Source organism: Tistrella bauzanensis (genome assembly GCF_014636235.1).
In the GTDB taxonomy this organism is placed as follows: Bacteria; Pseudomonadota; Alphaproteobacteria; order Tistrellales; family Tistrellaceae; genus Tistrella; species Tistrella bauzanensis.
On the sequence record NZ_BMDZ01000004.1, the window covers coordinates 1 to 57,671 of the forward strand.

Consider the following 57,671-nt stretch of genomic DNA (forward strand, 5'->3'; position numbering starts at 1 on the left):
CTCACCCGAGGGAATCAGCCCCGCAGCGCGGGGGCAAGCGGACATCGACAGGGTTGGAGCCCATTCTGCAACAGGCTCCTATCCTGACATATTTTCTCTTCCAGGAACGCCGCGCGGGCGATCAGGCATCTCCCATCGCGCGCAAGGCCATGGTGCCGAAAGATGGGGCAGCACTGCCGTCACCATGGCGCAACTCCACCTTTGCCGGGGCATCCTCGCCCGGCAGTCGCGGAAAGTCGCGGCGGCTCAACCGGCCCGCCGGCGGGTGCACGGTCGGGTTGGCGGCATCGGCCAGGGCGCGCACGAAGCTGCGCCACCAGCGCCCGACATCATTGGTGCTGATCACCGCCATCATCGCCTGCCAGCGTTCACGCCGTTCGCTCAGGCTCATGGTCAGGCCCTGATGCAGCTTGTCGGCGGTCTGGGCGTGGTCCAGCGGGTTCACGATCAGGGCCGTTTCCAGCTCCTGGGCGGCGCCGGCGAAGCGCGACAGCATCAACACGCCGGGATCTTCCGGATCCTGCGCCGCGACATATTCCTTGGCGACCAGATTCATCCCGTCATGCAACGGCGTCACCAGCGCCATCCGCGCCATGCGCAGCACGCCGGCCAGGGTCTCACGCGGAATACCGCGATTGATATAGCGCAGCGGCAGCCAGTCGGGTTCCGAGAAGCGGCCGTTGATCCGCCCGCTCACCTCTTCCAACTCGCGCCGGATCGCCACATATTCCGGCAGCTTGCTGCGCGATTGCGAGGCGATCTGCAGGAACGACATCGTGCGGTGCAGCTCCGGGTGGCGCTCCAGCAGGCATTCATAGGCCAGCATCCGATGCGGCAGCCCCTTGGTATAATCCAGCCGGTCCACCCCCAGCACCAGCGACCGTCCGGCCAGCCCGTTCTGCAACTGCCGGCAGTAATCCGACCCGGCATGCGCCTCGGCGGCCTTGGCAAAGGCCATGGGGTCGATCGAGATCGGAAAGACCGAGGCCCGGCACTGGCGCCCGAAGGCGTCCACCCGGCCATCCATCGATACGGTGCCCTGCGCCTCATAGCGGATATAATCGTGGAAGGCGCGCAGATCCGTCCCGGTCTGAAAGCCGATCAGATCGGCATGGCACAGCCCTTCGATCAACCGGCGGTGTTCGGGCAGGGCGGCGAAGGTCTCGGCGGCCGGAAACGGCGTGTGGAGGAAGAAGCCGATCGGGTTGCGCAGGCCGCGCCGGCGCAGTTCCTGAGCCGCGGGCATCAGGTGATAGTCATGGATCCAGATCATGTCGTCGGGATGCAGGAACGGCATCAGCCGCTCCACGAACTGGATGTTCACCGACTGATAGGTGGAAAACCGCTGCGCCGAGTGATGCATCAGATGCGGCGCGCTGTGCAGCACCGGCCACAGCGCCTCATTGGCATAGCCGTTGTAATAGCCGCGATGATCGGCCGGGGTCAGGTCCATGGTCGCGACCCGATAGCCGCCCGGCTGGGGCTCGGGCGGCTGCACGGCGGGGGTTTCGCTTAACGCCCCGCTCCATCCGAACCACAGGCCGGCGGTTTCCGACAGGGCCTCGCGCACCGCCACCGCCAGCCCGCCGGTGGCGCCGGCATCGTCACGCGACTGCGGTTCCGCCCGTGCCACGCGGTTGGAGATCACGACAATACGTTTCAAGATCCGTCCTCCAAGCTCACGGCTGCATCTCCGGTCCCGGCCAACGCCGATGCCATGTGCCAAGCCCTGTGGGTGCCTTCTGACCTGAATTTTCACTCTTGGATCCACAACGCGGAACCGACCCGAAAGTTCCACTTCGGGCCGGTTCCGGGTGCCGGTGCCGGTGCCGGGCGGCCAGATCGCCAACCCGGCTTTCATCCCGCTGTCTCAAAGGCTCGCGGTCAGAGGGCCAGCCCGTGCAGCCAGTCGCGGAACAGCCCGGCATCGGGGACCATCCAGCGGGCCGCCGTGGCGGGCGCCCCCGGGGTTGCCGGTGGTGGTGGTGGCCCGACGCGGATGGAGTGGCCGCCGAAGGCATTGACCATCGCGAAGCCGTCCTCATCGGTGACGTCATCGCCGATGAACACCGGAATCCGGCCGCGAAACGGCGCATCCTGCATGAAGCCGCGGATCGCGGTGCCCTTGTCGGCGCCGGGCATCCGCACCTCCACCACCATCTTGCCGGGCACCACCGTCAGCGGCGGATCGGTGACGGTCGCCAGCGCCCGCGCCACCCGGTCCACCGCCGGCCCGGCCGACGGCCGGGCGCGGTAATGCACGGCATAGCCACAGGACTTCCGTTCGATCAAGGTGCCGGGCGTATCGGCCACGAACCGCTCCAGCACCTGACCCACCTCGATGAATCCGCGGGCCAGCGACACCGGCGGGTGGTCGCGCCGCTCCAGCCCGTGCTGGCCTGCCGCCGGCAGCACGGCCGGATGGAACAGCCGGTCCAGTTCGCCCAGTGTCCGGCCGCTGACCAGGGCCACCGCGCCATCGAAGCGGCCATGCAGCCGCTGAAGCAGCTCGGGCAGGCCCGGTGTCACCACAACCGCATCGGGGGTGGGTGCGATGTCGATCAGGCAGCCGTCGACATCCAGAAACAATGCCCAGTCCGGCATCGGCTCGGGCAGCAGCCCGGCCGGACCGGTGCCGGCATCGGTGCCACTGCCAGCCCCGGCGGCCGGCTGTTCCCCGCCGCTCATATCCTCAAGCTCCCGCCGGCTTGCTGCCCGTGCCGGACTGCCGACCGGGCGTGAACGGCGCCGAGGCCGGCGCGCTGCCGCTGCCGGTCGTGCCGGGCGCGCCAGTGGAGGTCGTGCCGGGCGCGCCGGTGGGGGATGTGCCGGGCGCGGTGCTTCCGGCCGTCCTGCCGGCCGTGCCGGCGCCCGCCTCTGCCCCGGCGCCCTCCTCCTCCATCCGGCGGCGGAAGCGGCGCAGATCGTCGACCAGCTGGCGCTTGGGATGGCGCGGCAGCAGCCACTGGCCCAGCCGCCCCAGCAGGCCGGCCGGCACCTCATAGCGCAGCGTCACCACCATTTCGGTGCGCGGTCCACCATCGCCATCGGCGCTATCGTCGGGCAGGAACTCGACCATGCCGCTGTTCTGAACCTCGGCATCCTCGGTGGTTTCCCACGCGATCCGCCGGTTGGGGATGTCCTGGGTGATCTCGGACACGAAGGACAGGCTGTCGCTGGTGGGGCTGTCGATCACCCAGCGCGAGCGGCGGTCGTCGATCGCCTGCACGCTGTGCACATGCGACAGGATGCGCGGCAGGTTCTCGACATCCCGCCAGCGGGCATACAGTTCCGATGCCGGGCGGTCTATGGTGACCGAGGCGTGGACCTCCGACGTGCTGTGGCCGTTGATCTCGCTGGTGTCGCGGGTGTCGATGCCCAGCTTTTCATACAGCGCGCAATGGCCCTGCAGGCCGCGCGCGATCAGCATGCCGCCGGTCGCCACCGAGGCGATGCCGCCCAGCGCGCCCAACCGATCCGAGCGCAGGCCGTGGCGGACAAGCCAGACGCCCGCCGCCAGGGACGCCACCTGTTCAAGCGTGTGGATATTCGCCTGGTTGCCGCTGTCGGCGCTCTGGTCTCTGGACTTGGCCATGATCAGGTTCCTTGTCATCGGGCAGGGTATCGGACACTGGCGGCTATCCGGCGGGCCCATGTGCGGGCGACCGGTCTGCCGCCCCGGACCAGCACAACCCGTCGCGGTGCGAAGGGTTCCAGAGCCGGCGGCAGGGGATCGCTCACGGAACCATTCGCGCCGCCGACGGGTTGATGGTCCGAGATCAAGCGGCCCCGCCAGCCGCCCCCGCCCGACGACGAGGATCAGCCGGCATGCAGGATCAGAAGCGCCCCACCTCAACGCAACCGACCCCGATGCATCCGGGCACAGGCCATGAACATGAAGACGACGACGCCCGTCACCGGCGCCTGCGCGAGATCGCCCACCGGATCTGGGAGGCGGATGGCCGCCCGGAGGGCCGCGCCGAGGCCCACTGGCTGGCGGCCGAGGCCGAACTTGCCGCCGAAGAGGCAGCCCGCGACAGCATTCCGCCCACAGGTGACGGCTGCGGCCCGGAAGAGGGTGGCCCCGCCCCGGGCATCCGCGCCCGTCGCGCGCTCGCCAAGGTCAATGAGAGCATGGGGAAGGCCGGGCCGGAAAAGACCGTGGCAAGGAGGAAGCCGGCCAGGACCAGGCCCGCATCCGGAGCGGAGGCCCCCGGCACCGCCGACACGCCCGTCCGCGCCCCCACGCCCGCCCGCACCTCACGCGGCCGCATCCGCCGCCCGTCGGAGGACGCATGACCCCGCAGACCCAGACGACCAGCCCGCTGCCCGCGAGGGCGGACGGGCGCTGGCGGCCGCGCATCTGCCTGCTGCCGGCCGCGACCGCGCTGGACCCGCAGGCCCTGACCGCCGCCGCCGCCCATGGCCGCGATCTTGGCTTCAGCCATCTGCTGCTGGCAGGGCCGCTGGTCGAAGCGCGTGTGGCACCATCGGTCGCGATTGCGGCCGAGCACGGCCTGGGCCTGCTGGTCGACCTCGACCCCCTCGACGACCTTGCCGTCGACCCTGCCGATCCGAGATGGCTGAGCCGCCGCCAGGGCGATGCGCGGGCACCCCTCTCCGACCATGATGCCCGCCGGCGGGTCGACCGCATGGCCGGGCAACTCGCCGGTCTGGCCGCCGCCGGCATCGCCGGTGTGCGCTGCATGGCGCCCGCAGCCCTTGACGGCGCGGACTGGCGACGGGTGATCGATCGGGGCAGGCAGGCGCGGGGCGATCTGCGCGCCATCGTCTGGACCCATGGCGTCGCCGCCCATGTGGTCGCGGGGCTGGAGGATTGCGGCTTCGACGCCGCGGTCGCCTCGGATGCCTGGTGGAATCTGGCCGATGACTGGCTGTATCAGGAGATCGCCCGGCTGTCGCGGATCGGCAGCGTGCTCGCCTGCCCGGAGGTGCCGTTCGGGCCGCGTCTGGGCGAAACCGCCGGCAGTGCGGCCGCCGCCGGGATCGCCGCCACCCGCGCGTTGCGGCTGGCGCCCTGGCTGTTCGACGGGCTGATCCTGCAAACCGGTTTCGCCTGGGGCGACCCCGATCCGCTGCGCCCCGACGCCATACCCCGCCCCCGCCCGCAGCACCCGGCCTTCGATCTGGCCGCCGCCGTGCGGGTGGCGAATGCCGGTTTCGATCGCCATCCTGTCGACGCAGCGGCCGCTGAAGCCGCGCCCCAGGCGCCCGGGCGGCCGCTTCAGGTGCTGACCGGCGATGGCGGCGGCCTCACCGCCTTGCTGATCGACGGCGACCCCGCCCGGCTGCTGCTGATCAACCGATACACCCATAGACCTCTGACGATCGACCCCCATGCCCTGCTGGCACGGCAGGACCGGGTGCAGGTGCTGGAAGGGTTGACCCCCGGTCAGCCGCTGACCCTGGCGCCGGGCGGCGTTCAGGCGCTGGCCGCCACGCCGTCGATGCCGGTGCGCGGCCGCGACCCCGGCACACCGGCCAGGGCCGCCGCCGCCCCGCGCATCGCCATCGAGGGCGTGTCACCATTGATCGATGGCGGCCGCTATCCGGTGCGCCGCCGACTGGGCGACAGCCTGACGGTGGAGGCCGACATCTTCGCCGATGGCCATGACGTGCTGAAGGCGGTGCTGCGCTGGCGCCCCGACGAGGAGATGACCGGCGACGACATGGTGTGGCAGGAGGCCCCGATGGCACCGGTGATCAACGATCGCTGGCGTGGCCGGATGCCGCTGAACCGGTTGGGACGGGTGCGGTTCGAGATCATGGCCTGGCGCGACGCCTGGGGATCGTACCGCGCCGATCTGGCCAAGAAACAGGCGGCGGGCGCCGTCCGCGCGGTGGATGTCGATGACGGGCTGGCGCTGTTGAAGGCCCATGACATCAACGACATCGCGCTTCAGGTGGAAACCGCCGCCGATCAGGCGACGCAGGTCGCCCGCATGCTCGATCAGGAAACCCGCGATGCCATGGCGCTGGTCGATCCGCGCCCCTTCGCCAGTGCCACCCCCACCGATTATCCGGTCGAGGTCGAACGCCGACGCGCCGGCTATTCGGCGTGGTACGAGCTGTTCCCCCGATCGGAAACCGACAGCCCCGACCGGCATGGCCGGTTCCCCGACGTCATCAGGCGCCTGCCCGATATCCGGGCCATGGGCTTCGACGTGCTGTACATGCCGCCGATCCATCCGATCGGGCGCACCAACCGCAAGGGCCGCAACAACAGCCTGACCGCCGGTCCCGACGATCCGGGAAGCCCCTATGCCATCGGCTCGAACGAGGGTGGCCACGACGCCATCCATCCCGAGCTTGGCACGCTGGAGGATTTTCGCGCGCTGGTGCGGGCCGCCGCCGCGCTGGACATGGAGGTGGCGCTGGATTTCGCCATTCAGTGCTCGCCCGATCACCCCTGGCTGCGCGCGCATCCCGACTGGTTCGCCTGGCGGTCCGACGGCTCGATGCGCTATGCCGAGAACCCGCCCAAGCGCTATGAGGACATCGTCAATGTCGACTTCTATGCCGACGGCGCGGTGCCCGATCTGTGGCAGGCGCTGCGCGACGTCGTGGCCTTCTGGGTGGGCGAGGGCGTGCGGCTGTTCCGGGTCGACAACCCGCACACCAAGCCCTTCCCGTTCTGGGAATGGCTGATCGCCGACATCAAGCGCGACCACCCCGACACCGTGTTCCTGGCCGAAGCCTTCACCCGGCCCAAGGTGATGTACCGGCTGGCGAAGATCGGCTTCGCGCAGTCTTATACATACTTCACCTGGCGCCACACCAAGTCTGAACTCACCGACTATTTCACCGAACTCAGCACGCCGCCGGTGGTGGATGTCTTCGGGCCGCATGTCTTCGTCAACACGCCCGACATCAACCCCACCTTCCTGCAAACGGCCGGCCGCGCCGGCTTTCTGCAACGCGCCTGCCTTGCCAGCATGCTGTCGGGTTTGTGGGGCATGTATAACGGCTTCGAGCTGTGCGAGGGCGCGGCCCTGCCCGGGCGCGAGGAATATCTCGACAGCGAGAAATACGAGATCAAGCCGCGCGACTGGAACCGGCCCGGCAATATCCGCGCCGAAATCGCGATGCTGAACCGTATCCGCGACCAGAACCCTGCCCTTCAGGACAATCGCGGACTGGTCTTCCACAGCATTCATCACGACCAGATGCTGTTGTTCAGCAAATCGACGGCACTGGGCGACAACGTGGTGCTGGTGGCGGTGAACCTGGATCCGCACAACGCCCATGATGCCGCCATGGATCTGCCCTTCGACCTGTGGGGGCTGGAACCCGATGCCGTGCTGCCGGCCGAGGATCTGGTCACCGGCAACCGTTTCACCTGGGCGGGCCGCCAGCATCATCTGCGGCTCGATCCTGCCTGGCTTCCCTTCGCGATCTGGCGGGTGCGCCCGCCACAGAAAGGCTGAACCGCATGTCGCCTGCCACGCCGAAGACCTCGTCCCCGCGCGGGCACCGGTCGCGCGGTCCCTTCCGGGCGACCGATGCCCGCGCGGCCGCTGCCCATCCGGCCGACCCGCTCTGGTACAAGGACGCGGTCATCTATCAGTTGCACGTGAAGTCGTTCTTCGATGGCAACAATGATGGTATCGGCGACTTCGCCGGCCTGATCAGCCGGCTCGACTACATCGCCGATCTGGGCGTCGATACCATCTGGCTGCTGCCGTTCTATCCCTCGCCCCTGCGCGATGACGGCTATGACATCGCCGATTATCGCAACGTCAATCCCGACTACGGCACCCTCGCCGAGTTCCGCCGTTTCGTGACCGAGGCCCATGCCCGCGGCATGCGGATCATCACCGAGCTGGTGATCAACCACACCTCCGACACCCATCCCTGGTTCCAGCGCGCCCGCAAGGCGAAGCCGGGATCGGCGCATCGAAATTTCTATGTCTGGTCCGATGACGACCGCAAATTTCCCGAAACCCGGATCATCTTTCTCGACACCGAGAAATCGAACTGGACCTGGGATGCCGAGGCCGGGGCCTATTACTGGCACCGGTTCTATTCACACCAGCCCGATCTGAATTTCGACAACCCGCGCGTGCTCGACGCGGTGCAGAGCGTGATGCGCTTCTGGCTGGATATGGGCGTCGACGGCCTCCGGCTCGACGCCGTGCCGTATCTGATCGAGCGCGAGGGCACCAGCAACGAGAACCTGCCCGAGACCCACGCGGTTCTGAAGAAGATCCGCGCCCATCTGGATGAGCATTACAGCGACCGCATGCTGCTGGCCGAGGCCAATCAATGGCCGGAAGACACCCAGGAATATTTCGGCGCCGGCGACGAATGCCACATGGCGTTTCATTTCCCGCTGATGCCGCGCATGTATATGAGCATCGCCCAGGAAGACCGCTTCCCGATCACCGACATCATGCGCCAGACGCCGGAGATTCCGGATGGCTGCCAATGGGCGATCTTCCTGCGCAATCACGACGAACTGACGCTGGAGATGGTGACCGAGACCGAGCGCACCTTCCTGTGGGAAACCTATGCCTCCGACCGTCGCGCCCGGATCAATCTGGGCATCCGCCGCAGGCTGGCGCCGCTGCTGGAACGCGACCGCCGGCGCATCGAGCTGATGCACAGCCTGTTGCTGACCATGCCCGGCACCCCGGTGCTGTATTATGGCGACGAGATCGGCATGGGCGACAATGTCCATCTGGGCGACCGCGATGGCGTGCGCACGCCGATGCAGTGGTCGCCCGACCGCAATGGCGGGTTCTCGCGCGCCGACCCGGAACAGTTGATCCTGCCGCCGATCATCGGCCCGCTTTACGGCCATGCCGCGGTCAATGTGGAAACCCAGCTCCGCGACAGCCATTCGCTGCTGCACTGGACCCGGCGCATGCTTCAGGTGCGCCGCCGCTTCCGGGCCTTCGGTCGCGGCCGGCTGGATTTCCTCTATCCCGGCAATCGTCGGGTTCTGGCCTATCTGCGCGGCGATGACGACGCCACCATCCTGTGCGTCGCCAATCTGTCGCGGACCGCCCAGGCGGTGGAGCTGGATCTGTCGCGCTATCAGCACCACGTGCCGGTGGAACTGGTCGGGGGCGCCACCTTCCCGCCGATCGGCCAGTTACCCTACCTCCTGACCTTGCCACCATATGGCTTTTACAGCTTTGAGTTGCAGCCCGAGGCGGATGCCCCGGCCTGGCACCAGCCGGCCCCCGATCCGCTGCCCGATTACCAGACCTTCGTGTTGCGCCGTGGTCTGGCGCAGTTGATCGACGATCCGCATCGCCAGCGTCTGACCCATGACGTGCTGCCGGAATGGCTGGCGAAGCGGCGCTGGTTCGCGGGCGGCGACGGCATCGCCGCCGATGCCGTCAGCCTGGGGTTCGTGGAACCGCTGCCCGGCAGTGACGGCGCTATCCTGATCGCCGGGGTCGATGTCCGCCACGGTGATGGCGGCCAGGACCGGCACATCCTGCCGCTGGGCATCCTGTGGGATGCCGATCGCGCCGACGCATCGTCGACCGCGGTGCGGCTGGCCCTGGCGCGGGTGCGCCAGACCGCCCGCGTCGGGCTGCTCACCGACGGCTTCGCGCTGGAAAGCTTCGCCCGCGCGGTCATTGCCGGCATTGCCGCCGGCAGCGGGGCGGATGCCGGCGGGGCCGCCGGTGGGACCGCTGGCGTGCCGGGCCTCAGGGCCGTGGCCGGTTCCGACGAGGCGCGGCAGGTCGCCGCATCGATCGCGCCCGATGCGCCGGTGCGCTGGCTTGGCACCGAACAGACCAACAGTTCGCTGATCATCGGCGAGACCGCCATGATCAAGCTGATCCGCCGTTTCGCCCCCGGCATCAATCCGGAAGCCGAAATGGCCCGCCATCTCACCGCCGCCGGCTATGCCGGCGTCGCCGACTTCCTGGGCGAGCTGGTCTGGCAGGGCGGTCAGGACGGCGATGGTGGCAGCGATCACGGCGGCACCGTCGCCGTGGTGCAGCGCTTCATCCGCAATCAGGGTGATGGCTGGGGCTGGATCACCGACCAGCTTGCCCGGGCGCTGGATGCCCTGCACACCAGCGATCACGACCGGCTGGAGGATGTCGTCTCGGGCATCCGCGATCTGGCCGCCACCATCGGCCGGCGGCTGCGCGATCTGCATGACGTGCTGGCGCGGCCATCCGACGACCCCGATTTCGCGCCCGAAACCGCCGATCCCGCCACCGCCGATGCCTGGATGGCACGGATGGCCGACGGGCTGGATGCGGCCTTCGCGATCATCGCCCGTCAGGAGGCGGGCGAGGGCTGGGTCGCCGCCGACGATGCCGCCGCCGCGCGCCTGGTGCTCGACCGCCGCGACCGGCTGACCGCGCGGATGGCCGAACTGGCCCGCCAGGGCGCAGGCAGCACCCTGACCCGCATCCATGGCGATTTCCATCTGGGTCAGCTTCTGGTCGCGATGGGCGATGTGGTGCTGATCGATTTCGAAGGTGAGCCCAGCCGGGCGCTGGCCTTGCGCCGGGCCAAGGACAGCCCGTGGCGCGACGTCGCCGGGCTGTTGCGCTCGCTCGACTATGTCACCGCGATGCCGTTGAAGGATACAGGCGCCGGCATCGGCAGCGGCGTCGAGCCGGGCGATGCCACGCTGTGGCTGACCCGTCTGCACCACGATGCCGCGGCCGCCTTCCTCGCCGCCTATCTGGGTTGTGAGGGCGATCCCGCCGCCCCTGACATGCCGCCGCTGCTCGACCTGTTCCTGCTCGAAAAGGCCGCCTATGAGGTGGCCTATGAAGCGGACCACCGGCCGCACTGGCTGCCTCTGCCGGTCCATGGTCTGGCCCGCATCACCAAGCGCCTTTGCCCGGAGAGCGATGATGTCGCACGCCCCGACTGATCCCCATGCCCATAGTGCTGCGGCGCATGGCAGCGCGGGAGCCGACCTCAGGGCCACCGACCTTGGGGTCGCCAACTTCGACGGCGGGCGCCGCCCGCCCGTCGACCAAGGCGCCCTGGATGCGCTGGCCGAGGCCCGCCACGGCGACCCCTTCGCCGTGCTGGGGCCACGAACCGATCCCGATGGCGGCATGCGCATCGTCACCATTCAGCCCGACGCGCTGTCGGTGAGGGTGATCGCCACCGATGACGGCCACGAACTGGGCCGGCTCGACCGATTGCACGCCGCTGGCATCTTCGGCGGCACGGTGCCACGGATGGTCGACGACGGCGGTTATCGCCTGCGCCTGACCACGGCCGGGGGCACGTTTGACGTCGACGACCCCTATCGTTTCGGTGCGCTGCTGGGCGATCTGGACCTGCATCTGATCCATGAGGGCCGGCATCTCGATCTGGCCCAGGTGTTGGGCGCCCATGTCACCGAGATCGACGGTGTCGACGGCGCCCGCTTCGCGGTCTGGGCGCCAAATGCCCGCCGGGTGTCGGTGATCGGCGATTTCAACGGCTGGGATGGCCGGCGCCTGGCGATGCGGCTGCGCCATGCGGCGGGCGTGTGGGAACTGTTCGTGCCCGGCGTCACCGCCGGCCGGCTGTACAAATACGAAATCCTCGACGCCAACGGCCAGATCCAGTTGAAGGCCGACCCGATCGCCCAGGCGACCGAAATGCCGCCGGGCACCGCCTCGGTCGTGCCCGATCCCACGCCCTTCACCTGGACCGATGACGGCTGGATGGCGCGCCGCGCCGAGGCCCAGGCGCCGACCGCGCCGATCTCGGTCTATGAACTTCATGCCGCATCCTGGTATCGCGCCGGGGATGGCAGCCATCCCGACTGGGACGGGCTCGCCGACCGGCTGATCCCCTATCTCTCGACGCTCGGCTTCACCCATGTCGAGCTGCTGCCGGTGATGGAGCATCCCTTCGGCGGATCATGGGGTTATCAGCCGCTGGGGCTGTTCGCGCCCACGGCCCGCTTCGGCCGGCCGCGCGGTTTCGCGCGCTTCGTCGACCGCTGCCATGGCGCCGGTATCGGCGTGATCCTCGACTGGGTGCCGGCGCATTTCCCGTCGGACCCCCATGGTCTGGCCCGGTTCGACGGCACGGCGCTCTATGAACATGCCGATGAACGCGAGGGCCGCCACCGCGACTGGAACACGCTGATCTATAATGTCGGCCGGCGCGAGGTCTCGGGCTTCCTGATCGCCTCGGCGCTCTACTGGCTGGAGCGCTATCACATCGATGGCATCCGGGTCGATGCCGTGGCCTCGATGCTCTATCGCGATTACAGCCGCAATGCCGGCGAATGGGTGCCCAACATCCATGGCGGGCGCGAGAATCTGGAAGCGGTCGCCTTTCTGCGCCAGATGAACCAGGCCATCAGCGCGCGCGTGCCCGGCGCCATCACGATCGCCGAGGAAAGCACCGCCTGGCCGGGTGTCACCGCGCCGCTGGGCGAGGATCCGGACGGCACCAGTCTGGGCTTCAGCTATAAATGGAATATGGGCTGGATGCACGACAGTCTGGAGTATATGGCGCAGGATCCCATCCATCGCCGCTTCCATCATGGCTCGCTCACCTTCAGCCTGGTCTATGCCTGGTCGGAACGCTATGTCCTGCCGCTGTCGCATGACGAGGTCGTGCATGGCAAGGGCTCGCTCTATGGCCGGATGCCCGGCGACGACTGGCAGAAGCGCGCCAATCTCCGGGCCTATTTCGCCTTCATGTGGACCCATCCGGGCCGCAAGCTGATCTTCGCCGGCGGCGAACTCGGCAACCCGCGCGAATGGAACCACGACGCCTCGACGCCCTGGGATCTGCTCGACAATCCCGGCCATCGCGGCATTCAGAAGCTGGTCGCCGATCTCAACCGGCTCTACACGCGGGAGCCGGCCCTGCACCGCGCCGACGACCAGCCGTCGAGCTTCCTGTGGCTGGTCGGCGACGACGCCGCCAACAGCGTCATCGCCTATATCCGCCGCACCGGTGAAGACGACCCGGAGCCCGACATCCTGGTGGTCGCCAACCTCACCCCGGTGCCGCGGTATGATTACCGCATCGGCGTGCCAACAGCCGGCCTGTGGCACGAGATCCTGAACACCGATGCCACCGATTATGGCGGCAGCGGCATGGGCAATGGCGGGCAGGTGATGGCGCTGGAGGAACCGTCCCATGGCCGGCCGGCCTCGCTGTCGCTGACCCTGCCACCGCTCGCGACCCTGCTGCTCCGCCATGGTCCCGGCATCGGTCGCGGCCCCCTTCCCAGTCATACCGACGACAGCCCTGTCCAGGAAAGGTGACGCCTCATGCCGGCACCAGCCGATCGCCTGCTCCCCGGACGTCCCTGGCCGCTTGGTGCCACATGGGACGGGCTGGGGGTGAATTTCGCCGTGTTCTCAGGCAATGCCAGCCGGATCGACCTGTGCCTGTTCGATGCGCAGGGCCGCCGGCAGCTTGCCTGCCTGACCCTGCCCGAATGCACCGACGAGGTCTGGCACGGCTATCTGCCCGATGCCGGGGAAGGCATCGTCTATGGCTATCGCGCCCACGGACCCTATGAGCCCGAGCGCGGCCACCGCTTCAATCCCAACAAGCTTCTGCTCGACCCCTATGCCCGCCAGATCCGGGGCCGGCTGCGCTGGTCCGATCATCTGTTCGGCTATAATCTGCGCTCGCCGCGCCGCGATCTGTCGTTCGACCGTCGCGACAGCGCCCCGGCGATGCCGAAATCGGTGGTCACCGTCGATACCTTCGACTGGGGCGACGACCGGCCGCCGCAGGTGCCGTGGCGCGACACGGTGATCTATGAAGCGCATCTGCGCGGCATCAGCATGCTGCGCGACGATCTGCGCGCCCATGAGCGCGGCAGCTTCGCGACCCTCGCCGACCGCCGCTTCATCGATCATCTTCAGGGGTTGGGGGTCACGGCCGTGGAATTGCTGCCGGTGCATGCCTTCGTGCATGACCGCCGGCTTCAGGACATGGGCCTGAGGAATTATTGGGGCTATAACAGCATCGGCTTCTTCGCGCCGGACCCGGCCTATCTTGCCAGTGACACGCTGAACGAGATGCGGGTGGCGATCCGCAAGCTGCATGCCGCCGGCATCGAGGTGATCCTCGACGTGGTCTACAACCACACCGCCGAGGGCAGCGAGCTCGGCCCCACACTCAGCTTCCGCGGGCTCGACAACGCCAGCTATTACCGGCTGGTGCCGGGGGCGGAACGGCACTGCATCAACGATACCGGCTGTGGCAACACGCTCAACCTGCCGCATCCCCGCGTGTTGCAGATGGTGATGGATTCGCTGCGCCACTGGGTGACGCATTATCATATCGACGGCTTCCGCTTCGATCTGGGCGTCACGCTGGGCCGGGAAGGCACCGGCTTCGACCCCGGTTCGGGCTTTTTCGATGCGATCATTCAGGATCCGGTGCTGTCGCGGGTGAAGCTGATTTCCGAGCCCTGGGACACCGGCCCCGGCGGCTATCAGCTCGGCAACCACCCGCCGCCCTTCGCCGAATGGAACGATCGCTATCGCGACAGCCTGCGCCGCTACTGGCGCGGCGACCCGGGGCAGATCAGCGCCCTTGCCGGCGGGCTTGCGGGGTCGAGCGATGTTTTCGACCATCGCCATCGCCTGCCGTCCGCCTCGATCAATTTCGTCACCGCCCATGACGGCTTCACGCTGCGCGATCTGGTCTCGTATGCCGAAAAGCACAACGAGGCCAATGGCGAGGGCAACAATGACGGCCATGGCGAGAACATCTCGGCCAATTGGGGCGTCGAGGGGCCGACCGACGACCCGGTGATCGAAGATACCCGCGCCCGGCTGCAACGGGCGATGCTGGCGACGCTGCTGGTCTCGCAAGGCACGCCGATGCTGCTGGGCGGCGACGAACTCGGCCGCAGCCAGCAGGGCAACAACAACGCCTATTGCCAGGACAACGAGATATCCTGGATCGACTGGACCCGGCTCGACACGCCGGCCGGCGCCTCGCTCGCCCGCTTCACCGCCCGGATGGTGGCCATCCGCCGGCGGTTCGCGGTGCTGCGCAGCCGGCGGTTTCTGCATGGCGCCGAACACTACGCCTATGGCCTGTCCGATATCGCCTGGTTCGGCACCGATGGCCAGCCGGCGACGGATGACGCCTGGAACGATCCTGAGACCCGCGCCGTGGCACTCAGCCGCGTCGGCGCGTCGGATGTCGACCCGGACCGGCTGGATGTGGTGCTGCTGCTGTTGAATGCCGGCGCCGACGATGCCGTGTTCACCCTGCCTTATGCCGGTCTGGGCGATCACGGGCTGCATTGGCGGCGGCTGGCCGACAGCGCCGATGCGGCGCTGGAGGAAACCCATGTCACCGGCGGTCCGATGACGGTGGCCGCGCGCAGCCTGCGCCTGCTGGCGGCCGATCTGCCGCGTGATCCGCCGCCCGAATGGCGCTTCGGCCACCCGCTGCCGGCCGGGGCCGAACTGCTCGCCGCCGACCGCACACGATTCCGGCTATGGGCGCCCGATGCCGGCGCGGTCTCGCTTCTGCTCGATGGCCGCGCGCCGCAGCCGATGCAGCCGGCGGGTGACGGCTGGTTCGAGCTGACCGCCGATTGCGGTGCCGGCAGCCGCTATCACTATGGCATCGGCGATGCCGGCCACGGCGATCAGGTGCTGGCGGTGCCCGACCCGCTGTCGCGTTTCCAGCCCGACGACATCCACGGGCCGTCCGAGGTCATCGACCCGCGCGCCTTCGCCTGGCGTCATGGCGACTGGCAGGGCCGCCCCTGGCACGAGGTGGTGCTGCTGGAGGTTCATGTCGGGTTGTGGGGCGGTTTCGCCGGCGTCACCCAGCGGCTGCGCGAGGTGGCGGCGATGGGTTTCACCGCCATCGAACTGATGCCGGTGAACGATTTCCCCGGCAGCCGCAACTGGGGCTATGACGGCGTGCTGCCCTATGCGCCTGACAGCGCCTATGGCCGGCCCGAAGCGCTGAAGACCCTGATCGACACCGCGCACGGCCTGGGGCTGATGGTGTTCCTGGACGTGGTCTACAACCATTTCGGCCCGGACGGAAACTATCTCGGCGCCTATGCCGCGGGCTTCTTCCGCGACGACATCGACACCCCCTGGGGCCAGGCGATCGATTTCCGCAGGCCAGAGGTGCGGCAATATTTCACGCAGAACGCCCTGTACTGGCTGATGGAATACCGCGTCGACGGCCTGCGGCTCGACGCCGTCCACGCGATCAGCGAGGCCGATTGGCTGGACGAGGCCGCGCAGATCGTCCGCCGCGCGGTCGAGCCCGGCCGTCATGTCCATCTGGTGCTGGAGCATGACGAGAACGTCGCCGCCCATCTGGGCGAGGGCCGCTATGACGCGCAGTGGAACGACGACGCCCATCACGTGCTGCATGTGCTGCTGACCGGCGAGACCGACGGCTATTACGCCGATTACGCCCATGATCCGGCCGGGAAGCTGGCGCGCGCGCTGGCCGAGGGCTTCGTCTATCAGGGCCACCCGTCATCCTATCGCGACGGCACGCCGCGCGGTCAGCCCAGCGGCCATCTGCCGCCCACGGCCTTCGTCAATTTCATCCAGAACCACGACCAGATCGGCAACCGCGCCTTCGGCGACCGGATGACCACGCTGGCCGATCCGGACGCCCTGGCGGCGGCGATCGCCCTGCTGCTGCTGTCGCCACCGATCCCGCTGATGTTCATGGGCGAGGATTGGGGCAGCACCCGGCCCTTCCTGTATTTCACCGACCACAACGACGAGCTGGCGCCGCTGGTGCGCGACGGGCGGCGGCGCGAATTCGCCCGGTTCAGCCGCTTCGCCGACGACCACAGCCGCGCCCGCATTCCCGACCCCAACGCGCCGCTGACCTTCGAGACCTCACGCGTCGAGCCCGACGATGCCGATGACGGCGCGGCCCGGGCACGCCGCGCGCTGGTCGCCGGCCTGCTGGCGCTGCGGGCGCGCGAGATCATGCCGCGCCTGCCTGGCGCCGCCTCGATCGGTGCCGGTGCGATCGGCCCGGCGGCGGTGCGCGCCCGCTGGCGGCTGGGCGACGGCCAGATCCTGACCGTGCTGTGCAATCTGGGCACCGAGCCGGTCGCCCTTCAGGACCGTCCCGATGGCCGCTGGCTCTATGTCGTGCCCGGCGCGATCGACGCGCTGGAGGCGGGCGAACTGCGCCCCCGCACCACCGCCGTCATCCTGTCGGACCCCACCCCGTCAGATCCGGAGGGCGCCGCCGATGAAGGATCGTGACACAGCACTTGCAGCCCTTGCCACTGCCGCCGGCATCGCCACCGCCTGGGAGGATGCCGCCGGCCAGCCACATGAGGTATCGCCCGACACGCTGCGCGCGCTGCTGGCGGTGCTGGACCTGCCCGCCGGCTCCGTGGCCCAGATCCGCGAAAGCCACGACCGCCTCGCCCGCGAAGACCGCCTCGCCCGCGAACCGGGGGCGCCGTCACAGGTGCCACCACTGGCCCCGCCGGTGCCCGATCGCTGTTTCAGCCTCGCCGACGCCACCGGCGACAGCAACCCCAGGCACAGCGACCCCAGGCTCTGGGGCATCGCCGCGCAGCTCTACAGTCTCAGGCGCCATGACGGCGCCGGAGACGGGGCGGGACATGGCGATCTGGGCTGCGGCGACACAACGGCGCTGGCCAGCCTGGCCCGCGCCGCCGCCGCCCAGGGTGCCGCCTGTATCGGCGTCAGCCCGGTGCACGCGCTGTTCGATGCCGACCCGTTGAGCTACAGCCCCTATTCGCCGTCGAGCCGGCTGTTCCTGAACACCATGATCATCGATGCTGACGCCATCGCCGGCGCGGACGAAACCGCCCGCAGCCTCGACCGGCTGGGCCTTGGAGCCAAGGCACGGCGCGTGGCGGCGGAACCGCTGATCGACTGGCCGGCGGTGGCACGTGTCAAGCAGGCGGTGATGCACGATCTGCTGGCCCGCCATGGCGCGCGGATCGAAGCCGACCCCGATTATCGTGGCTTCGCGGCCGCCGGCGGTGACGCCCTGGCCGACCATGCCCGGTTCGAGGCGATCGACGCCCATATGCGTGCCACCCATGGCGCCGACGGCACCGGCACCGACGGCCATCCCCCCCATGGCTGGCGCGGCTGGCCCGAAGCGTTTCGCGATCCGCGCTCGCCGGCCGTGGCGGCCTTCGCCCGCGACCATCAGGACGCCGTGGCGCGGGCGCTGATGCTGCAATGGCAGGCGAGCCGGGGCCTGAGTGCCGCCCATCAGGCGGCGCGCGATGCCGGCATGCCGGTGGGGCTGATCGCCGATCTGGCGATCGGGGTCGATGGCAGCGGCGCCCAGGCGTGGAGTCATCAGGACCAGATGCTGATCGGCGCCACCATCGGCGCGCCGCCCGATCTGTTCAACCCGCTGGGCCAGAACTGGGGGCTTGCCGCCTTTTCACCCCGCGCGCTCGCCGCCAGCGGTCATGCCGCCTATATCCAGATGCTGCGCGCCGCCCTGCGCCATGCCGGCGGCATCCGCATCGATCATATTCTGGGGCTGATGCGGCTATGGCTGATCCCCGAGGGTGCGGCACCCGCCGAGGGCGCCTATCTGCGCTATCCCTTGCAGGATCTGCTGCACGCGACGGTGCTGGAATCGCGCCGGCACCACGCGGTGGTGATCGGCGAGGATCTGGGCACCGTGCCGGCGGGCTTCCGCGACATGCTTGGCGCCCATGGCATTCTGGGCACCCGGGTGCTGTGGTTCGAACGCGACGCCGGCGATAATTTCCTGCCGCCCGATCGCTGGGAACGGTCGGTGGTCGCCACCGCCACCACCCATGACCTGCCGACCACCGCCGGCTGGTGGGCCGGCGCCGATATCGACTGGCGCGAGCGTCTGGGCCTGTTCGGCCCGGGTGAGACCTCGGAAAGCCTGCGCGAACTGCGCGCGCTGGACCGGAGCCGGCTGTGGTCGGCGCTGGACGCCGCCGGCAGTGTCGATGGCATCGAGCCCGCGCCACATGCCTCCGCAGATCCAGTAATTGACGGAACACTCAACTTCTTGGGGCAGACCCCGACGCCGCTGGTGCTGGCGCCGCTGGAAGATCTGGCCGGCCTGGGCGATCAGCCCAACCTGCCCGGCACCATCGCCGAGCATCCCAACTGGCGCCGACGGATGCCCGCCCCGGTGCCCGATCTGCTTGAAACTCCGGCCGCGCGCCGGCGGCTGTCGAGGCTCGGTTCTGGCCGTCGTCATAAAGGTGACCCGTCATGATCCATCCCCGCGCCACCATGCGCCTGCAATTCCACAGCGGCTTCACCTTCGACGACGCGATCGCGACCCTCGACTATATGGCCCGGCTGGGTATCAGCCATGTCTATGCCTCGCCCATCCTGACCGCGCGGCGCGGGTCCACCCACGGCTATGACGTGGTCGACCCCACCCGGGTCAGCGACGCGCTCGGCGGCCGCGACGGCCTGGAACGGCTGGTCGCGGCGCTGCGCCGCCACGATATGGGGCTGATCGTCGACATCGTGCCCAACCACATGGCGGTGGGGCCTGAAAACCCATGGTGGCTGGACGTGCTGGAGAAAGGCGAGGCCAGTCCACATGCCCGGGTGTTCGATATCGACTGGCGGTCGCCCGATCCGCGCCTAAAGGGCAAGGTCCACGCCCCCTTCCTTGGCAGCGATTACGACACGGCGCTGGCCAATGGCGACATCCGGCTGGATTACGACCGCGACGCCGGCCGGTTCTTCATCGATGTTCACGGCAACCGCTTTCCCGTCCGGGCCGAGGATCACGACCTGCTGATCGGCGCCGACCGCCATGGCGCCGCCACCGAAGACACCATCGCCACCGTGCTGGCCGATTTCCGCGAGCCCGAAAGCGGCCCGCGCGCCCTGCACCGCCTGCTCGACCGCCAGCATTACCGGCTGGCCTGGTGGCGCACGGCGGCCGATGAGGTCAACTGGCGGCGGTTCTTCGATATCGGCGAACTGGCGGCGGTGCGCGTCGAGGATCCGGCGGTGTTCGAGGCCACCCACGCCACGATCTTCGACCTGTATGCCGCCGGCCTGATCGACGGCCTGCGCATCGACCATATCGACGGACTGGCCGATCCCGGCGCCTATTGCCGGATATTGCGGGCACGGCTGGACCATCTGCACGGCAAGCGGCCGGAAACGGGGCGGTCCCAAGCGGCGCGGCCCCAGGCGCCACTGATCCTGGTCGAGAAGATCCTGGCCGCCGGCGAGCGGCTGCCCGAAGACTGGCCGGTCGACGGCACCACCGGCTATGATTTCATGAACGACGTGTCGTGCCTGCTGCATGACCCGTCGGGCCGCGGGCCGTTGCGGCGCCTGTGGCAGGAGGTCACGGCTGCCCCCGGTGACCTTTCGAGCCCTGGCGATCCGGCTGCCGAACTGGTTCTGGCCCGCCGGCAGGTGCTGACCACCGCCTTCGACAGCGACCTTGAGCGCTGCGTGCGCACCTTCGCCGATCTGGCGCAGAGCCGCCGGCGCGACCGCGACATCACCCGCGCCGGCATCCGCCGGGTGCTGATCGAGGTGCTGGCACAGTTCCCGGTCTATCGGATCTATGATGACGGCCAGGGCCACAGCGCCGCTTGCGACGCCACCATCGCCTTCGCGGTCGATCAGGCACGCCCCCAAGTCGCTGCGGGCGACCGGCTGACGCTGGAGCGGCTGGCCGACTGGCTGCATGGCGGCAGGGCGCTGGAGCAGGGCGGGATCGATGCGGCGTCCGAGGCCGGCCAGGGCACGGCGCCCTCCGCCGCCGATCTGCGCCGGATCGCCTTGATCCGGTTCCAGCAGTTGACCGCGCCACTGGCCGCGAAAGCCGTGGAAGACACCCTGTTCTATCGCGTGGCGCCGCTGCTGTCGTGCAACGAGGTCGGCGCCGACCCCGATGCGCCGACCCTGGCGCCCGAGGATTTCCACGCCGTCTGCCTGGAACGGCAGGCCCGCCACCCGCGCGGGCTTCTGGCCACCGCCACCCACGATCACAAACGCGGCGCCGATGCCCGGATGCGCATCGCCGTGCTCAGCCAGATGACCGACGAATGGGCGCAGACCCTGCGCGCCTGGCGGCGGATGAACGCGCCATTGCGGCACGGACATGAGGTCGATGGCCAGGGCGATCCCGGCGACGCCGCACGCACGGCCCCCCATCCGGCCGATGAGGTGATGCTGTATCAGACCCTGATCGGCGTCTGGCCCGCGGGCACCGACAGCACCGCCGACAGTCTGGCCGCGGTGGCGGCCGACATCCTGCCCAGAGTGGAGGGCTGGCTGGTCAAGGCGCTGCGCGAAGGCAAGCGCCGGTCGAACTGGGTGGTGCCGGACACCGCCTATGAAGCCGCCTGTACCGCGTTCCTGCGCGCCATTCTGGGGCCGGAGGCGCAGTTTCCGGCCGCACTGGACCGGTTCGTGCGCCGGCTTGCCCCCGCCGCCCTGATCAACAGCCTGACCCAGAGCGTGCTGCACACCACCAGCCCCGGCATCCCCGACATCTATCAGGGCACCGAGGTGATGGATCTGTCGCTGGTCGACCCCGACAATCGCCGGCCGGTCGATCACGAGGCGCTGGCCGGTTTGCTGAACCAGCAAATCCCGCCCGATCAACTGATCGAGATGCCGCGCGATCATGGCGCCGCCAAACAGGCGGTGTTGGCGGCCGTCCTGGCTTTGCGGACGCGCGACCCGCTGCTGTTCACCGAAGGCGCCTATCGGCCATTGACGGTCACCGGTCCCGCCGCCGCCCATGTCCTGGCCTTCGCCCGCCAGCACGATCCCGACGGCGCGGACGATGAGGCGGGGCCGGGTCAGGCGGGACCGCTTGGCCATGTCATCGTGCTGGTCTCGCGCCTCGCCGACCGTCTGCTGCCCGAAGGCGGCCTGCCGCTGGTCCCGCGTGAAGGCTGGGCCGACACGCTGATCGAGATCCCCGACGATCTGGCCGGCCACCACCACGACGCGCTGACCGGCGAAAGTATCGGGCTTACCGCCGGCGGTGTCGCGGTCGCGGGGCTGCTCGCCCGGCTGCCGGTGGCGGTTCTGGTCAGCGGCTGACCGCCGCCTCATGCCCGCGTCATGCATGAGCCGGCATTTTCCGCGGCCGGTTGTGGAACCTGCGCGTGGCCAACCCGGTTGACCGGACAGACGCGCCCCCACCCCGACGCGGAGACAGCCCATGCCCGAGATCCCCACCCACCGGCGATCGACCCTGCTGGTCCTGACCGCGCTGGTGTTTCTGATCATCGGTCTGGGTCTGGTCGCGGCCGGCGGCTGGCTGGCGGCACATGGTGGCTCCTGGTACTACGTCGCCGCAGGTCTGGGCTTCCTGATCATCGCATGGCTGCTGTTCCGCGGCCACGCCGCCGCGCTCTGGGCCTATGCCCTGCTCACCCTGGCCTCGCTGGTCTGGGCGGTCGGGGAAGCGGGGCTCGACTGGTGGCAACTGGCGCCGCGCGGCGACGTCATCGTGGTGCTGGGGCTGTGGCTGGCCATGCCGTGGATGACCCGGCGGCTGGGTGTGCGGGCGCTGGCGCCACGGGCCCTGCCGCTGCCGCTGGCGCTGGCGGCCACCATCGTCGTGGCGGCGATCGCCATGGCCGTGCCATCCCATGGCATCGATGGCCGCCTGCCCATGCAGGCCGTGGCCGATCTGCCCCCCGATAGCGGCGGCGTGCCGGCCGGAGACTGGCACGCCTATGGCCGCACGCAAGGCGGCCAGCGTTACAGCCCGCTCGACCAGTTCACGCCGCAGACCATCGACCGGCTGGATGTCGCCTGGACCTATCACACCGGCGATGTCCGCAAGCCCACCGACCCCGACGAGACCACTTATCAGGTCACGCCGCTGAAAGTGGGCGATACGCTCTATCTATGCACGCCCCATAACCATGTGATCGCGCTGGATGCCGAGACCGGCCGCGAGCGCTGGCGCTATGACCCAGAGGTGCCCGACAGCGCCAACCGCCAGCACCTCACCTGCCGGGGCGTGTCATACCATCTGGGCGAGGCCGCCGACCCCGCCACGCCCCCCGACCGGCAGGCCCCCTGTGTGGCCCGGATCTTCATGCCCACCGCCGATGCCCGGCTGATCGCGCTGGATGCCCGGACCGGCGATGTCTGCCGCGATTTCGGTGAGGACGGCGCGATACAATTGTGGCGCGGCATGCCGAACCTGAAGGAAGGCTTCTATTATTCCACCTCGCCGCCGGTGGTGACGCGAGAGCTGATCGTCATCGGCGGCGCGGTCAACGACAATGTCTCGACCAGCGACCCCTCGGGCGTGATCCGCGCCTATGACATCGACAATGGCGCGCTGGTGTGGAACTTCGACACCGGCAATCCCGATGCCACCCAGCCGATCGAGGACGGCCAGAGCTATACCGAAAACTCGCCCAATAGCTGGTCGATCGGCAGCGTCGACGAAGATCTGGGGCTGGTCTATCTGCCGATCGGCAACCAGCCGCCCGACCAGTGGGGCGGCCGCCGATCCGACAGCGTCGAGCGGTTTTCCTCCTCGGTCACCGCGCTCGATCTGGCCACCGGTCAGGTGCGCTGGGTGTTCCAGGCCGTGCATCACGATCTGTGGGACCGCGACGTGCCGGCCCAGCCGACCCTGGTCGATCTGGCGATGCCGGACAGCCCGCGCGCCCGGCCCGACGGCACGGTGCCGGCGCTGGTTCAGCCCACCAAACAGGGCGACATCTTCGTGCTCGACCGCCGCACCGGCGATCCGCTGCTGCCGGTGACCGAAGAGCCGGCCCCGCAGGGCGCGGCCGAGGGCGACCATACCGCCCCCACCCAGCCGGCATCGGCGCTGTCGTTCCGCCCGCCGCCGCTTCGGGAACGCGACATGTGGGGCGCCACCATGTTTGATCAGCTCGCCTGCCGCATCCGCTATCGCAGCCTGGATTACGACGGCGCCTATACCCCGCCCTCGGTGCGCGGCACCCTGGTCTATCCGGGCAATTTCGGGGTGTTCAACTGGGGCGGCGTCGCGGTCGACCCGGAACGGCAGGTGCTGTTCGCGACACCGGCCTATCTCGCCTTCGTCATCCGGCTGATCCCGCGTGACAACGACACCGACACCTATGTCTCCGATGGCCCGCCCGGCCTGAACGAGAATTTCGGCGCGCCCTTCGCGGTCGATATCGGCCCGATGCTGTCGCCGCTGGGCCTGCCCTGTCAGGCGCCGCCCTGGGGCTATGTCGCCGGCGCCGATCTGCGCACCGGCGAGATCGCCTGGATGCGCCGGAACGGCACGGTCCGCGACCGCGCGCCGGTGCCGCTGCCCTTCGAGATGGGCGTGCCCGATCTGGGCGGGCCGCTGATCACCGCCGGCGGCACCGCCTTCATCAGCGGCACGATCGACAATGACGTCCGCGGCTATGACCTGGAAACCGGTCGCCGGCTGTGGGAAGACCGCCTGCCCGCCGGCGGCCAGGCAACGCCGATGAGCTATCTGGGCCGCGATGGCCGGCAATATCTGCTGGTGGTGGCCGGCGGCCATGGCTCGCTCGGCACCGATGCCGGCGATGCGGTCATCGCCTATACGCTGCCGAAAAACCAGGCGCTGCCGGACAACCAGGCGTCGCCGAATGGCTGACCGCCCGGATCGCAGGCGACGCCTGATCGCCATTGGTGTCTCAGCCCCCATATTGCTGACTGGCGCCATATTACTGACTGGCGGTTGCACCGGCATTCAGTCGACGCTGGATCCGGCCGGCATCGGCGCCGAACGGGTGGCGTCGCTGTTCTGGGTGATGCTGACCGGTGCCGGCATCATCTGGGTGATGGTGATGGCGATCGCCATCCATGCCGCCCGCCGCAGGCGCCCGATCAGCCTGTTCAAGGCCAAGCGGTTCATCATCGCCATGGGCGCCATCTTCCCGACCGTGGTGCTGACCGCGCTGCTGGTCCACGGGCTGCGGCTGATGCCCGAACTGCGCACGGGCGGCGGCGATCTGACGATCGAGGTGGTGGGCGAGCAGTTCTGGTGGCGGGTGGTCTATCACCCGCCCGCCGGCCACCCGGCCGCCGGCACGCCGGTGGTGTCGGCCAATGAAATCCGCCTGCCGGCCGGTGCCGAGGTCGATCTGGTGCTGAACAGCCCCGACGTGATCCATTCGTTCTGGATCCCGGCCATTGCCGGCAAGATCGACATGATCCCCGGCCGTACCACCCGGCTGACGCTGAAGCCGACCAGACCGGGCGTCTATCGCGGCGCCTGCGCCGAATTCTGCGGCACCGCCCATGCCCTGATGGCGTTGACGGCCGAGGTGATGCCGCAGGCCGATTTCGACCGCTGGCTGGCCGATCAGGCCGGCCCCGCGCGGAGCCCGGCCCCCGGCACGCCGGCCGCGCGCGGGGCCAGGATTTTTGCCGATCAGGGTTGCGGCGCCTGCCACAGCGTGCGCGGCACCGACGCGCGGGGCACCATCGGCCCCGATCTCACCCGGATCGGCGGGCGCCACAGCATCGGCGCCGGCATCCTGCCCAACACCCCCGCGCGTCTGGCCGATTTCATCAGCGCCACCACCACGGTCAAGCCGGGGGTGCTGATGCCACCCTATGGCATGCTGGCGCCGCAGGCCCTGGCCGACCTCTCAGCCTATCTGGAGAGCCTGGAATGACCGCCCACGACCAGCAGCAGCGCCAGGAGGACGAGGATCTGCGGCTGGCCCAGGCGGCGCGGCTCAGGCGTACCTGGCTCACGCCGCGCGGCTGGCGCTACTGGTCGGCTGTGAACAACACCGAGGTCGGCGTGTGGTACAGCGTCACCGCCTTCTTCTTCTTCCTGTTCGCCGGGGTGCTGGCGCTGATGGTGCGCGCGCAACTCGCCGTGCCCGACAACGATCTGGTGACGCCGGGTTTCTACAACCAGTTGTTCACCCTGCACGGCACGATGATGATGTTCCTGTTCGCCGTGCCGATCTTCGAAGCGGTGGCGATCCTGATCATGCCGCAGATGCTGGCGGCGCGCGATCTGCCGTTTCCCCGGCTGTCGGCGTTCGGCTTCTGGTGCTTCGTCATCGGCGGGGTGTTCGTCGCCGGGTCGATCTTCTTCGGCGCCGCCCCCGACAGCGGCTGGTTCATGTATCCGCCGCTGGCGACCAACAAGGACACCGCCGGCATCGGCGCCGATATCTGGCTGCTGGGCCTGTCATTCATCGAGATCGCCTCGATCGCGGCGGCGGTGGAGTTGATCGTGGGCGTGCTGAAATGCCGGCCGCCGGGCATGCGCATCCATCTGATGCCGCTCTATTGCTGGTATGTGCTGATCGTTGCCGGAATGATCCTGTTCGCCTTCCCGCCACTGATCGCCGGCGACATCCTGTTCGAGGCGCAGCGCCTGCTCGACTGGCCGTTCTTCGACCCGGCACGCGGCGGCGATCCGGTGCTGTGGCAGCATCTGTTCTGGATCTTCGGGCATCCGGAGGTCTACATCATCTTTTTGCCCTCGATCGCGCTGATGGCGATGATCGTGCCCACCTTCGCGCAGACCCCGATCGTCGGCTATGGCTGGATCGTGCTGGCCGCCGTCGGCACCGGCTTTCTCAGCTTCGGCCTGTGGGCGCATCACATGTTCACCATCGGCCTGCCGGCGATATCGCTGGGCTTCTTCTCGGCGGCGTCGGAAGCGGTGGCGATCCCGACCGGTGTGCAGATCTTCGTGTTCCTGGCCACCATGCTGGCGGGGCGGGTGATCTTCGCGGTGCCGATGCTCTATGCGGCGGGCTCGCTCGCGATCTTCGTCTTCGGCGGCCTGACCGGGGTGATGGTCGCCATCGCGCCCTTCGACTGGCAGGCCCATGACACCCATTTCATCGTCGCCCATCTGCACTACACCCTGATCGGCGGCATGTTCTTTCCGCTGATCGGCGGCCTGTACTATTTCTATCCGTTCGTCGCCAAGAAGATGCTGTCGGACCGGCTGGGAAAATGGGCCTTCTGGCTGATGTTCGCGGGCTTCAACATCACCTTCCTGCCGATGCATTTCACCGGCCTGCGGGGCATGCCGCGCCGGGTGTTCACCTACCCGGCCGGCCATGGCTGGGACTGGCTGAACCTCGTCTCCTCCGTCGGTGCCTTCGTCATGGCGGCGGGGGTGCTGGTGGTGGTGTGGGATCTTCTGCGCCCGGGCAAGCGCACCGCCCCACCCAACCCGTGGAAGGCCGGCACGCTGGAATGGTCGACCATGGACGACGAAGCCTGGGGCGTGCGGTCGGTGCCCCATGTCACCAGCCGCTATCCCCTCTGGGACCAGCCGGGGATTTCCGACGACATCGACCAGGGCCGCGGCTATCTGCCCGATGCCGCCGCCGGCCGACGTGAAACCCTGATCACCAGCGTGCTGGATGCCGAACCCGAACAGGTGCTGCGCCTGCCGGCCAACTCCTTCCTGCCGATGCTCGCCGCCATCTTCGTCGGCTTCTCGTTCATCGGCGCCACTTTCCATTGGTGGACGCCGGCGCTGATATCGGGGGTGATCGGCATCGGCGTGATCATCGTCTGGCTGTGGACCGGCACCGCCCGCATTCCTGAGGCCGCCACCATCGATGCCGGGCGCGGGCTGACGCTGCCGCTCTATGGTTCGGGCCCGCGATCCGTCGGCTGGTGGGCGATGTTCATCACCATGGTCGGCGACAGCACCGCCTTTGCCAGCCTGATCTTCGGCTATTTCTTCTACTGGACCATCCACACCGATTTCCCGCCCGCCGGCACCACCGGGCCGGGGCAGGTCTGGCCGGCGATCGCCGGGCTGCTGGCGGTGATCGCCTGGGGCCTCACCCTCGCCGCGCGCCGCGCCAACACCGCCGGGCTTGGCGCCCGCACCCGTGCGGCCCTGGTTCTGGCCGCCGCCGCGGCACTGGGTTCGGGGGCGGCGCTGGTCATGGCCATCACCATGACCGGGCTCGATCCGGCGGCGCATGTCTATGACGCCACCGTCTGGGTGATCGCGCTGTGGACGGCGCTGCATCTGGTGGTGGGGGTGATCATGCAGCTCTATTGCTGCGCGCGCAGCCATGCCGGCCATCTGGGCCCCGCCCATGACATCGACCTTCAGAACATCGTGCTCTACTGGCATTTCGCGGTCATCACCGCCGTGGTCACCGTGGCGGTGACCGGCCTGTTCCCGCTGGCCAGTTGACGATGCCCCCCACCCGAAGCCCCACCCCCACCCGAAGACGACGAGGCCCAAGGACCGGATCATCATGCTGACCAGACCAGACCGCGCCAATCTGCTCACGCTGATCGCACCGCCCACGGTCTGGGCGCTGCACTTCCTGTTCGCCTATGTTTTCGCCGCCATTGCCTGCGCCAAGGGGTGGGATCTGGGCGTGGTGCGCATCGCCATCGCCATCGCCACCGGTCTGGCGCTGGTGTTCATTCTGGCCGCGGCCGTGGCCGCGCACCGCTATACCGGCTTCAGCATGGAGACCAGCCCCCACGACGCCCCGACGCTGAAGGACCGCCGGCGCCAGATGGGGGCGGCGACCTTTCTGGTCGCGGCGCTCAGTTTCGTCGCGGTCATCTATAGCGGCCTGCCGGCCGTGTTCATGACGGATTGCCGCTGATGGCCGCGCCAGTACCCCGCCCCACCCGGCTATCCCGCCCCACCCGGCCGGCGGCGGCGGTGCGGCTGCCGGCCGCCCTCTGGCTGCCGGTGGCGGCCGGGCTGGTCGTGCTGGCGGCGTTGTGGGCGGGGCCGCTGGCGCGGGCCTCCGCCACGTCCTTTGCCGCCCATATGGCGGTGCATATGGGGCTGGTCACCGTCGTGGCGCCGCTGATCGCCATCGGCATCGCCGGCAGCCGGTATGATCCGACCCCGCGTCATCCGCTTCTGTTCGGGCCGCTGCCGGCCTCGCTGGTCGAGTTGCTGGTGGTCTGGGGCTGGCATGCGCCGCTGCTGCACGGCTGGGCGCGCACAAGCGGCACCGGCTATATCCTTGAACAGGGCAGTTTTCTTGCCGCCGGCCTGGTGGTCTGGATCGCCTGTCTGGGCCGGGGCGCGCGCGGGCCCCGGGGCCAGAGCCTGCTGGGCACGCTGGGCCTGCTGCTCACCTCAATTCACATGACCCTGCTCGGCGCGCTGATCGCCTTCGCCGGCCGGCCGCTCTATTCCCATGCGCTCGCCGGGTTGCACGGCACCGATATCGACCCGCTCGCGGTCATCGCCGACCAGCAGTTCGGCGGCATCATCATGTTGTTGATGGGCGGGGCGGCCTATCTGGCCGGCGGCGTGGTGCTGATGGCACGGATGTTCCGCCAGACCGGGGAGACGGCGTCATGAAGATCCATATCCGCCATCTGGCCTCGGGGCTGGCCGTGCTTGCCGCCGTGGTCACCATCGGGCTGTGGATCGGGCTGATGCCGATCTCGGCCAGTTCCGGGCATTGGCGCGTCACCAGTTGGTTCCTGCACTGGGTGATGCAGAATTCCGTGCAACTGAACGCCATGTCGGTCGAGGAGCCCGCCATCGTCGACGATCCGGTGCTGGTCCGGCGCGCCGCCGGACATTTCGAGGCATCCTGCCGCTTCTGCCATGGCGCACCGGGCAAGGCCACCGGCCCCGTGCCCTATCAGATGACCCCGGCGCCGCCGGGCCTGGACAATTCCGCCCATGCCTGGGCGCCGGCGGAGTTGTTCACCATCGTCAAGCATGGCGTGAAGTTCAGCGGCATGCCGGCATGGCCGGCGCCGCCGCGCGATGACGAGGTCTGGGCGATGGTCGCCTTTCTGCGCGCCCTGCCCGATATGGACGAGGCGGGCTATGACCGTCTGCGTGGCGCGGCCGCACCGGGGGCGGCGGGCGAGGCGGGGGCGGCGGGGACGACCAATCCGGTTCTAGCCGGCTGCGTCGCCTGTCATGGCATCGATGGCGGGTCGGATGGCGGCGCGTTTCCGGTGATCGGCGGCCAGTCGGCCGATTATCTCGCCACCAGCCTCGCCGCCTATCGCGATGGTCGGCGCGCCTCGGGCATCATGCAATTGGCGGCAAGCGGGCTCAGCGACGACGAGATCGCCCGCCTCGCCCGTCATTATGCCGGGCAGCGGCCGCAACAGCCGGCGCAGCCGGCCGCCGCGCCGGATGACATTCGTCGGCAGATCACCGACCGTGGTGGCGCCATCGCCGCCGAAGGTCTGCCCGATCAGCGGGTACCGGCCTGTGGCAGTTGCCATGGCGGGGTTGCCGTCGATGGCGCCATCACGCAACCGCGCCCCGGCTTTCCACGCCTCACCGGTCAGGACCGGCCCTATCTGGAAACCCAGTTGCATCTGTGGCGCGCGGGCGCGCGCGGCGGCGGCAGCCATGCCCATCTGATGGCGCGCGCCGCCCACGGTCTGACCGATGCCGACATCGCGGCGGTGGCGGCCTTCTATGCCGATGACGGCAACCGTGGAACAGGCTCGTCCGCAAGCCGTTGAACCACGATCCGGGCCCTTGCCGGACGCGAGGTCGATACCGGACGTCAGGAGCCCCACCGGAGTTGCCACATGTCTGACACAAGCCCGTCCCGCGCGCAGCAGCCATCCCGTGACCCCCGGACCACCCGCCCGGCCGGCGACCATCTGGCGCCGATCCCGCCCGCCCCCGGCGACCTTGATGGTCGCCCGGACATGGCAGATGGCGGCGCGCCCACCGCGGCCCAGCTCCGCGATCGCATCGACCGCGGCGAGACCGGCGACAAGGTGCCCCTGGTCGATCCGGCGGCGGCCGGTCTTGGCACCGATGACGAGGCGGCCGGCACGCCGCCCGATGCGGCGGCGGTGGGCATCGCCACCGCGCAGGAACTCGGCCGGCGCCCCGATCCGGTGAACGCCCCGGGGTTGAGCGGCGGCCGCTTCGCCCCGCATGGAGGCGGCCAGCCGCGCCGGGTGCCGCGCGGGCTGATCGTCGTCGGCGTCCTGACAATATTATTTATATGTGCCGTCGTCCTGGTTGAAATACTGGTGCGCTGACGGGCACCTGCGCCGCCGCCGTTCCACCCGGCCGCACTTTGTCGACAACCCCACCCGCCACCCACCGCAGCCCCCCGGCGCCCAACCGGGGGGCTGCGGCCGTTTGATGCGGAGGCCGCGGTCGGCACAGGTCGCGCCGTCGCGCCGTACACGGCCACCGCCGCCCGCCATACGCGGGTCGTAGAGCCCGGAATGGTTAACGCCGGAGCGGCAGAAGACCGGCCACCAGCATCTATGCCTGCATCAGGTGCGCACCTTGTGCATTAATTCAGATTAAAGAAGCCTGGTGCTTTTGGGGATAGGGTTCTTGAGTAGCGCATCGATACCACTACCTCTGAGCCCACTGACGATGCGATTTGCATAAGATATGTTTCACGGACGACCGGTTGGATTGGCTCAGGTGAGGAAAGAGTCAATTTTAACCAATTAACGATACCGGGTCATTTGCACGCATCACTCCGCAACCGCCCGTTGGAACAGGGAGGACACACGGATGCCACGACAAAGGGCGCAGAATGATCCGACTTCGACGACGGGGCAATCACCTGCCAGTCGCGTTGCGGTGTTCCGAAGCAGGGGCAGGCCAACGCCATCCAGTGCATCTGACGCGACAAGCAACGGACAAAGGCCACGCATGATGGAACAACACCAACCGCCTCGCCATGACGAGCCCACGCTCCATGATGAGCCCGCCCTCCATGATGAGATCGTCAACCTGATCCCGTCCCTGCGCGCCTTCGCTCGATCCCTGACCCGCAGCGCCTGCGAGGCCGATGATCTGGTACAGGAAACGCTGATGAAGGCGATCGCCAACGCCCGTCAGTTCACCGCCGGCACCAATCTCCGCGCCTGGCTGTTCACCATCCAGCGCAATACATTCTACACCTTGTATCATAAGCAGCAGCGCGAGCCGGTTCTGGTCGTCGAAGACCTGCCCGGTGTGCATGTGAAGCCCTCGCAGGAATGGTCGCTGAAGCTGCGGCTGGTCGACGAGGCGGTGCAGAAGCTGCCGCCCGATCAGCGCGAGGCGCTGATGCTGGTCGGTGGCGGCGGCATGAGTTACGAGGAAGCGGCCGAGATCTGCGGCTGCGCCCTCGGCACGATCAAGAGCCGGGTCAGCCGGGCGCGGACCGCGCTGCTGCGCCTGCTCGACAGCGACGACGAGCATGATTTCCTTGATGACGTGGTCGGCGGCAGCCGTCGGCGGCAGGACCGCCTGACGACGCGCGAGCAGCGCCAGTCCACCAGGCCGGGGATCGCCGACAGTTGAGGCTGTCGGCGGCCCGGCCGCCTTCTTCATCTTCTTCATCTTCTTCTTCTTCTCCGTCCCCGCTTCTTCTGCTGCCGGATCATCTACAGCAGCAGGAAACCTTTTCCTGGCCGAGCAGTTGTTGCTCCTGACATCACGAGCCGGCGGGCCGACGCCCACCGGACTGATACCGGGAAGACAACCGCATGAGCACAGTCCTGATCACAGGGGGTGCCGGCTTCATCGGCCGGCATGTCTGCACCGAATTGTTGCGGGCCGGGCACCGGGTCCGGGTTCTGGACAGCCTGATCGAACAGGCGCATGGCCCGTCGCCGTCGCCATCCGGGGGCCTGCCCGCAGCGGTCGAGTTCATCCGGGGGGATGTGCGCGACCCCATGGCGGTGACCACGGCGCTGGACGGCGCCGATGCGGTGATCAATCTGGCCTCCGACGTGGGTGTCGGCCAGAGCATGTACGAGATCGACCGCTATGTGTCGGTCAACACGCTGGGCAGCGCCGTGCTGATGCAGCAGGTGGTCAACAGCGGCGTGCGCAAGGTGATCGTCGCCTCGTCGATGAGCGTCTATGGCGAGGGGCTGTACCTCACCCCTGAAGGCGCCGCCGTCGAGGATGTCCGTCGCACGGCCGAGGCCGTGAAGACCGGCCGCTGGGATCCGGTGACCGCCGACGGCCGGCCGCTGATTCCGGCCGCGACCCCTGAGACCAAGCGCCCGGACCTCGCCTCGATCTATGCTCTGACCAAGTTCGATCAGGAACAGATGACCCTGATCCTGGGTGCCGCCTATGGCATCGAGGCGATCAGCCTGCGGCTGTTCAACACCTTCGGCCCCGGCCAGATGCTGTCGAACCCCTATACCGGGGTGCTGGCGATCTTTGCCGGCCGGTTGCTGAACGGCCAGTCGCCGATGGTGTTCGAGGATGGCGAGCAGCATCGCGATTTCGTCCATGTCCGCGACGTCGCCCGCGCCTTCCGTCTGGCTCTGGAAACCCCGGGCCTCGGTGGCGAGATCCTGAACATCGCCAGCGGCCGGATCTATACCGTGTCGCAGGTGGCGCGGCTGCTGGCCGGCGCCATGGACCGCGAGGATCTGGCGCCGCAGATTCTGCAGAAATCGCGGGTCGGCGATGTACGGCACTGTTTCGCCGACATCACCCGCGCCCGCGCCCGGCTTGGTTTCCAACCCGAACTGCCGCTGGAAGACACGGTTCTGGAACTGGTCGACTGGGTATCGACCCAGCAGGCTCAGGACCGCGTGCGTCAGGCCCATCAGGAGCTTGAGACGCGGGGGCTGGTGGTATGACATCAGCCTCTTCCGAAAACAGGGCCGCTGAAGACCCGGCCTTCGGGGTCGCCGAATGGTTCCGCCCCGGCGATCATATGCGGGTGCTGGACAGCCTGGACCATATCGAGGCGCTGGGCGCATCATGGTTGCGCACGCATCTCTCCTGGGCGGATTTCCACGCGCCCGGCGGCCAGGACTGGTATGACTGGCTGATTCCGACCCTGGCGGCCAGGGTGGAGGTGCTGCCCTGCATTCATTACACCCCGCCATCGCTGTCGCGCACCGGCACCAGCGCCGGCCCGCCGCATCGGCCGCAGGATCTGGCCGATTTCGTCGATCTGGCCCTCAGCCGCTATGGCCACCATTTCCCGCGCATCGAGCTTTGGAACGAGCCCAACAACCTGCTGGACTGGGACTGGCGGGCCGATCCCGACTGGCGGATCTTCTGCGAGATGATCGGCGCCGCCGCCTGGTGGTCCGAACATCGCGGCTGGCCGGTGGTGCTGGGGGGGCCGTGCCCCTTCGACCTGAACTGGCTGGAGCTGATGGGCGAGCGCGGCGTGCTGGGCACGGTGTCCGCCGTTGGCATCCACGGTTTTCCCGGCACCTGGGACAGCGAGGCCGGCGGCTGGGAAGGCTGGACCCGGCATATCACCGCTCTGCGCGACCTGCTGGACCGTCATCATCCCCGGGCCGGGATCTGGATCACCGAAGGCGGCTATTCCACCTGGCGTCACGACCAGCGCGAACAGGCCCGGCGTTTCCTTCAGGCGCTGGATGCGCCGGCCGACCGGCTGTACTGGTATGGCCTGCGCGACCTGCCGCCCGATGTGGCGGTGCAGGAAGGCCGCCAGTTCGACATCCGCCATTACCACATGGGTATGCTGGACGATCGCGGCCGCGACAAGCTGCTGGCCCGGCTGCTGCGCCAGGGCGGGGTCGCCGCCGTGCGCCGCAAGATCGCGATCAGCGAAGACAGCCCGCGCCGCGCCGACGATGGCGATGCCGACCCTGCCGGCACCACCCGCGGCACCACCCGCCGCCGGGCCGCGTCTCCGGTGCTGATCACCGGTGGCGCCGGCTTCATCGGCAGCAATCTGGCCGACGCGCTGCTGACGCAGGGCGAGGACGTCATCCTGTTCGACAACCTCAGCCGGCCGGGGGTCAGCACCAATGTCGACTGGCTGCGCGCCCGCCACGGCAACCATGTGGCGCTGCATGCCGCCGACATCCGCGACCTCGATGCCCTGAGCGAGGCCGCCGGCGACGCCGGATCGGTGTTTCATCTGGCGGCCCAGGTGGCGGTGACCGAAAGCCTGACGGCACCGGTCGAAGACTTCGCCATCAACGCCGCCGGCACGCTCCATCTGCTGGAGGCGCTGCGTGCCAAATCCGACCCGACCCCGCTGGTCTTCGCCAGCACCAACAAGGTCTATGGCCATCTGACCCATCTGGCGCTGGAACAGGGGCCGCAAGGCCATCTGCCGGTCGATGCGCGCCTGCGTCAGGGCGGCATCGACGAAGGCCACAGCCTTGACCTTGCCACGCCCTATGGCTGTTCCAAGGGGGCCGCCGACCAGTATGTGCTGGATTACGCCAGCTCCTTCGGCCTGCCCGCGGCGGTGCTGCGGATGAGCTGCATCTATGGCCCCCGCCAGTTCGGCACCGAGGATCAGGGCTGGGTGGCGCATTTCCTGATCCGGGCGCTGAAAGGCGAGACCATCACCCTGTTCGGCGATGGTCATCAGGTGCGCGACATCCTGCATGTGCACGACGCGGTCGCGGCCTATCTGCTGCTGCGCGACCAGATCACCACCCATGCCGGCCGCGCCTTCAATCTGGGCGGCGGCCCCACCAACGCCGTCAGCCTGATGACGGTGCTGGACGAAATCGCCCGCCTGACCGACCGGCCGGTGATCACCCGGTTCGAGCCGCCGCGCACCGGCGACCAGTTGTGGTTCGTGGCCGATACCAGGCGGCTGGAGGCCGCCACCGGCTGGCGCCGCCAGATCCCGTGGAAGGCGGGGCTGACAAGCCTGCACGACTGGCTGGTCGAAGACGGCACCGCCATCACCGGTGCCGCACCCCCCGCCACCCTGGCGGAGCGGGCAGCCGGCGCCGATGGCGGTGGCCGCAAGCAATGGAGTCTCATGGCATGAAGATCGCGCTCGTCAATCCGCCCTGGACCTTCGACGGCAGCATCTATTTCGGCTGCCGCGAGCCCCATCTGCCGCTGGAACTGGGCTATACCCGCGCGATGCTGGAGGCCGCCGGCCATGAGGTGCTGCTGATCGACGCCCATCTTCAGGCGATCGACAGCGCCGATGCCGCGGCCCTGGTCGCGGATTTCAGCCCCGCGATGACCGTGGTCACCACCGCTCCCACCTATCTGTTCTGGCGCTGTGCCCAGCCGGAACTGCGGGTGCCGGCGGCCTTCATCCGCGATCTGAACCGCCGGGGCGGGCTGGTCGTCGCGGTCGGCCCGCATGGCTCCACCACCCCCGGCCCCACCCTGCGCAAGCTGAAGGCCGATGCCGTGGTGATGGGCGAATGCGAAGAGGTGGTGGCAGCCCTGGCCGATGCCGGCGGCCGGTCCGCCATGACCCGCGTCGCCGCCACCGCCTGGATCGACCGCGACGGCACGCTCCGGGTCAACGGCACCGGCCATGCCAGCCGCTTCACCGACCTGCCGCCGCTCGCCTGGCCCGACGACTGGGTGCGGCGTCACCGCCATCATCATCACCGCTTCGATGCCGCCCCCGACGGCCCCGGCGCCGAGGTGGAAGCCTCGCGCGGCTGCCCCTATGCCTGCACCTTCTGCGCCAAGCTCGATTTCCGCGATCGCTATCGCCGCCGCGACCTGAACCTGCTGCTGGCCGAGATCGACCGGCTGATCGCGCAGGGCGTGACCTATCTCTATTTCATCGACGAGATCTTCCTGCCCCAGAAGCCGCTGCTGGAGGCGCTGGTCGCCCGCGATATCCGCTTCGGCATCCAGACCCGCATCGATCTGTGGAAGCCCGACATGCTGGCGCTGCTGGGTCGGGCTGGCTGCGTGTCGATCGAGGCCGGAGTCGAAAGCCTCACCGTCGCCGGCCGGGCCGCCCTCGACAAGCGCTGCCGGATCGGCACCGACGAGCTGACCCGGCTGCTGATCACGGCACGCGAACACGTGCCCTTCGTCCAGGCCAATCTGATCGGCACGCCCGAGGATGACCCGGCCGAGGTTTCCGCCTGGCGCGATCTGGTGCAGGGCCAGGGCGTGTGGGCGAATGATCCGGTGCCGCTCTATCCCTATCCCGCCTCGCCCCAGTACCGCCAGATGTGGGGCCTGCCCGACGATCATGCCTGGGAACGGGCGCATGACCACTACCTCGCGGCCTTCGACCGGTTCAGCGACATTCAGGACGAGCGGCCGGTGGCGCTGGCGCGTCTGGAGGCGGCATGCGGTCGCTGACCCCGCCTCTGAGCCTGTTGATCACCGCCGATGCGGTGGGGGGCGTCTGGCGTTATGCCATGGATGCCGCGCGCGCGCTCAACGGCCGTGCGCAGGCGGTGCCGGGGGCCGCCCCCCGAACGATCGCCGCCAGCCTGCTCGGCATCGGCCCCGATCCGTCGCAGCGCCAAATCGCCGAGGCGGCCGAGGCCGGCATCGCGCTGTCCTGGGCGCATACCCCGCTCGACTGGCAGGTCGACGGCCCCGATGCGCTGGCGCGAAGCGGCCGGATCGTCGCCGATGCCGTGGCGCGGGCGGCGCCCGATATCCTGCATCTGAACAATCCGCCCTTTCTGCCGTTCGTCGACCCGCAACTGCCACGCATCGCCGCCGCCCATTCCTGCATGGCGACATGGTGGCGTGCCGTGCGCGGCCAGACGCTGCCGGCCGATCTCGTCTGGCACAATCACGCCACCGCGCGCGGGCTTGCCGCCGCCGACGCGGTGCTGTGCCCCTCGCAGGCCTTCGCCGATGACGTCACCGCCATCTATGGCGCCCTGCCCGATCTGCATGTGGTGGCGAACGCGTCCCGGCCGGTGATGGCGGCGCCCAGGGATCAGCGGGTGCTGGCGGCGCCCAGGGATCAGCGGGTGCTGGCGGCGGCGCGGTGGTGGGATCCGGCCAAGAACCTCGCCGTGCTGGATGCCGCCGCCGAAGGCATGATCTGGCCGGTGGACATAGCAGGACCGCTCGACGATCCCGCGGGCCTCGCGGTCGCGGTGTCGCATGTCACGGCGCTGGGCGTGCTCGATCATCACACGCTGCGCCGCCGGCTGGCGCGGGCGCCGGTCTTCGTCTCGCTGTCGCTTTACGAACCCTTCGGGCTGGCGGTGCTGGAAGCCGCCACCGCCGGTGCGGCCCTGGTGCTGTCGGACATCCCCACCCATCGCGAATTGTGGGAGGACTGCGCCCTGTTCGTCGACCCCAACGATCCGGCTGCGGCCCGCGATGCCGTGAACCGGCTGGCCGGCGATCCGGTGGCGCGCGGCCGTCTGGGATTGCTGGCGATGACCCGGTCCGCCACCTTCTCGCCGACGCGACAGGCCGAGGCATTGCTCGCGCTCTATGGCGGGGTTCTGGCACGCCATGCCGGCCGGCCGCAACCGGATGCATCGTCCCCGGCCCCCGCCAGCCCCGAGTCAGGAGCCGCCCGGCCATGAAATTCGTTCTGTTCAGTCATTCCGTGGTGTCGTGCTGGAATCACGGCAACGCCCATTTCCAGCGCGGCATCGTGCGGGAATTGTCCGCACGCGGCCACGAGGTCGTGGTGCTGGAACCCGCCGACGGCTGGAGCCGGACCAATCTGGTGGCCGGCCAGGGGCCGGAGGTGGTCGCCCGGTTCCACGAGACGTTCCCTGAGATCCGCGCCGTTTGCTATTTAGGCCCCGCCGATATCGACCCGGTGCTCGACGGCGCCGACGTGGTGATCGTGCATGAATGGACCGATCCGGCGCTGGTCGCCGATCTGGGCCGGCGGCGCATGACCGGCGCCCGCTTTCTGCTGCTGTTCCACGACACCCATCATCGCGCGGTTTCAGCCCCGCACGAGATGGCGGCACTGGATCTGGATGGCTATGACGCGGTGCTGGCCTTCGGCGCGGTTCTGGCCGAAACCTGGCGGCGCCATGGCTGGGGTCGCAATGTCCATGTCTGGCATGAAGCCGCCGATCTGCGGCTGTTCGGGCCGCGCCCCGATATCCAACCCGATCATGACAGGGACCGGCGCGATCTGGTCTGGATCGGCAATTGGGGCGATGGCGAGCGCGGGGCCGAACTGGATGAATTTCTGGTCGAGCCGGTGCGGGCCCTGGCCCTGACCGCCACCATCCACGGCGTGCGCTATCCCGATCCGGCGCGCCAGGCCCTGGCCCGGGCCGGCATCGATTATGCCGGCTGGATCGCCAATGCCGATGTGCCCCGGGCCTTTGCCGGCCACCGGATGACCGTGCACGTGCCCAGGCGGTTCTATGCGACCGACCTGCCCGGCATCCCCACCATCCGGATGTTCGAGGCGCTGGCCTCTGGCATTCCGCTGGTCTCGGCGCCGTGGGCCGATACCGAGGGCCTGTTCCGCACCGGCACCGATTATCTCACCGCCGAAACCGGCCCCCGGATGCGCCAGCAGATCCGCAGGATCCTGGCCGATCGCGACCTCGCCGCGGATCTGGCGGCGCGGGGCCGTGAAACAATCCTGGCCCGTCATGGTTGCAACCACCGTGTGGACCAGCTGCTGAAGATCCTGAGCGGTCTGGCGCCCCACCGTTTCAACTCGAACCGTCTCGATGCCGGCCGTTTCGCCCCAAACCGTCTCGATGCCGACCGTTCCGGAACCAGGGAGGCCGCCCGATGAAGATCGCCTTTTACGGCTCCAGCATCCTGTCCAGCTACTGGAACGGCGCCGCCACCTATTATCGCGGCATCATCCGCGCGCTGGTAGCACATGGCTGGCAGGTGACCTTCTATGAGCCGGACGCGCTGGGCCGCCAGGAGAACCGCGACATCGACCCGCCATCCTGGTGCGAGGTGGTGGTCTATCCGGCAACCCCCGCCAGCATGGCCGATGCCGCCGCCCAGGCTTCACGGGCGGATGTGGTGATCAAGGCCAGCGGCGTCGGCGTGTTCGACGATGCCCTGCTTGCCGCCGTCACCGCCGCCACCCGGCCCGACGCGCTGCGGATGTTCTGGGATGTCGACGCGCCGGCCACCCTGGCCGCCATGCGCGACGACCGCGAACCGGTGCTGCGCCGGGTGCTGCCGGCGCTCGACGGGGTGCTCACCTATGGCGGAGGGCCGGGGGTCGCGGCCGATTATGCCGGCTTCGGCGCGAAGGACTGCACGCCGGTCTATAACGCCGTCGATGCCGACACCCATTTTCCGGTGCCGCCGGAACCGCGTTTCGCCTGCGATCTGGCCTTTCTCGGCAACCGCCTGCCCGACCGCGAGGCACGGGTGCGCGACTTCTTTCTGGAACCCGCCCGTCAGGCACCGCATCTGACGATGCTGCTGGGCGGATCGGGCTGGGTGCAGGGCGACCTGCCGCCCAATGTCCGGGCGATCGGCCATGTCCGCACCGCCGACCACAATGCCTTCAACGTCTCGCCGCGCGCGGTGCTGAACATCAACCGCGACAGCATGGCGGCCAGCGGCTTCTCGCCACCCACCCGGATCTTCGAGGCCGCCGCCGCCGGCGCCTGCCTGATCACCGATGCCTGGCCTGGAATCGAGACCTTTCTTGAACCCGATGCCGAGGTGCTGGTCGCCCATGACGGCCGCGAGGTGCTGTCGATCCTGAACGGTCTGACAACGGAACGGGCGCAGGCGATCGGCGGGAAGGCCCGCGCCCGGATGCTGGCCTGCCATACCTATGCCCGCCGCGCCGACATCGTCGACGACGTGTTCCGCGCGCGTCTGGCCGCCAAACGCAAGGAGACGGCCGCATGACCGCGACCATAGCCGTGCCCGATGTGCCGTCGCACGCCCCGTCGCCGGTGGGCGACGTGCCGCCGATGACCATCACCATTCTGGGGCTGTCGCTCAGTTCATCCTGGGGCAATGGCCACGCCACCACCTTCCGGGCGCTGATCCGGGGGCTGGCTGCCTGCGGCCACAGTGTCACCTTCCTGGAACGCGACGTGCCATGGTACGCCGCGGCCCGCGATCTGTCCGATCCCGATTTCTGCCGGCTCGCCTTTTATCGGCACCCGTCGGAGCTGTTGACCACCCATCGCGCGGCAATCGCCAATGCCGATGCGGTGCTGGTCGGGTCTTATGTTCCCGACGGCATCGAGGTGATCCGCAAGGTGCTGACCATCGCGGGTGGTGTGGTCGGGTTCTATGACATCGACACCCCGGTCACCCTGGGCCGGCTGGCGCGCGACGACTGCGATTATCTCAGCCGGCGGCTGATCCCGGCCTTCGACGTCTATTTCAGCTTCACCGGCGGGCCGCTGCTCGACCGGCTGGAACGCCAGTATGGCGCGCGCCGGGCGAGGCCGTTGTACTGCGCGGTCGATGCCACCCGCTATGCCCCGGCCGATGCGGCAGGCGCGCCGCAACCGCTCTATGACCTTGGCTATCTGGGCACCTACAGCCCCGATCGCCAGCCCGCACTCGACCGCCTGCTGATCGAGCCGGCGCGCCGGATGCCCGACCGGCGGTTCATCGTCGCCGGCCCCCAATATCCCGCCGATATCGATTGGCCGGCGAATGTCACCCGGCTCGACCATGTCGCACCGGGTGACCATCCGGCCCTCTATGCCAGCCTGCGCTATGCCCTGAACATCACCCGCGCCGACATGCTGGCGACCGGCTGGTCGCCCAGCGTGCGCCTGTTCGAAGCGGCCGCCTGCGCCACGCCGGTGATCACCGACCCGTGGGACGGGATCGAGGCGTTCTTTCCTGAGGGAGAGGCGATCCTGGTCGCGCGCGGCGCCGATGATGTGGTGGCGGCACTGTCCGATCACCACAGCGACACCGGCCGCCGGCTCGCCACGCGCGCCCGCGCCATCGTGCTCGACGGCCATACCGGCCTGCATCGGGCGCGGGAGCTGGCGGCGGGCTTGTGGCATCTGCGACCGGCGGCAACAGTGGGCAAGCCTGAAACACGCAGCCTGGATCTGGCGGGGCCAACCGAAAGGACCGGAGATGAAGCGCATACACCTGCCTGATCAGCGGCCGCAGAACGGCCCCCGCCCGGTGAACGGCAGCCATACAGCCAACGGCGCCCTGCGCGCCCGGCACCGGGCGGCCGCGCGACCGGTGGCGATCGTCGCCGGCGGCGCCGGATTTCTGGGCTCGCATCTGTGCACCCGGCTGATCGAAGACGGTTACCGGGTGCACGCGGTCGATGACTTTGACACCGGCCTCGCCGACAATCTGGATCATCTGGCCGGTCATCCCGATTTCGTGCTGATGGACCACGATATCCGCCGGCCGCTGCCGCGGATCAGCGGCGTCACCGAGGTCTACAACCTGGCCTGCCCGGCCTCGCCGCCCCATTATCAGGATCAGCCGATCCGCACCGCCACCACCAGTGTCGTCGGCACGCTGAACCTGCTGGAACTGGCCCATGATCTGGGCGCGCGGTTCCTGATGACCTCGACATCGGAAATCTATGGCGACCCCGAGGTGCATCCGCAGCCGGAAAGCTATCGCGGCTGCGTCAACACCACCGGCCCGCGTGCCTGCTATGACGAGGGCAAGCGGATGGCGGAATCGCTCTGCTATGATTTCGTGCGCCAGTATCAGACCGATGTCCGGGTGGCGCGGGTGTTCAACACCTATGGGCCCCGCATGCGGCTGGATGATGGCCGCATCGTGTCGAATTTCGTGGCCCAGGCGCTGACCGGCCGCAAGCTCACCATCTATGGCACCGGCCGCCAGACCCGCTCGTTCTGCTATGTCGACGATCTGATCGAGGGGCTGGTGCGGCTGATGCGGGTGAACCCGCGACCCGAGGGGCCGGTGAACATCGGCAATCCGGAGGAATACAGCATCATCGACATGGCCCATCTGATCGGCCGTCTCACCGGCCGCGAGATCAGCCTGACCCATGATCCGCTGCCCGCCGACGATCCGCGCCGCCGCCGCCCCGACATCACCCTCGCCCGCCGCCTGCTGGGCTGGCAGCCCACCGTGCCGCTGCGCAAAGGATTGGCCGCGACCATCGCCTGGTTCGCCGGCCAGATCGACGCCGGCGGCGTGATGCCGTCTTCGGCCTCTCCGGTCGCACCCTCTTCGGCCGCAGCCTCTCCAGACCGGGGGGCTGCCGCCGGCGGTGTGGCGCTGGGGCTGGCTGCCCCTGAACGTCGCGCCTGACCGCCATGGCGGTCGCGGCCGACGCCGAGCCCCGGCGCGTGAAACGCCGGCGATCGGCCCGGATGCGGGCGGCCGGGCTGCACAAGGCGGCGGCCGATGATCTGCCGTTCAGCCGCAGGCGTGCCGGCCGCGGGTTCATCTATCTCGATCAGCATGGTGACAGGATCACCGACCCGGCGGTGATCGGGCGGATCAAGGCGCTGGCCATTCCGCCCGATTACCGCGATGTCCGTATCGCCGCCGACCCCCAGGCCCATCTTCAGGCCACCGGCCGCGACCGCGCCGGGCGGCTGCAATACCGTTATCATCCCGATTGGGAGCGGGTCCGCGAGGCCGAGAAGATCGACCGGCTTGGCGCGCTGGCCACCGCCATCGGCCGCGTCCGCGCCCGGGTCGCCCGCGACCTCGACAGCGCCGGCCACAGCCGCGACGGCGCCCTGGCGGCGGTGGTGTCGATCATCGATCAGACCCATATCCGGATCGGCTGCGAGGATTATGTCCAGACCGGCCGCAGCCGGGGCGCCGCTACCCTGCTGAAGCGGCAGGTGATGGTCGATGGCAGCCATGTGGCGCTCGATTTCAGGGGCAAGAGCGGCCGCAACATTGCCTGCACGCTCGACCATGGCCCACTCGCCGACGCCATACGGCGGCTCGGCGGATTGAAAGGCCCCCGGCTGTTCCAATATCTCGGGTCCGACGGTCGGCCCCGTCAGGTCACGGCGGCGGATGTGAACGCCTATCTGGCCGAGATCGCCCGGGGGCGGATGGCGGCAGACGTGCCGGCGCGGGTGACCGCCAAGGATTTCCGCACCCTTGCCGCCACCGCTGCCGCCGGCACGCGGCTGGCCCTGATCGATCCGGCGGGGTCGAAAACCGCACGGCGCCGCCAGATCGCGACGGTGATGCGCGCGGTGGCGGCGATGCTGGGCAACACGCCCGCGGTCGCGGCCAGAAGCTATGTGCATCGCCGTCTGGTCGACCGCTTCGAAGCCGGCGGCCTCAAGCGGCTTTACGCGCGGATGCGCGCCGGCGGACGGCGCACCCGTGCCGAAGCGTTGGTCGCGGCCTTGTTCGGCCAGGCCGGCAACGGCCGGGGCTGACCCTCCCTGCCAGCAATGGAAGCCATCATCCATGCCAGATCATGCCCGCACCGACAGCCTTCGTCAGCGCATCGAGGCGCTGGGAGACTGGTTCCACAACATGGATCTGGGCGGTGTCCAGACCGCTCCCGACCATTTTCTGGGGGATTATCCGGCCTTCCAGTGGGAACGCCTGCGCCCGGCGCTGCCCGCCGATCTGACCGGCATGCGGGTGCTGGATATCGGCTGCAATGCCGGCTTCTTCTCCATTCAGATGAAGCAGCTCGGCGCCGATCAGGTGGTGGCGGTCGATCATGATCCGCGCTATCTGGCCCAGGCGAAGCTGGCGGCCGAGGTGCATGATCTGGATATCAGCTTCCGGCAGTTGTCGGTCTATGACATCGGCCAACTCGGCGCGCGGTTCGATATCGTGCTGTTCATGGGCGTGCTCTATCACCTGCGCCACCCGCTGCTGGCGCTGGACCTGATCCATGAACACGTGGCCGATGATCTGCTGGTGATGCAGTCGATGGAACGCGGCGGCACCGCATCCGGCACGGTCGAGGGTTCACCGCCAGAAGTTGCGGAAGATTATGATTTTCGTGTTCTGGATGTGTTCGACCAGCCGGATTTTCCCCGGATGCATTTCATCGAGCATCGCTATTGCGGCGATCCGACCAATTGGTGGCTGCCCAACCGGGCCTGCGCCGAAGCCATGCTGCGCAGCGCCGGCTTCGACATCCTGGCGCGGCCGGCGGCGGAGATCACGCTCTGCCGCCGTCGCTGAACCGGACTCAGGTCGGGTCCATGGCGCCGCTGCCGTCTTCGGCCTTGTCGTCGTCGGCCGGCATCCGCGCGGCGGGCGCCTGCGTGCCGCCGGTGCCGTCCCGGGCCGTATCGGCCGCCAGCGGGCGTTCATCGGCCCCGGTGCCTTGAGCGCTGAACGCCGCGGCGGCCTGGCGCGCCAGATCGAGCATCTCGGGCGGGGTATCGCTTTCGGTTCCATAAGCGGCGTAAAGATCCTGAAGCTCGGTATCGATCGCGGCCGCGTCGCCGTTGTCCGGATGGGTGGTGTCGATACGGCTCTTACGGCTGTCGGGATGTGCGCTGGCCATGGGTTGAAGGTGTTCCTTCAGTCTGCGGCTCGGACCGGTCACGGCACCGGCAATGAGACCCGCCGCCGGATCGCTCCGCCGGCCGGTTCACCCCGGCAACCTCACCAGGGCGGCTGCTGGAATAACAAGACTGCCGATTGTTGTACGATGCCAGAGATGCACCGGATCAGCGGTCCTTCAGGTTATTTTTACCGTGTCGCCACGCCTCATCGCGGCAGATACGGGCGGTATAGGCCTGCCCGGTGAAGCAGACGGCCTTCGGATGATGCAATCTGCAACGAACGTCGCAGGTACCATCCTGGATCCGATGGTCATCATCTAAACATATACGGCCGGCGAGTGTTTCTCCTACGTTTGGAACCAATGCGATAAGCTTCTGTTGATGCGACGTGTCTGCAACACTTCATCGCGCCGGAGCAGGATATGTCGGATCATCTTCATCCGCCACGGAAGCAATCGACCCGGCCCGGACGCGCGCGGGACATGCGCCCGAAGCCAGACTATTCCCCGCGCTTTCCGGGGGCCGGGCGCCTGACCGGCAAGGTGGCGCTGATTACCGGCGGGGATGGCGGTATCGGCCGCGCCGTGGCTGTGGCGATGGCGCGTGAGGGCGCCGATATCGCGATCGTTTATCTGAACGACCATCGTGATGCCGAGGAAACCATGCGGCTGGTCGAGGCCGAGGACCGCAACGCCATCCATATCGCCGGCGATGTCGGCCGGGAAGCCATCTGCCGGAATGCCGTCAACGAGGTGGCGAAGACCTTCGGGCGCCTCGACATCCTGGTCAACACCGCCACCGAGCAGCACGAGGTGGTCGATTTCACCGCGCTGTCGGCCGAGCAGATGGAAGAGACCCTCAGAATCAATGTCTTCGGCTGTTTCTTCATGACCAGGGCGGCGCTGCCGCATCTGCCGCGCGGCGGCGCCATCATCAACACCACCGCCGTCACCCCCGGCAAGGGTCAGCCGGCGATGATCGACGATGCCGCCAGCCAGGGCGCGGTGGTGGCCTTCACCCGCGCGCTGTCGACCCTGCTTCTCGACCGGGGCATCCGGGTCAACGCGGTGGCGCCGGGGCCGGTCCGGACCTCCCCCACACAACCGGATCAGGGTGCAGAGCAGGATCAGGGGGCAGAGCAGGCCGGCTGGGCGCCCATGGGGCGCCCCGGCCAGCCCAACGAGATTGCCGCCTGCCACGTCTTCCTGGCCAGCGACGAGGCCTCGTATATGACCGGCCAGGTGCTGCACCCCAATGGCGGCAGCATCGTGGCCCTCTGATCGCGGGCCTCAGCCGTCGCGAAACTTCGCCGGCTGGCCGTCCGGCGGATAGCCGTTGCTGGCCAGCAGGCGCGACAGGTGCACGATGTTGCGCGCGGCGAGCCCCACGGTCTCCACCACCTTGTCGGGCGTCTGGTCCAGATCCTTGAAGTCGACATGCCCCATGGCCTCGCCCACCCAATAGGCGGCGGCGTTGGGCGGGATGGTGAAGCCGACATCCGCCAGCCCCTGATAAAGCTCGGCCGTCACATGATGGGCGCCGTCCTCGTTGCCGACCACGGCGACACCGGCCACCCGGCCATAGGACACCAGCCGGCCGCTGTCGTCGGTCTCGCCCAGAAACGCGTTCAGCCGCTCCAGCACCCGTTTGCAGACGCTCGACGGCTGGCCCAGCCAGATGGGGGTGCCGATGATCAGGATCTGGGCGTCCAGCACCGCCTTGCGGATCGCCGGCCAGGCATCGCCCGGCCCCTCGTCCGAGGTGATGCCCGGCTTGATGTCGTGGTCGACCGCCCGGATCACCGGCGCCGTCACCACACCCTGTTCGGCCAGCGCCGCCATGAACAGCCGCAGCATTTTTTCGGTCGACGAGTTGGGCTTCCCCGATGCGGCGTCAACCCCCTTCAACGTGCAATTGATCGCAACTGCCCGCAATGGCCGTTCCGTGGTCATACCCGATCTCCCCGGTTGGCACTACCGGTATTGCCAGTATGGCCGGTATGACCGCTGTCATCGGCCCGGATGAATTTGAAGAACCGGCTGGTCTTTCCGTCGGCGGTCTTGTCCTGATACAGGAAGCTCAGACCGCTGTCGTCGAACTTGCGGAAGAACAGATCCCAGTCGATCCGCTCCAACCCCTCGTCCGGCTCGCCATCGTCGAAATCGATCCGCAATATCCCGGCGTCCCTGCCCTTATGGGTGGCCTTGACCGCGGCCGGATGCCCCTGCCGCGCCTCGGCCCATTTCCGGATCGTGTCGTGGTCGGTGGTGGTCTGGCTGTCGGACATGTTCGAACCTCCTTGTGCAGATGGTGCACCCCGACAATCCGCTGCCCCCCCACAGGGTTCCCGGAACCGGCGCCCCCCGATCGCGGTTGATGCCCGATCGCAGTTGCCCGGATCCACGGAGGCAGACACCATGGCCAGAGCCCGGAAACCCGCCACCGGAACCGATGCCGCCGGAACCGACACCCCGGCCTCGCGGCCGGTCTGGACCGGGCATATGCGCCTGGCGCTGGTCTCGGTGCCGGTGAAGCTGTACGCGGCCACCAGCAGCGGGCCCAGGATCAACTTTCATCAGATCCATGAGCCGTCGCAGAAGCGCATTCGCTATCAGAAGATCGTCCCTGGCATCGGCCCGGTCGACACCGACGAGATCGTGAAGGGTTTCGAGCTGGAGAAGGGCCGCTATGTTCTGGTCGACCCGCGGGAAATCGACGCCCTGAAGATCGAGACCCGCCACACCCTCGATCTGGTGCAGTTCGTCGACCATGGCGAGATCGCCCCGATCTGGTATGACCGGCCGTATTACGTCGTTCCCGACGGCGATCTGGCGCTGGAGGCCTATGGCGTGCTGCGCGACGCGCTGACCCGCGCCGGCCGGGTGGGGCTGGGCCAGTTCGTGATGCGGGGCCGGGAATATGTCGCCGCGCTGAAGCCCTGCGGCCGTGGCATGATTCTGGAAACGCTGCGTTTTCCCGACGAGGTGCGCCGCGCGGCCCCGTTCTTCACCGAAATCGACGACGATGCCGGCGACCCCGAACTGCTGGACATGGCGAGCGAGCTGATCGACCGCAAAACCGCGCCCTTCGACCCGAAACGCTTCGAGGATCATTACACCGAGGCGGTGCGCGAGCTGATCGACGCCCGATGCCACGACAAGCAGGCCCGCGACAAGCAGATCGAGATCGACGAGGGCACCGACGAGGCGGCCGGCGGCGCCAAGGTCATCGATCTGGTCGAGGCGTTGCGCCGCTCGGTGAAAGGCGCCGGCAAGAAGAGCAGCGGCGGCAAGGGCGGCGGCAGCGGGCGCCGCAAGGCGGGCTGACCGGCAATGGCCCGCACGCCGCCGCCCGACGATGATCCGCTGACCGCCTATCGTGCCAGGCGCGATTTCAGCCGCACGCCAGAGCCGGATGCCGGGACGGATGCCGGGCCGGCAGAACCCGCACGGGCGGCGGCCAGGCGCCTGACCTATGCCATCCAGAAACACGCCGCCCGGCGGCTGCATTACGATCTGCGGCTGGAATGGGGCGGCGTGCTGAAAAGCTGGGCCATCACCCGCGGCCCCAGCCTGGATCCGGCGCAGAAGCGGCTGGCCGTGCGCACCGAAGATCATCCGTTGAGCTATGCGGGCTTCGAGGGCCGGATTCCCCAGGGCGAATATGGCGGCGGCGACGTGCTGCTGTGGGATCGCGGCTGTTGGGAACCGCTGGGTGATGCCGGGGCGGCGCTTAATGCGGGCCGGCTGGACTTCATCATCCATGGCGAACGGCTGCGCGGCCGGTTCGTGCTGGTGAAGATGACGCCGCGCGCGGGAAAAAAGCCCGAAAAGCGCGAGAACTGGCTGTTGATCAAGCGCGACGACGCCGATGCCGATCCGGGCCGGGACATCACCCGCACCCACCAGACCAGCGTGAAAGCCGGGACCAGCGTGAAAGCCGGGCACGAGCCGCCACCACCATCGGCGCCGCCGCCGGATTTTGTCGAACCGGCGCTCGCCACCCTGGTCGACCGGCCGCCGCGCGGCAGCGGCTGGGTGTTCGAGATCAAGCTCGACGGCTATCGCGCCCTGGCATCGATTTCGGGCGATCGGGTGATCATCCGCACCCGCAGTGGCCTTGACTGGACCGCGCGCTATCCGGGGATCGCCAGGGCGCTGGCCCGGCGCGGCACGGCCAAACCCCTGGACCGGGTGCTGCTGGACGGCGAGATCACCGCCCTGGACCGCGACGGCCGGCCCGATTTCGCCACCCTTCAGGCGGTGCTGACCGATGGCGCGGCCGATGCATTGAGCTTCGGCGTGTTCGACCTGCTGGCCGAGGGCGGCCAGAGCCTGCTGCATCTGCCATTGTCCAGCCGCAAGGTGCTGCTGCGGGCGCTGTTGGACGCCGACGACCCGCCGGGCGACGGCATCCATGTCATCGACCACGCCCCCGGCCCCGGCGCGGCGCTGCTCGACGCCGTCTGCGCCAGCGGCCATGAAGGACTGATCGCCAAACGCATCGACGCCCCCTATCGATCGGGCCGCGGCCGCACATGGCTGAAGATCAAATGCGGCCACACCCAGGAATTCATCGTCATCGGCTGGTCGCCATCGACCGCCATGCGGCCATTCGCGTCGCTGCTGCTGGGATTGCGCGACCGCGGCCGGTGCCGCTATGCCGGCCGGGTCGGATCGGGCTTCACCGACCGGAGCATGGCCGATCTGGCCCGGCGGCTGGCGGCGCTGGAACGCGCCCACCCGCCGGTGGATGCCGGCGATATCGATCCGTCCATCCGCCGCACCGCCCATTGGGTAGACCCGGACCTGGTGGTTCAGGTGGCCTTCGCCGGCTTCACCGGCGACGGCCAGGCGCGTCAGGCACGGTTCGCGGGCCTGCGCGAAGATAAACCCGCCGGCGAGGTCGGCACAGAGACCGCCCGCCCCATCGACGAGGCCCTGGACATGACCGACACGGCCGAGACCACCATTGCCGGCATCCGCCTGACCCACCCCGACAAGGCGCTGTTCCCGGAACAGGGCGTCACCAAGGGCGCGCTGGCGCGCTGGCTGGATGCGGCATCGGATCTGATGCTGCCGCATCTGCGCAACCGGCTGGTCAGTCTGGTGCGCTGCCCCGACGGCCACGACAAGACCTGTTTCTTCCAGCGCCATGCCGGCGCCGGCCTGCCCCGTAGCATCGCCCGCAAGCCCGTGCCGGAAAAGGACGGCGACACGGCCGAGTATCTGTATCTGCGCGACACCACCGGCTTGATCGGCGCCACCCAGATGGGCGTGCTGGAATTCCATATCTGGGGATCGCATGTCGACCGGCCCGACCGACCCGACCGGCTGGTCTTCGATCTGGACCCCGACCCGGCGGTGGATTTTCCGGCCGTGCGTCAGGCGGCCTTCGACCTGCGGGACGCGCTGGACGCCTTGGGCCTGCGCAGTCTGCCGCTGCTGACCGGCGGCAAGGGCATTCACGTCGTGGCCCCGATCGCCCGGCGCCACGACTGGCCGGTGATCGCCGCTACCGCCAAGGCACTGGCCCTGCGCTTCGCCGACCACGACCCCGCCCGCTATGTGGCGACGATGAGCAAGGCCAAGCGCCGGGGCCGGATCTTCATCGACCATTTCCGCAACGCCCGATCGGCCACCGCCATCTGCCCCTGGTCGCCCCGCGCCCGCCCCGGCGCGCCGGTGGCGCGGCCGGTCACCTGGGAGGATCTGCCCGATATCGACCGCGCCGACGCCTTCCGTATCACCGATCCCCTGCCCGACACCGACCCCTGGGCCGGCTATGACGGCATCCGCCAGAGCCTGTCGGCCGCGGCGTTGCGGGCGCTGGGGGTGGATCCGCGCCAGCCGGGCTGACGCGCAGGCGGCGTGACACCAGACCATCGGCCATGATGCCAACCGGCGGTAGCGCCGGCCCGGTCCACGCCGCTAAGCTCGGCGCGGGAACCACCCGAACCGGGGCAGAGACCGCATGCGACCCTTCATCATCGCCAACCTGCGCTGGATCGCCGCCGGCTTTCTGCTGTTGTTCGCGTCATCCTTCGGCCAGACCTTCTTCATCGCCCTGTCGGGTGGCGCGATGCGCGGATTTCGGCCTGACCGATGGCGGCTTTGGCGCGCTGTACATGGCGGCCACCCTGACCGGCGCGCTGGGGCTGGTCTGGCTGGGGCCGATCGTCGACCGCCTGGCGCCCCTGGCGGGTGATGCTGATCGCGATGCCGGCGCTGGCGGCGGGCATGGTGACGATCGCGCTCGCGCCTGCCCTGCCGGTGCTGCCTGCCCTGCCCGTGCTGTTTCTGGCCCTGTGCCTGCTGCGGCTGTTCGGGCAGGGCATGATGGTGCATATCGCCTATACCGCCATCGGCCGCTGGTTCGCCGCCGGACGCGGCAACACGGCAGGACGCGGACGGGCGGTGTCGCTGTCGGCATTAGGGCTCAATCTGGGGCAGGCGGTGCTGCCGCTGGCCTTCGTGGCCGGGATGGCGGCCGGAAGCTGGCGGCTCAACTGGCTGGTCGCCGCCGGTGTGCTGCTGCTGGTGGTTATGCCGCTGGCGGTGTGGCTGGCGCGGGTTGAGCGGGTGCCGGGGAAGCCTGTGCAGGCTGGCCCGGCCGGCGGCCTTCCAGAGCCGGCCCCCGCCCCGGCCCCCGCCCCGGCCCCGGCCCCGGCCCCGGACTGGGGCTGGACCCGGGCACAGGTGCTGCGCGACCCGTTCTTCTATGGCCTGCTGCTGGGCATGCTGCCGCCGGCCTTCATCAGCAACACCATCTTCTTTCATCAGGTGCATCTGAGCCAGTTGCGCGGCTGGCCGGCGGATGTCTTCGCCTCGGCCTTCACCGGCTATGCGCTGGTGACGGTGGCCGCCGTGCTGCTGGCGGGCCAGTTGATCGACCGGTTCTCGGCCCGCGCCCTGCTGCCGGCCTATCTGCTGCCGATGGGGGCCGGTTGCCTGCTGCTGGGGCTGGTCGATGCCCCCTGGGCCGCCTTTGGCTTCATGATGCTCTATGGCATCTCGGACGGCGCGTCGCTCGCCCTGTTCGGCAGCCTGTGGCCGGAAATCTATGGCACCCGCTTTCTGGGCGCGATCCGCGCCGCGGTGGTGGCGCTGATGGTGTTCGCATCGGCCCTGGGGCCGGGGATCGGCGGCGCGCTGATCGATCTGGGGGTGGCCTTCCCCGCCCAGATCGCCGCCTTGGGCCTGTACTGCCTGCTGGTGCCTGGCGTCTTGCTGGTGCTGGTGGGCCGGCTGGAGCGGCGCGGACCCGCGCCATTGACAGGCTGATCCTGATGCGCTCCGCTCAGGCCGTCACGCTGACCTCGACCGTCATGTCGTCGAAGGCATCGGCGGCGCCGGCATAGCTGCCGGCGACCGGCAGGGTCTGGCGGATGTCGCGGGCGACCGCGACCGGGATCAGATTGGCGCCGCCGACGCTGCGATTGGTGGGATCGAAGGTGATCCAGCCCGCCCCCGGCACGAACACCTCGGCCCAGGCATGGGTGGAACCGGCACCGGCCGATCCCAGCAGGCTGGTATCGGGATCGTAAAGATAGCCCGACACGATCCGGGCGCCGAAGCCCAGGCTGCGCACCGCTTCGACGAACAGCACCGCATAATCGCGGCATGACCCGCGGCCACGCTCCAGCGTCTCGTTGGGCGACTGGGTGCCCTCGTCATCGCGGATCTCATACGACACCCAACCGCCCAGACCGGCGCTGATATCCTTCAGCAGCGCCAGCGTGTCGGTGGTTTCGCCGGCAACGAAAGCCCGCGCCCAGCGCGCCAGGCTGCCGGCGCGGTCTTCATACTGCCGCACCGCCAGCGGCCCCAGATCGGTCCAGTCGTCGTCGCTGTAACGGAACGGATAGCGCATCGCCGCCACGTCGATGGCAAAGACCGGCCAGGCCGGCGCGGTCAGTTCCACCACCGCGCGGCTGTGGAACGCGATCCGGTCGGTGGGGCCCGCGAAGCTGGCGGTGGCCACGGCGTTGCCCGCGACATCATGCGCCCAGGTGACGGTCGCCTGCGGCGAAACCGCCACGTCATGCGCGATCAGCCGCAGGTCGCGGCTTTCGCGCGGGCGCAACATCAGCCGGTGCGGCCAGGGCTCCACCGGCTGGCGATAGCGATAGCTGGTCGTGTGCTGAATGGTGAGGATGGTCACGGCGCCGGTCTCCGGATGCGATGCGTCTTCTGGGATATGGGCCCCCATGGCGGATCTGCCATGACCGGGTCGCGGGTGCAGGGCTGCGGGGGCACGAGGGCGCGACAGACCTGTCGACCCTTTATCATGCTGCAACGCAAAATTATTGCAAGATGCACCAGCACCTGAGTCTTCATCCTTGTCTTTCCGGCGCGACCGGGCCACAGTGTCGGAAGTCGATCCATGGCCAGATGACTTGGCCTCTCTCTGAAGAAAATTCGTCCAAGGCCGAAAATTTTCTGATCCGAGATATGATTTCGACGATCCGTGGCAACGCGGATACATAAATCGATGTGAAAGGGATTCCCATGGCGACGGGAACCGTGAAGTGGTTTAACGCCCAGAAGGGCTTTGGTTTCATTGCGCCGGATGGTGGCGGAAATGATGCCTTCGTCCACATCAGCGCTGTCGAGCGCTCGGGCCTCAGCGACCTCCGCGAAGGCCAGAAGGTCAGCTACGAGCTGGTATCCGACCGCAAGAGCGGCAAGATGTCGGCCGACAGCCTGAAGGTTCTGGGCTGACACCCGCATCTCGCGGATGACGCCCTGCCGGAATAAGCCGTCGCACTGATCCGTCATTGAAACGGCCGCCTTCCGAGACCCCACACCTGCCCGTCAGGTGTGGGGTCTTTGCATGTTCAGGGCCGGGTATGTTCAGGGCCGGGCATGTTCAGGCCCGGGCATATGGCATCATCCGGCTCCGTCGTCGCGATCCGGCGCCCGACCCTCGCGCAGAACCGCGAAGACGATCGCGGCGCATATAACCGTGATGATGGCCAGACCGTCCAGCAGCCGTGTGACGGCATCGGCATAGCCGGTGATAAGGGCGTCGTGGCCATCCGGTCCGGCGATCGCCAGAGCCGGGGCCGGGTCGCCGGTGGCCAGACGCCGGGCGGCGGCAAGCTGTGCCTGTGGCGTGGCGTCGGGGAACAGCGGCGCCAGCCGGGCAGTCAGCAGCCCTGAGAACAGGGCGCTGACGATTGCCAGCGCGACGCCTTCGCCCGCAACCCGTGTGGTGCTGAAAATACCGATCGCCATGCCGGCCCGTTCGGTGGGAACGACACTGACCGACAGGGCATCCATCAGACCCCAGGGCAGGCCCGATCCGATACCGATCACCAGCAGTGGTCCGGCATAGGCCATGGCATCGGCGCCCGGTGCCACGCGGCCCAGCCAGACGAGCCCGCCAGCGGCCATCAGCAGGCCAGCGCCGCACACGGTACCGGCCCCGAACCAGCGGGTCAGCATGGCGGCACCCACCGGCACCACCAGCATCGGCGCGGATAGCGCCATCATCATCAGCCCGGCCCTGGTCTCGCCAAGCCCGTCGATGCCAATGAAGCGCAAGGGCAGCAGCACCAGCAGAACGACATAACAATAGCAGGTCGCGACCGGCAGCACCTGTACCCCCACGAAGCGTGGATAGCGGAACAGGCTGAGGTCGAGCATCGGCCGCCGCCCTCGCGTCTCGACCACGATGAACACGATCAGCATCAGCACCGTGCCGGCGAACAGCGCCAGGATCAGCGGGCTTGCCCAGCCGGCCGCCGGCCCCTGGATCACCGCCACGGTGAACAGCGAGAGCATCGCCGTGAAGCTGATCGTTCCGGCCCGGTCGAGCCCGGCCGCGTCTGGATCGCAGCTCTCCCGCAGATGCCGCGCAGCGGAGGCCATGGCGATCGCGGCCAGTATCGCGCCGGGCAGAAACACCGCCCGCCAGCCGATGCTGTCGATCAGAACACCCGCGAGACCGGGACCGAAGGCCAGGCCAACACCGAATGTGGTGCCGAGCAGGCTGAAGGCCCGGGTTCTGGCCGGCCCGGAAAATTCCTGCGCGAGCGCCGCCGAGCCCCCCGCCAGGGCGGCGGCGGCGCCAAGCCCCTGCACCGCGCGCAGCAGATCGAGCACCAGAACCGTGGGCGACAGGCCAAGGCCCGCCGAGGTGACGGCGAACACGCCCAACCCCCACAGGAACACCCGCTTGCGCCCGAACTGGTCGGCAAGCGCGCCGGCCGCCATCATGCAGCCGCCGAAGGTGAGCATGAAGGCATTGGTGATCCAGGTGAGTGCCGCCGGATCGCCGCCCAGAGCGCGGGCGATCGCGGGGGTGGAGACGGCACCGGCCGAAAAGCTCAAGGGCAGCACAAGTGCCGCCAGACACACCGCGGCAAGGATGCGCGGTTTCGACTGGGCGGGTCGGTGCCCGCGGTATTCCGTCATGGCTGCATCCGATCAACTGGTTCATGGCCGTTGGATGCGAGGCTATAGCGGAGCGCATGCCGGATAAACCGACACTAAGTCGTTTTATTACGGAGGATTATGCTCTAATATCAGCAGATGGAAAGCTTGTCCGGCATTCTGGCCTTTGTGCAAACCGCGGAGCATCTGAGCTTCGTCGCGGCGGGGCGTCGGCTTGGCATTTCAGCCTCCGCGGTGGGCAAGAGCGTCGCGAAGCTGGAAAACGACTTGGGCGTCCGGCTGTTTCACCGGACGACGCGGCGGGTATCGCTGACCGAGGAAGGGGCTGCGTTCCACGAGCGTTGCCGCCGGATTCTCGACGATCTGCGCGACGCCGAAGCCATGCTGTCGGATAGAGCCGGCACGCCGCGCGGCCGCCTGCGGGTGGGGCTGCCCACCATCGGATACCGGTTCCTCATGCCGGTGATTCCGGCCTTTCAGCGCCGCTATCCGGATATCGAACTCGATCTCGATTTCAACGACCGGATCGTCGACCCGGTCGAGGCCGGGCTGGATGTTGTGATCCGCAGCGGCCCGCTTGCCGATTCAAGCCTGATGTCGAGGCGGCTGGGGTCGTTCCGGTTTGTGATCTGTGCCGCCCCCAGCTATCTGGCGGCGTGCGGCACGCCGCTGACGCCCGGGGATCTGGCGGGGCATGATTGTCTGCGCTTCCGCTTCCCGACATCCGGTAAGCTTCAGACTTGGCAGTTCGCCCGCGAGGTGGAGGCCGATCCCTTCCAGGGCGCCCCCACCCTGACCTGCAACAACATGGAAGCCCTGCTTGGCGCGGCGTTGGCCGGACTGGGCATCGCCCATATGCCCGACTTCCTGGCCCGCGACGGCCTGAACAATGGCGGCCTTCAAACCATTCTCGACGGGTTCACGGGCGAGCCCGGCCAGTTCTCGGCGCTCTGGCCGTCGAGCCGGCATCTGACGCCACGGCTGCGGGTGTTCGTGGACCACCTTTGCGAGACGCTGTTCTGAGGCACGCGGCGGTCAGGTTGATCCCGGGGACCCCGCCGGCGCCGGCTCGTGGCCCCGCTCGACCCATGCATCGATGCTGAGCGAACCCGGGCCGGCGGCGGCGATATACAGGAAGAGGAAGCAATACAGTATGGCCGCTTCGCCATGGTTCAGGACGGGAAAGAACCCCTGCGGGCTGTGAACGATGACATAGGCGAACGCCATCAGACCCGACAACAGAAACGCGACCGGACGCGCGAACAGGCCGACGAGAAGCAGAAACCCGCCGATCAGTTCCAACGCGCCGGCGACATACAGCATGGTGTTCAGCGGATACTCGAACGGCGCGGGCCATCCCAGCAACTTCATCGTTCCATGCGTGAAAAACGATCCTGCCGATACGATGCGCAGGATACTCAGAAGCTCCGACGCCCATCGTTGACCCCATTTGAACTGCACCCGTCTGCCCCTCAGCGTCCACGATGCACGCGGCACGTCGTGGTTGAATGTTGATGATGAGCCGGCAGCCTATAAGACGGTCATGGCACGACTGTGCCGACTTTGTAGAATATTGTATCGACCTGTATCGATCGCGGACGGGTCGCGACGATGCGCGCCGGCCAGGCCGACCATCTGTATCGATCCGGCGACAGATTGACATAACCTCCGGCACTTCAGGCGCTCGGCGGCATATCTCTGCGATACCGTCCACCTACCCTCACGACAGACAAACCATGCGCCAGCAGCGTTTCGGGCCTGCCTGAACCGCGCGCGCATGCTGGACAAGGGGGAGAGGTGGTCATGACGGATCATCATTGCAGCCATGACGGACTATCCGAGGTCACCCGCCGCACCGTTCTGAAAGTCGGGGCGGGCGCGACGGCCGCCAGCCTGGTTCCTCTCAGGCTCGGCGCGCAGGCGCAAGGCGCCACCCCACCACCCGAAAGCGGCCCGACCACGCCTGTTTCGTTCGTGGTCAATGGCGAGCGCGTCACGATGGATGTCGATGCGCGCGCCTCTCTGCTCGATCTTCTGCGCGAGCGGCTGGCGTTGACCGGCACGAAAAAGGGCTGCGATCACGGCCAGTGCGGCGCCTGCACGATCCATCTGGACGGCCGCCCCGTCGCGTCCTGCCTGACCATGGCCGCCAAGGTCGACGGGCGGCAGGTCACGACGATCGAAGGGCTGGCGCGGGGCGGTGATCTGCACCCGATGCAGCAGGCCTTCATCGACCATGATGCGCTTCAATGCGGTTACTGCACCCCCGGACAGATCATGTCGGCCG

General features: G+C 68.5%; 41 protein-coding genes (1 of these 41 running past the window's edge). 32 read left to right on the forward strand and 9 right to left on the reverse strand.

Annotated features, from left to right (window positions below):
• Positions 1-121 precede the first annotated feature (121 nt).
• The 3 genes from IEW15_RS02860 to IEW15_RS02870 form a co-directional block, all read right to left on the reverse strand.
• Positions 122-1,663, reverse strand: a complete 1,542-nt coding sequence (locus IEW15_RS02860) for an alpha,alpha-trehalose-phosphate synthase (UDP-forming) (RefSeq protein WP_188574717.1) — start codon at positions 1,661-1,663, stop codon at positions 122-124.
• A 221-nt stretch (positions 1,664-1,884) separates the two neighbouring features.
• Positions 1,885-2,688 (reverse strand): trehalose-phosphatase, encoded by an 804-nt coding sequence (gene otsB / locus IEW15_RS02865; RefSeq protein WP_188574718.1) that lies wholly within the window; start codon positions 2,686-2,688, stop codon positions 1,885-1,887.
• 4 nt (positions 2,689-2,692) lie between these two features.
• A complete protein-coding gene (locus tag IEW15_RS02870; protein ID WP_188574721.1) occupies positions 2,693-3,595 on the reverse strand; it encodes an SRPBCC family protein in 903 nt (300 codons plus the stop codon).
• Positions 3,596-3,828: 233 nt separating this feature from the next.
• On the opposite strand from IEW15_RS02870, the gene IEW15_RS02875 reads away from it, so the two are divergent.
• The 25 genes from IEW15_RS02875 (at position 3,829) to IEW15_RS02995 (ending at position 44,655) form a co-directional block, all read left to right on the forward strand.
• On the forward strand, positions 3,829-4,299 hold the full coding sequence (locus IEW15_RS02875) for a DUF2934 domain-containing protein (RefSeq protein WP_229707770.1): 471 nt from the start codon (positions 3,829-3,831) through the stop codon (positions 4,297-4,299).
• Positions 4,296-7,448, forward strand: a complete 3,153-nt coding sequence (locus tag IEW15_RS02880) for an alpha-1,4-glucan--maltose-1-phosphate maltosyltransferase (RefSeq protein WP_229707771.1) — start codon at positions 4,296-4,298, stop codon at positions 7,446-7,448. Before IEW15_RS02875 ends, IEW15_RS02880 begins: the two co-directional genes overlap by 4 nt.
• Positions 7,449-7,453: 5 nt before the next feature.
• Positions 7,454-10,879, forward strand: coding sequence for a maltose alpha-D-glucosyltransferase (gene treS / locus IEW15_RS02885; RefSeq protein WP_188574723.1), 3,426 nt, complete (start codon positions 7,454-7,456; stop codon positions 10,877-10,879).
• Positions 10,860-13,235, forward strand: a complete 2,376-nt coding sequence (gene glgB / locus IEW15_RS02890) for a 1,4-alpha-glucan branching protein GlgB (protein ID WP_188574725.1) — start codon at positions 10,860-10,862, stop codon at positions 13,233-13,235. Before treS ends, glgB begins: the two co-directional genes overlap by 20 nt.
• Positions 13,236-13,241: 6 nt before the next feature.
• Entirely contained in the window at positions 13,242-17,204 is a 3,963-nt protein-coding gene (glgX, locus tag IEW15_RS26710; RefSeq protein ID WP_188574727.1) for a glycogen debranching protein GlgX, read from the forward strand.
• Entirely contained in the window at positions 17,191-19,197 is a 2,007-nt protein-coding gene (gene malQ / locus IEW15_RS02900; RefSeq protein WP_188574729.1) for a 4-alpha-glucanotransferase, read from the forward strand. Before glgX ends, malQ begins: the two co-directional genes overlap by 14 nt.
• Positions 19,194-22,016, forward strand: a complete 2,823-nt coding sequence (treY, locus tag IEW15_RS02905) for a malto-oligosyltrehalose synthase (RefSeq protein WP_188574731.1) — start codon at positions 19,194-19,196, stop codon at positions 22,014-22,016. Before malQ ends, treY begins: the two co-directional genes overlap by 4 nt.
• A gap of 121 nt (positions 22,017-22,137) precedes the next feature.
• On the forward strand, positions 22,138-24,564 hold the full coding sequence (locus IEW15_RS02910) for a glucose/quinate/shikimate family membrane-bound PQQ-dependent dehydrogenase (protein WP_188574733.1): 2,427 nt from the start codon (positions 22,138-22,140) through the stop codon (positions 24,562-24,564).
• On the forward strand, positions 24,557-25,591 hold the full coding sequence (gene coxB / locus IEW15_RS02915; RefSeq protein ID WP_188574736.1) for a cytochrome c oxidase subunit II: 1,035 nt from the start codon (positions 24,557-24,559) through the stop codon (positions 25,589-25,591). Before IEW15_RS02910 ends, coxB begins: the two co-directional genes overlap by 8 nt.
• Positions 25,588-28,110, forward strand: a complete 2,523-nt coding sequence (locus IEW15_RS02920) for a cbb3-type cytochrome c oxidase subunit I (protein ID WP_188574738.1) — start codon at positions 25,588-25,590, stop codon at positions 28,108-28,110. Before coxB ends, IEW15_RS02920 begins: the two co-directional genes overlap by 4 nt.
• A 64-nt stretch (positions 28,111-28,174) precedes the next feature.
• Positions 28,175-28,537, forward strand: coding sequence for a transmembrane prediction (locus tag IEW15_RS02925; protein WP_188574740.1), 363 nt, complete (start codon positions 28,175-28,177; stop codon positions 28,535-28,537).
• Positions 28,537-29,253 carry a cytochrome c oxidase assembly protein gene (locus tag IEW15_RS02930; RefSeq protein WP_188574743.1) on the forward strand — a complete coding sequence of 239 codons (717 nt, stop codon included), beginning with the start codon at positions 28,537-28,539 and terminating at the stop codon, positions 29,251-29,253. Before IEW15_RS02925 ends, IEW15_RS02930 begins: the two co-directional genes overlap by 1 nt.
• Positions 29,250-30,389, forward strand: a complete 1,140-nt coding sequence (locus IEW15_RS02935) for a c-type cytochrome (protein WP_188574745.1) — start codon at positions 29,250-29,252, stop codon at positions 30,387-30,389. Before IEW15_RS02930 ends, IEW15_RS02935 begins: the two co-directional genes overlap by 4 nt.
• 69 nt (positions 30,390-30,458) lie before the next feature.
• Positions 30,459-30,923, forward strand: a complete 465-nt coding sequence (locus IEW15_RS02940) for a hypothetical protein (RefSeq protein ID WP_229707772.1) — start codon at positions 30,459-30,461, stop codon at positions 30,921-30,923.
• Between the two features lie 634 nt (positions 30,924-31,557).
• Positions 31,558-32,193, forward strand: a complete 636-nt coding sequence (locus IEW15_RS02945) for a sigma-70 family RNA polymerase sigma factor (protein ID WP_229707773.1) — start codon at positions 31,558-31,560, stop codon at positions 32,191-32,193.
• A 185-nt stretch (positions 32,194-32,378) separates the two neighbouring features.
• Positions 32,379-33,494: an NAD-dependent epimerase/dehydratase family protein gene (locus tag IEW15_RS02950; protein ID WP_188574748.1), complete on the forward strand. Its 1,116-nt coding sequence runs from the start codon at positions 32,379-32,381 to the stop codon at positions 33,492-33,494.
• Entirely contained in the window at positions 33,491-35,635 is a 2,145-nt protein-coding gene (locus IEW15_RS02955; protein WP_188574750.1) for an NAD-dependent epimerase/dehydratase family protein, read from the forward strand. The genes IEW15_RS02950 and IEW15_RS02955 overlap by 4 nt, the downstream gene beginning before the upstream one ends.
• On the forward strand, positions 35,632-36,933 hold the full coding sequence (locus tag IEW15_RS02960; protein ID WP_188574752.1) for a TIGR04295 family B12-binding domain-containing radical SAM protein: 1,302 nt from the start codon (positions 35,632-35,634) through the stop codon (positions 36,931-36,933). Before IEW15_RS02955 ends, IEW15_RS02960 begins: the two co-directional genes overlap by 4 nt.
• A complete protein-coding gene (locus tag IEW15_RS02965; protein ID WP_188574754.1) occupies positions 36,921-38,132 on the forward strand; it encodes a glycosyltransferase family 4 protein in 1,212 nt (403 codons plus the stop codon). The genes IEW15_RS02960 and IEW15_RS02965 overlap by 13 nt, the downstream gene beginning before the upstream one ends.
• Positions 38,129-39,322, forward strand: a complete 1,194-nt coding sequence (locus tag IEW15_RS02970; protein WP_188574756.1) for a CgeB family protein — start codon at positions 38,129-38,131, stop codon at positions 39,320-39,322. The genes IEW15_RS02965 and IEW15_RS02970 overlap by 4 nt, the downstream gene beginning before the upstream one ends.
• A complete protein-coding gene (locus tag IEW15_RS02975) occupies positions 39,319-40,413 on the forward strand; it encodes a CgeB family protein (protein WP_188574758.1) in 1,095 nt (364 codons plus the stop codon). Before IEW15_RS02970 ends, IEW15_RS02975 begins: the two co-directional genes overlap by 4 nt.
• A 65-nt stretch (positions 40,414-40,478) precedes the next feature.
• Positions 40,479-41,639 (forward strand): CgeB family protein, encoded by a 1,161-nt coding sequence (locus tag IEW15_RS02980; RefSeq protein WP_188574952.1) that lies wholly within the window; start codon positions 40,479-40,481, stop codon positions 41,637-41,639.
• Positions 41,617-42,789 carry a UDP-glucuronic acid decarboxylase family protein gene (locus IEW15_RS02985; RefSeq protein ID WP_188574761.1) on the forward strand — a complete coding sequence of 391 codons (1,173 nt, stop codon included), beginning with the start codon at positions 41,617-41,619 and terminating at the stop codon, positions 42,787-42,789. Before IEW15_RS02980 ends, IEW15_RS02985 begins: the two co-directional genes overlap by 23 nt.
• A gap of 38 nt (positions 42,790-42,827) precedes the next feature.
• Positions 42,828-43,889 carry a DNA topoisomerase IB gene (locus tag IEW15_RS02990; protein WP_229707775.1) on the forward strand — a complete coding sequence of 354 codons (1,062 nt, stop codon included), beginning with the start codon at positions 42,828-42,830 and terminating at the stop codon, positions 43,887-43,889.
• A gap of 31 nt (positions 43,890-43,920) precedes the next feature.
• The gene (locus IEW15_RS02995) at positions 43,921-44,655 is read left to right on the forward strand and encodes a TIGR04290 family methyltransferase (protein WP_188574762.1); all 735 of its coding nucleotides are present in this window, start codon (positions 43,921-43,923) and stop codon (positions 44,653-44,655) included.
• Between the two features lie 7 nt (positions 44,656-44,662).
• Here IEW15_RS02995 and IEW15_RS03000 read toward each other — a convergent pair whose 3' ends face one another.
• A complete protein-coding gene (locus tag IEW15_RS03000; protein ID WP_188574765.1) occupies positions 44,663-44,983 on the reverse strand; it encodes a hypothetical protein in 321 nt (106 codons plus the stop codon).
• A 483-nt stretch (positions 44,984-45,466) separates the two neighbouring features.
• On the opposite strand from IEW15_RS03000, the gene IEW15_RS03005 reads away from it, so the two are divergent.
• A complete protein-coding gene (locus IEW15_RS03005; protein WP_229707776.1) occupies positions 45,467-46,264 on the forward strand; it encodes an SDR family oxidoreductase in 798 nt (265 codons plus the stop codon).
• A gap of 9 nt (positions 46,265-46,273) precedes the next feature.
• Here IEW15_RS03005 and IEW15_RS03010 read toward each other — a convergent pair whose 3' ends face one another.
• Together IEW15_RS03010 and IEW15_RS03015 are read right to left on the reverse strand one after the other, a co-directional pair.
• Positions 46,274-46,936 carry a flavodoxin family protein gene (locus IEW15_RS03010; RefSeq protein WP_188574769.1) on the reverse strand — a complete coding sequence of 221 codons (663 nt, stop codon included), beginning with the start codon at positions 46,934-46,936 and terminating at the stop codon, positions 46,274-46,276.
• Positions 46,933-47,271, reverse strand: coding sequence for a hypothetical protein (locus IEW15_RS03015; RefSeq protein ID WP_188574771.1), 339 nt, complete (start codon positions 47,269-47,271; stop codon positions 46,933-46,935). Before IEW15_RS03015 ends, IEW15_RS03010 begins: the two co-directional genes overlap by 4 nt.
• 130 nt (positions 47,272-47,401) lie before the next feature.
• Between IEW15_RS03015 and ku the strand changes: the two genes are divergently transcribed.
• The 3 genes from ku (at position 47,402) to IEW15_RS03030 (ending at position 52,267) form a co-directional block, all read left to right on the forward strand.
• On the forward strand, positions 47,402-48,310 hold the full coding sequence (gene ku / locus IEW15_RS03020; RefSeq protein ID WP_188574773.1) for a non-homologous end joining protein Ku: 909 nt from the start codon (positions 47,402-47,404) through the stop codon (positions 48,308-48,310).
• Between the two features lie 6 nt (positions 48,311-48,316).
• Positions 48,317-50,842 (forward strand): DNA ligase D, encoded by a 2,526-nt coding sequence (ligD, locus tag IEW15_RS03025; protein WP_188574775.1) that lies wholly within the window; start codon positions 48,317-48,319, stop codon positions 50,840-50,842.
• A 348-nt stretch (positions 50,843-51,190) separates the two neighbouring features.
• Positions 51,191-52,267 carry an MFS transporter gene (locus tag IEW15_RS03030; protein WP_229707777.1) on the forward strand — a complete coding sequence of 359 codons (1,077 nt, stop codon included), beginning with the start codon at positions 51,191-51,193 and terminating at the stop codon, positions 52,265-52,267.
• A gap of 16 nt (positions 52,268-52,283) precedes the next feature.
• Here IEW15_RS03030 and IEW15_RS03035 read toward each other — a convergent pair whose 3' ends face one another.
• Entirely contained in the window at positions 52,284-53,147 is an 864-nt protein-coding gene (locus IEW15_RS03035) for a transglutaminase family protein (RefSeq protein ID WP_188574777.1), read from the reverse strand.
• Positions 53,148-53,494: 347 nt separating this feature from the next.
• On the opposite strand from IEW15_RS03035, the gene IEW15_RS03040 reads away from it, so the two are divergent.
• Positions 53,495-53,707 (forward strand): cold-shock protein, encoded by a 213-nt coding sequence (locus IEW15_RS03040; protein WP_188574779.1) that lies wholly within the window; start codon positions 53,495-53,497, stop codon positions 53,705-53,707.
• Between the two features lie 168 nt (positions 53,708-53,875).
• Here IEW15_RS03040 and IEW15_RS03045 read toward each other — a convergent pair whose 3' ends face one another.
• The gene (locus tag IEW15_RS03045; RefSeq protein ID WP_188574781.1) at positions 53,876-55,405 is read right to left on the reverse strand and encodes an MFS transporter; all 1,530 of its coding nucleotides are present in this window, start codon (positions 55,403-55,405) and stop codon (positions 53,876-53,878) included.
• A 117-nt stretch (positions 55,406-55,522) separates the two neighbouring features.
• On the opposite strand from IEW15_RS03045, the gene IEW15_RS03050 reads away from it, so the two are divergent.
• Positions 55,523-56,407, forward strand: coding sequence for a LysR substrate-binding domain-containing protein (locus tag IEW15_RS03050; protein ID WP_188574783.1), 885 nt, complete (start codon positions 55,523-55,525; stop codon positions 56,405-56,407).
• 12 nt (positions 56,408-56,419) lie between these two features.
• Here IEW15_RS03050 and IEW15_RS03055 read toward each other — a convergent pair whose 3' ends face one another.
• Complete coding sequence (locus tag IEW15_RS03055; RefSeq protein ID WP_188574785.1) at positions 56,420-56,845, reverse strand: DoxX family protein; 426 nt, start codon at positions 56,843-56,845, stop codon at positions 56,420-56,422.
• Positions 56,846-57,187: 342 nt separating this feature from the next.
• Here IEW15_RS03055 and IEW15_RS03060 point away from each other — a divergent pair, with 342 nt between their 5' ends.
• Positions 57,188-57,671: the 5' portion of a (2Fe-2S)-binding protein gene (locus IEW15_RS03060; protein WP_188574787.1), read on the forward strand. The gene runs 137 nt beyond the window's last position; only the first 484 of its 621 coding nucleotides appear in the window; its start codon is at positions 57,188-57,190; its stop codon lies beyond the right edge, outside the window.

Coding starts and splice junctions, on each gene's coding strand:
- otsB (WP_188574718.1), bottom strand. CDS start 2,688: ATGAGCGGCGGGGAACAGCCGGCCGCCGGGGCTGGCAGTGGCACCGAT.
- IEW15_RS02870 (WP_188574721.1), bottom strand. CDS start 3,595: ATGGCCAAGTCCAGAGACCAGAGCGCCGACAGCGGCAACCAGGCGAAT.
- IEW15_RS02875 (WP_229707770.1), top strand. CDS start 3,829: ATGCAGGATCAGAAGCGCCCCACCTCAACGCAACCGACCCCGATGCAT.
- IEW15_RS02880 (WP_229707771.1), top strand. CDS start 4,296: ATGACCCCGCAGACCCAGACGACCAGCCCGCTGCCCGCGAGGGCGGAC.
- treS (WP_188574723.1), top strand. CDS start 7,454: ATGTCGCCTGCCACGCCGAAGACCTCGTCCCCGCGCGGGCACCGGTCG.
- glgB (WP_188574725.1), top strand. CDS start 10,860: ATGTCGCACGCCCCGACTGATCCCCATGCCCATAGTGCTGCGGCGCAT.
- glgX (WP_188574727.1), top strand. CDS start 13,242: ATGCCGGCACCAGCCGATCGCCTGCTCCCCGGACGTCCCTGGCCGCTT.
- malQ (WP_188574729.1), top strand. CDS start 17,191: ATGAAGGATCGTGACACAGCACTTGCAGCCCTTGCCACTGCCGCCGGC.
- treY (WP_188574731.1), top strand. CDS start 19,194: ATGATCCATCCCCGCGCCACCATGCGCCTGCAATTCCACAGCGGCTTC.
- IEW15_RS02910 (WP_188574733.1), top strand. CDS start 22,138: ATGCCCGAGATCCCCACCCACCGGCGATCGACCCTGCTGGTCCTGACC.
- coxB (WP_188574736.1), top strand. CDS start 24,557: ATGGCTGACCGCCCGGATCGCAGGCGACGCCTGATCGCCATTGGTGTC.
- IEW15_RS02920 (WP_188574738.1), top strand. CDS start 25,588: ATGACCGCCCACGACCAGCAGCAGCGCCAGGAGGACGAGGATCTGCGG.
- IEW15_RS02925 (WP_188574740.1), top strand. CDS start 28,175: ATGCTGACCAGACCAGACCGCGCCAATCTGCTCACGCTGATCGCACCG.
- IEW15_RS02930 (WP_188574743.1), top strand. CDS start 28,537: ATGGCCGCGCCAGTACCCCGCCCCACCCGGCTATCCCGCCCCACCCGG.
- IEW15_RS02935 (WP_188574745.1), top strand. CDS start 29,250: ATGAAGATCCATATCCGCCATCTGGCCTCGGGGCTGGCCGTGCTTGCC.
- IEW15_RS02940 (WP_229707772.1), top strand. CDS start 30,459: ATGTCTGACACAAGCCCGTCCCGCGCGCAGCAGCCATCCCGTGACCCC.
- IEW15_RS02945 (WP_229707773.1), top strand. CDS start 31,558: ATGATGGAACAACACCAACCGCCTCGCCATGACGAGCCCACGCTCCAT.
- IEW15_RS02950 (WP_188574748.1), top strand. CDS start 32,379: ATGAGCACAGTCCTGATCACAGGGGGTGCCGGCTTCATCGGCCGGCAT.
- IEW15_RS02955 (WP_188574750.1), top strand. CDS start 33,491: ATGACATCAGCCTCTTCCGAAAACAGGGCCGCTGAAGACCCGGCCTTC.
- IEW15_RS02960 (WP_188574752.1), top strand. CDS start 35,632: ATGAAGATCGCGCTCGTCAATCCGCCCTGGACCTTCGACGGCAGCATC.
- IEW15_RS02965 (WP_188574754.1), top strand. CDS start 36,921: ATGCGGTCGCTGACCCCGCCTCTGAGCCTGTTGATCACCGCCGATGCG.
- IEW15_RS02970 (WP_188574756.1), top strand. CDS start 38,129: ATGAAATTCGTTCTGTTCAGTCATTCCGTGGTGTCGTGCTGGAATCAC.
- IEW15_RS02975 (WP_188574758.1), top strand. CDS start 39,319: ATGAAGATCGCCTTTTACGGCTCCAGCATCCTGTCCAGCTACTGGAAC.
- IEW15_RS02980 (WP_188574952.1), top strand. CDS start 40,479: ATGACCATCACCATTCTGGGGCTGTCGCTCAGTTCATCCTGGGGCAAT.
- IEW15_RS02985 (WP_188574761.1), top strand. CDS start 41,617: ATGAAGCGCATACACCTGCCTGATCAGCGGCCGCAGAACGGCCCCCGC.
- IEW15_RS02995 (WP_188574762.1), top strand. CDS start 43,921: ATGCCAGATCATGCCCGCACCGACAGCCTTCGTCAGCGCATCGAGGCG.
- IEW15_RS03000 (WP_188574765.1), bottom strand. CDS start 44,983: ATGGCCAGCGCACATCCCGACAGCCGTAAGAGCCGTATCGACACCACC.
- IEW15_RS03005 (WP_229707776.1), top strand. CDS start 45,467: ATGCGCCCGAAGCCAGACTATTCCCCGCGCTTTCCGGGGGCCGGGCGC.
- IEW15_RS03010 (WP_188574769.1), bottom strand. CDS start 46,936: ATGACCACGGAACGGCCATTGCGGGCAGTTGCGATCAATTGCACGTTG.
- IEW15_RS03015 (WP_188574771.1), bottom strand. CDS start 47,271: ATGTCCGACAGCCAGACCACCACCGACCACGACACGATCCGGAAATGG.
- ku (WP_188574773.1), top strand. CDS start 47,402: ATGGCCAGAGCCCGGAAACCCGCCACCGGAACCGATGCCGCCGGAACC.
- ligD (WP_188574775.1), top strand. CDS start 48,317: ATGGCCCGCACGCCGCCGCCCGACGATGATCCGCTGACCGCCTATCGT.
- IEW15_RS03030 (WP_229707777.1), top strand. CDS start 51,191: ATGCTGATCGCGATGCCGGCGCTGGCGGCGGGCATGGTGACGATCGCG.
- IEW15_RS03040 (WP_188574779.1), top strand. CDS start 53,495: ATGGCGACGGGAACCGTGAAGTGGTTTAACGCCCAGAAGGGCTTTGGT.
- IEW15_RS03045 (WP_188574781.1), bottom strand. CDS start 55,405: ATGACGGAATACCGCGGGCACCGACCCGCCCAGTCGAAACCGCGCATC.
- IEW15_RS03050 (WP_188574783.1), top strand. CDS start 55,523: ATGGAAAGCTTGTCCGGCATTCTGGCCTTTGTGCAAACCGCGGAGCAT.